Annotated in this window: 52 protein-coding genes, 1 tRNA gene and 1 pseudogene (1 of these 54 running past the window's edge); 26 read left to right on the top strand and 28 right to left on the bottom strand. The window is 73.4% G+C overall.

Annotated features, from left to right (window positions below):
- From AB0K92_RS13515 to AB0K92_RS13505, 3 genes are all read left to right on the top strand, one after another.
- Positions 1-238, top strand: partial view of a helix-turn-helix transcriptional regulator gene (locus AB0K92_RS13515; RefSeq protein WP_365922348.1) — the 3' portion only. 182 nt of this gene lie to the left of the window's left edge; 238 of the gene's 420 nt are visible here — the last part of the coding sequence; its start codon lies beyond the left edge, outside the window; its stop codon occupies positions 236-238.
- A gap of 131 nt (positions 239-369) precedes the next feature.
- A complete protein-coding gene (locus tag AB0K92_RS13510; protein WP_365922346.1) occupies positions 370-1,017 on the top strand; it encodes a hypothetical protein in 648 nt (215 codons plus the stop codon).
- A 125-nt stretch (positions 1,018-1,142) separates the two neighbouring features.
- Positions 1,143-1,475 (top strand): DUF2516 family protein, encoded by a 333-nt coding sequence (locus AB0K92_RS13505; RefSeq protein ID WP_365922344.1) that lies wholly within the window; start codon positions 1,143-1,145, stop codon positions 1,473-1,475.
- A gap of 842 nt (positions 1,476-2,317) precedes the next feature.
- On the opposite strand, the gene AB0K92_RS13500 is transcribed toward AB0K92_RS13505, so the two are convergent.
- The 3 genes from AB0K92_RS13500 to AB0K92_RS13490 all read right to left on the bottom strand — a co-directional run bounded on the left by AB0K92_RS13500 (position 2,318) and on the right by AB0K92_RS13490 (position 6,136).
- Entirely contained in the window at positions 2,318-3,652 is a 1,335-nt protein-coding gene (locus tag AB0K92_RS13500; protein WP_365922342.1) for a fused response regulator/phosphatase, read from the bottom strand.
- Positions 3,653-3,929: 277 nt separating this feature from the next.
- On the bottom strand, positions 3,930-5,036 hold the full coding sequence (locus AB0K92_RS13495; RefSeq protein ID WP_365922340.1) for a C40 family peptidase: 1,107 nt from the start codon (positions 5,034-5,036) through the stop codon (positions 3,930-3,932).
- A gap of 308 nt (positions 5,037-5,344) precedes the next feature.
- Positions 5,345-6,136 (bottom strand): class I SAM-dependent methyltransferase, encoded by a 792-nt coding sequence (locus tag AB0K92_RS13490; RefSeq protein WP_365922495.1) that lies wholly within the window; start codon positions 6,134-6,136, stop codon positions 5,345-5,347.
- Positions 6,137-6,381: 245 nt separating this feature from the next.
- Here AB0K92_RS13490 and mshA point away from each other — a divergent pair, with 245 nt between their 5' ends.
- Positions 6,382-7,719, top strand: coding sequence for a D-inositol-3-phosphate glycosyltransferase (mshA, locus tag AB0K92_RS13485; protein WP_365922338.1), 1,338 nt, complete (start codon positions 6,382-6,384; stop codon positions 7,717-7,719).
- Positions 7,712-8,269, top strand: coding sequence for a YbjN domain-containing protein (locus tag AB0K92_RS13480; RefSeq protein ID WP_365922336.1), 558 nt, complete (start codon positions 7,712-7,714; stop codon positions 8,267-8,269). Before mshA ends, AB0K92_RS13480 begins: the two co-directional genes overlap by 8 nt.
- A gap of 16 nt (positions 8,270-8,285) precedes the next feature.
- On the opposite strand, the gene AB0K92_RS13475 is transcribed toward AB0K92_RS13480, so the two are convergent.
- From AB0K92_RS13475 to AB0K92_RS13460, 4 genes are all read right to left on the bottom strand, one after another.
- Positions 8,286-8,816: a hypothetical protein gene (locus tag AB0K92_RS13475; RefSeq protein WP_365922334.1), complete on the bottom strand. Its 531-nt coding sequence runs from the start codon at positions 8,814-8,816 to the stop codon at positions 8,286-8,288.
- Between the two features lie 10 nt (positions 8,817-8,826).
- Complete coding sequence (locus AB0K92_RS13470) at positions 8,827-10,197, bottom strand: MFS transporter (RefSeq protein ID WP_365922332.1); 1,371 nt, start codon at positions 10,195-10,197, stop codon at positions 8,827-8,829.
- 73 nt (positions 10,198-10,270) lie between these two features.
- Positions 10,271-12,064 (bottom strand): stealth conserved region 3 domain-containing protein, encoded by a 1,794-nt coding sequence (locus AB0K92_RS13465; protein ID WP_365922330.1) that lies wholly within the window; start codon positions 12,062-12,064, stop codon positions 10,271-10,273.
- A gap of 14 nt (positions 12,065-12,078) precedes the next feature.
- Entirely contained in the window at positions 12,079-13,869 is a 1,791-nt protein-coding gene (locus tag AB0K92_RS13460) for a stealth family protein (RefSeq protein ID WP_365922328.1), read from the bottom strand.
- A 164-nt stretch (positions 13,870-14,033) separates the two neighbouring features.
- Between AB0K92_RS13460 and AB0K92_RS13455 the strand changes: the two genes are divergently transcribed.
- The gene (locus tag AB0K92_RS13455) at positions 14,034-14,795 is read left to right on the top strand and encodes a phosphoglyceromutase (RefSeq protein WP_365922326.1); all 762 of its coding nucleotides are present in this window, start codon (positions 14,034-14,036) and stop codon (positions 14,793-14,795) included.
- 66 nt (positions 14,796-14,861) lie between these two features.
- Here the strand turns inward: AB0K92_RS13455 and AB0K92_RS13450 are convergent, their stop codons facing one another.
- The 6 genes and pseudogenes from AB0K92_RS13450 to phoU all read right to left on the bottom strand — a co-directional run bounded on the left by AB0K92_RS13450 (position 14,862) and on the right by phoU (position 18,430).
- Positions 14,862-15,158, bottom strand: a complete 297-nt coding sequence (locus tag AB0K92_RS13450) for a ribosomal protein L7/L12 (protein WP_365922324.1) — start codon at positions 15,156-15,158, stop codon at positions 14,862-14,864.
- A 67-nt stretch (positions 15,159-15,225) separates the two neighbouring features.
- Positions 15,226-15,366 (bottom strand): annotated as a pseudogene (locus tag AB0K92_RS13445) (calcium-binding protein); the annotation flags it as partial.
- Positions 15,354-16,805, bottom strand: coding sequence for an FG-GAP and VCBS repeat-containing protein (locus AB0K92_RS13440; RefSeq protein ID WP_365922322.1), 1,452 nt, complete (start codon positions 16,803-16,805; stop codon positions 15,354-15,356). The gene AB0K92_RS13440 and the pseudogene AB0K92_RS13445, both read right to left, overlap by 13 nt.
- A gap of 183 nt (positions 16,806-16,988) precedes the next feature.
- The gene (locus AB0K92_RS13435) at positions 16,989-17,237 is read right to left on the bottom strand and encodes an SCO4226 family nickel-binding protein (RefSeq protein ID WP_365922320.1); all 249 of its coding nucleotides are present in this window, start codon (positions 17,235-17,237) and stop codon (positions 16,989-16,991) included.
- A 127-nt stretch (positions 17,238-17,364) separates the two neighbouring features.
- Positions 17,365-17,529, bottom strand: a complete 165-nt coding sequence (locus AB0K92_RS13430) for a hypothetical protein (RefSeq protein WP_365922318.1) — start codon at positions 17,527-17,529, stop codon at positions 17,365-17,367.
- Between the two features lie 199 nt (positions 17,530-17,728).
- Positions 17,729-18,430, bottom strand: coding sequence for a phosphate signaling complex protein PhoU (phoU, locus tag AB0K92_RS13425; RefSeq protein ID WP_166000009.1), 702 nt, complete (start codon positions 18,428-18,430; stop codon positions 17,729-17,731).
- Positions 18,431-18,784: 354 nt separating this feature from the next.
- Here phoU and AB0K92_RS13420 point away from each other — a divergent pair, with 354 nt between their 5' ends.
- Both AB0K92_RS13420 and AB0K92_RS13415 read left to right on the top strand, forming a co-directional pair.
- Complete coding sequence (locus tag AB0K92_RS13420) at positions 18,785-20,098, top strand: ATP-binding protein (protein WP_365922316.1); 1,314 nt, start codon at positions 18,785-18,787, stop codon at positions 20,096-20,098.
- Positions 20,095-20,775, top strand: a complete 681-nt coding sequence (locus AB0K92_RS13415; RefSeq protein ID WP_166000005.1) for a response regulator transcription factor — start codon at positions 20,095-20,097, stop codon at positions 20,773-20,775. Before AB0K92_RS13420 ends, AB0K92_RS13415 begins: the two co-directional genes overlap by 4 nt.
- Positions 20,776-20,859: 84 nt before the next feature.
- Here AB0K92_RS13415 and AB0K92_RS13410 read toward each other — a convergent pair whose 3' ends face one another.
- Positions 20,860-21,567 (bottom strand): DUF461 domain-containing protein, encoded by a 708-nt coding sequence (locus tag AB0K92_RS13410; protein WP_365922314.1) that lies wholly within the window; start codon positions 21,565-21,567, stop codon positions 20,860-20,862.
- 618 nt (positions 21,568-22,185) lie between these two features.
- On the opposite strand from AB0K92_RS13410, the gene AB0K92_RS13405 reads away from it, so the two are divergent.
- The 6 genes from AB0K92_RS13405 (at position 22,186) to AB0K92_RS13380 (ending at position 28,760) form a co-directional block, all read left to right on the top strand.
- Positions 22,186-22,668, top strand: coding sequence for a CarD family transcriptional regulator (locus tag AB0K92_RS13405; RefSeq protein WP_003953493.1), 483 nt, complete (start codon positions 22,186-22,188; stop codon positions 22,666-22,668).
- Positions 22,669-23,024: 356 nt separating this feature from the next.
- Positions 23,025-23,777 (top strand): 2-C-methyl-D-erythritol 4-phosphate cytidylyltransferase, encoded by a 753-nt coding sequence (gene ispD / locus AB0K92_RS13400; protein WP_365922312.1) that lies wholly within the window; start codon positions 23,025-23,027, stop codon positions 23,775-23,777.
- The gene (gene ispF / locus AB0K92_RS13395) at positions 23,767-24,282 is read left to right on the top strand and encodes a 2-C-methyl-D-erythritol 2,4-cyclodiphosphate synthase (protein ID WP_240926230.1); all 516 of its coding nucleotides are present in this window, start codon (positions 23,767-23,769) and stop codon (positions 24,280-24,282) included. The genes ispD and ispF overlap by 11 nt, the downstream gene beginning before the upstream one ends.
- Positions 24,283-24,449: 167 nt before the next feature.
- The gene (gene cysS, locus AB0K92_RS13390; RefSeq protein WP_365922310.1) at positions 24,450-25,850 is read left to right on the top strand and encodes a cysteine--tRNA ligase; all 1,401 of its coding nucleotides are present in this window, start codon (positions 24,450-24,452) and stop codon (positions 25,848-25,850) included.
- 92 nt (positions 25,851-25,942) lie between these two features.
- Positions 25,943-26,884 (top strand): 23S rRNA (guanosine(2251)-2'-O)-methyltransferase RlmB, encoded by a 942-nt coding sequence (rlmB, locus tag AB0K92_RS13385; RefSeq protein ID WP_365922309.1) that lies wholly within the window; start codon positions 25,943-25,945, stop codon positions 26,882-26,884.
- A 127-nt stretch (positions 26,885-27,011) separates the two neighbouring features.
- The gene (locus tag AB0K92_RS13380) at positions 27,012-28,760 is read left to right on the top strand and encodes a DoxX family membrane protein (protein ID WP_365922307.1); all 1,749 of its coding nucleotides are present in this window, start codon (positions 27,012-27,014) and stop codon (positions 28,758-28,760) included.
- 337 nt (positions 28,761-29,097) lie between these two features.
- Here AB0K92_RS13380 and AB0K92_RS13375 read toward each other — a convergent pair whose 3' ends face one another.
- The 3 genes from AB0K92_RS13375 to ugpC all read right to left on the bottom strand — a co-directional run bounded on the left by AB0K92_RS13375 (position 29,098) and on the right by ugpC (position 31,751).
- Entirely contained in the window at positions 29,098-29,829 is a 732-nt protein-coding gene (locus AB0K92_RS13375; protein ID WP_165999992.1) for a nucleotidyltransferase family protein, read from the bottom strand.
- A 169-nt stretch (positions 29,830-29,998) separates the two neighbouring features.
- Positions 29,999-30,454 (bottom strand): hypothetical protein, encoded by a 456-nt coding sequence (locus tag AB0K92_RS13370; RefSeq protein WP_365922305.1) that lies wholly within the window; start codon positions 30,452-30,454, stop codon positions 29,999-30,001.
- A gap of 208 nt (positions 30,455-30,662) precedes the next feature.
- Complete coding sequence (gene ugpC / locus AB0K92_RS13365) at positions 30,663-31,751, bottom strand: sn-glycerol-3-phosphate ABC transporter ATP-binding protein UgpC (protein WP_165999988.1); 1,089 nt, start codon at positions 31,749-31,751, stop codon at positions 30,663-30,665.
- Positions 31,752-31,975: 224 nt separating this feature from the next.
- Here ugpC and AB0K92_RS13360 point away from each other — a divergent pair.
- Positions 31,976-32,048: transfer RNA gene (locus AB0K92_RS13360), tRNA-Thr, on the top strand.
- 82 nt (positions 32,049-32,130) lie between these two features.
- Positions 32,131-32,508 (top strand): hypothetical protein, encoded by a 378-nt coding sequence (locus tag AB0K92_RS13355; RefSeq protein ID WP_365922303.1) that lies wholly within the window; start codon positions 32,131-32,133, stop codon positions 32,506-32,508.
- Positions 32,509-32,590: 82 nt separating this feature from the next.
- Here the strand turns inward: AB0K92_RS13355 and AB0K92_RS13350 are convergent, their stop codons facing one another.
- Positions 32,591-33,478 (bottom strand): aminoglycoside phosphotransferase family protein, encoded by an 888-nt coding sequence (locus AB0K92_RS13350; RefSeq protein ID WP_365922301.1) that lies wholly within the window; start codon positions 33,476-33,478, stop codon positions 32,591-32,593.
- A gap of 90 nt (positions 33,479-33,568) precedes the next feature.
- Here AB0K92_RS13350 and AB0K92_RS13345 point away from each other — a divergent pair, with 90 nt between their 5' ends.
- Complete coding sequence (locus AB0K92_RS13345; RefSeq protein WP_365922299.1) at positions 33,569-34,966, top strand: FAD-dependent oxidoreductase; 1,398 nt, start codon at positions 33,569-33,571, stop codon at positions 34,964-34,966.
- A gap of 3 nt (positions 34,967-34,969) precedes the next feature.
- On the opposite strand, the gene AB0K92_RS13340 is transcribed toward AB0K92_RS13345, so the two are convergent.
- From AB0K92_RS13340 to AB0K92_RS13330, 3 genes are all read right to left on the bottom strand, one after another.
- The gene (locus AB0K92_RS13340; RefSeq protein ID WP_365922297.1) at positions 34,970-36,490 is read right to left on the bottom strand and encodes an MFS transporter; all 1,521 of its coding nucleotides are present in this window, start codon (positions 36,488-36,490) and stop codon (positions 34,970-34,972) included.
- A gap of 71 nt (positions 36,491-36,561) precedes the next feature.
- On the bottom strand, positions 36,562-37,542 hold the full coding sequence (locus AB0K92_RS13335) for a zinc-binding dehydrogenase (protein WP_365922295.1): 981 nt from the start codon (positions 37,540-37,542) through the stop codon (positions 36,562-36,564).
- Positions 37,543-37,616: 74 nt separating this feature from the next.
- Positions 37,617-38,786, bottom strand: coding sequence for an NAD(P)-binding protein (locus AB0K92_RS13330; protein ID WP_365922293.1), 1,170 nt, complete (start codon positions 38,784-38,786; stop codon positions 37,617-37,619).
- 247 nt (positions 38,787-39,033) lie between these two features.
- Here AB0K92_RS13330 and AB0K92_RS13325 point away from each other — a divergent pair, with 247 nt between their 5' ends.
- Positions 39,034-39,684, top strand: coding sequence for a pentapeptide repeat-containing protein (locus AB0K92_RS13325; protein WP_365922493.1), 651 nt, complete (start codon positions 39,034-39,036; stop codon positions 39,682-39,684).
- Between the two features lie 162 nt (positions 39,685-39,846).
- On the opposite strand, the gene AB0K92_RS13320 is transcribed toward AB0K92_RS13325, so the two are convergent.
- Complete coding sequence (locus AB0K92_RS13320; RefSeq protein ID WP_365922291.1) at positions 39,847-40,347, bottom strand: hypothetical protein; 501 nt, start codon at positions 40,345-40,347, stop codon at positions 39,847-39,849.
- 82 nt (positions 40,348-40,429) lie between these two features.
- Here AB0K92_RS13320 and AB0K92_RS13315 point away from each other — a divergent pair, with 82 nt between their 5' ends.
- Positions 40,430-41,818 (top strand): M1 family metallopeptidase, encoded by a 1,389-nt coding sequence (locus AB0K92_RS13315; protein ID WP_365922289.1) that lies wholly within the window; start codon positions 40,430-40,432, stop codon positions 41,816-41,818.
- Positions 41,819-41,875: 57 nt separating this feature from the next.
- On the opposite strand, the gene AB0K92_RS13310 is transcribed toward AB0K92_RS13315, so the two are convergent.
- Positions 41,876-42,409, bottom strand: a complete 534-nt coding sequence (locus AB0K92_RS13310; RefSeq protein ID WP_365922287.1) for a GNAT family N-acetyltransferase — start codon at positions 42,407-42,409, stop codon at positions 41,876-41,878.
- Positions 42,410-42,488: 79 nt separating this feature from the next.
- Positions 42,489-43,064, bottom strand: coding sequence for a TerD family protein (locus AB0K92_RS13305; protein WP_365922285.1), 576 nt, complete (start codon positions 43,062-43,064; stop codon positions 42,489-42,491).
- A 159-nt stretch (positions 43,065-43,223) separates the two neighbouring features.
- Between AB0K92_RS13305 and arfB the strand changes: the two genes are divergently transcribed.
- Positions 43,224-43,661, top strand: a complete 438-nt coding sequence (gene arfB / locus AB0K92_RS13300; RefSeq protein ID WP_365922283.1) for an alternative ribosome rescue aminoacyl-tRNA hydrolase ArfB — start codon at positions 43,224-43,226, stop codon at positions 43,659-43,661.
- Between the two features lie 127 nt (positions 43,662-43,788).
- The gene (locus tag AB0K92_RS13295; protein ID WP_365922281.1) at positions 43,789-44,631 is read left to right on the top strand and encodes a sigma-70 family RNA polymerase sigma factor; all 843 of its coding nucleotides are present in this window, start codon (positions 43,789-43,791) and stop codon (positions 44,629-44,631) included.
- A gap of 251 nt (positions 44,632-44,882) precedes the next feature.
- Here the strand turns inward: AB0K92_RS13295 and AB0K92_RS13290 are convergent, their stop codons facing one another.
- Positions 44,883-45,440 (bottom strand): flavin reductase family protein, encoded by a 558-nt coding sequence (locus tag AB0K92_RS13290; protein ID WP_166004994.1) that lies wholly within the window; start codon positions 45,438-45,440, stop codon positions 44,883-44,885.
- A gap of 353 nt (positions 45,441-45,793) precedes the next feature.
- Between AB0K92_RS13290 and cdgB the strand changes: the two genes are divergently transcribed.
- Positions 45,794-47,443 carry a diguanylate cyclase CdgB gene (cdgB, locus tag AB0K92_RS13285; protein ID WP_365922279.1) on the top strand — a complete coding sequence of 550 codons (1,650 nt, stop codon included), beginning with the start codon at positions 45,794-45,796 and terminating at the stop codon, positions 47,441-47,443.
- 118 nt (positions 47,444-47,561) lie between these two features.
- Positions 47,562-48,494, top strand: coding sequence for a carbohydrate-binding protein (locus tag AB0K92_RS13280; protein WP_365922278.1), 933 nt, complete (start codon positions 47,562-47,564; stop codon positions 48,492-48,494).
- Between the two features lie 15 nt (positions 48,495-48,509).
- Here the strand turns inward: AB0K92_RS13280 and AB0K92_RS13275 are convergent, their stop codons facing one another.
- The 3 genes from AB0K92_RS13275 to AB0K92_RS13265 all read right to left on the bottom strand — a co-directional run bounded on the left by AB0K92_RS13275 (position 48,510) and on the right by AB0K92_RS13265 (position 51,802).
- The gene (locus AB0K92_RS13275; RefSeq protein WP_365922276.1) at positions 48,510-49,439 is read right to left on the bottom strand and encodes a 1-phosphofructokinase family hexose kinase; all 930 of its coding nucleotides are present in this window, start codon (positions 49,437-49,439) and stop codon (positions 48,510-48,512) included.
- A gap of 147 nt (positions 49,440-49,586) precedes the next feature.
- Complete coding sequence (nagA, locus tag AB0K92_RS13270) at positions 49,587-50,822, bottom strand: N-acetylglucosamine-6-phosphate deacetylase (RefSeq protein WP_365922274.1); 1,236 nt, start codon at positions 50,820-50,822, stop codon at positions 49,587-49,589.
- A complete protein-coding gene (locus tag AB0K92_RS13265) occupies positions 50,822-51,802 on the bottom strand; it encodes an ROK family protein (protein WP_365922272.1) in 981 nt (326 codons plus the stop codon). Before AB0K92_RS13265 ends, nagA begins: the two co-directional genes overlap by 1 nt.
- A gap of 171 nt (positions 51,803-51,973) precedes the next feature.
- On the opposite strand from AB0K92_RS13265, the gene AB0K92_RS13260 reads away from it, so the two are divergent.
- The 3 genes from AB0K92_RS13260 to otsB all read left to right on the top strand — a co-directional run bounded on the left by AB0K92_RS13260 (position 51,974) and on the right by otsB (position 54,414).
- Positions 51,974-53,215, top strand: a complete 1,242-nt coding sequence (locus AB0K92_RS13260; RefSeq protein WP_365922270.1) for an extracellular solute-binding protein — start codon at positions 51,974-51,976, stop codon at positions 53,213-53,215.
- 63 nt (positions 53,216-53,278) lie between these two features.
- Positions 53,279-53,521, top strand: a complete 243-nt coding sequence (locus tag AB0K92_RS13255; RefSeq protein ID WP_165999949.1) for a DUF3263 domain-containing protein — start codon at positions 53,279-53,281, stop codon at positions 53,519-53,521.
- A 47-nt stretch (positions 53,522-53,568) separates the two neighbouring features.
- Positions 53,569-54,414: a trehalose-phosphatase gene (gene otsB / locus AB0K92_RS13250; RefSeq protein ID WP_365922267.1), complete on the top strand. Its 846-nt coding sequence runs from the start codon at positions 53,569-53,571 to the stop codon at positions 54,412-54,414.
- Positions 54,415-54,875 lie beyond the last annotated feature (461 nt).

Genomic DNA, 54,875 nt, shown 5'->3' with positions numbered 1-54,875 from the left:
GATCTCCGCCGAGACGCTCTACGTGCGCGCCGGCATCCTCGACGCCGAGCGGGAGCGGGACGAGGTCGAGACACGGGCGGTCATCCTCGCCGATCCCACGCTCAACGAGCGGCAGAAGCAGGTGCTGCTCCAGGTCTACGACTCGTTCCGCAAGGAGAACGGGCACGGGGAGGACGTTCCCGGCACGGATCCCCCGTCCGGCACGAGCGAGGCCGGTCCGCGGCAGACGGCCGGTTGACCGGACCAGGGAGAGACCGGCCGGCGGCCGCGGACCGCCACCCCCAGCCGACAGCGATCGGCAGTGATCGGCAGTGATCGCAGCGATCGACAGATCGACAGTGATCGACATCGAACCGGAGGACCCTCACCATGGCCATCACCGACGACCTGCGCAAGACTTTTACCGACCCCACCCCGCTCTACTTCGCCGCCGGTACCGCCGATCTCGCCCTGCAGCGGGCCAAGAAGGTGCCGGAGCTGGTGGAACAGCTGCGCCAGGAGGCCCCGGCCCGGATCGAGGCGGTCCGCAACACCGACCCCAAGGCCGTCCAGGAGAAGGCCACCGCCCGCGTCAAGGAGACGCAGGAGACCCTCCAGGCCAAGGTCACCGAGCTGTTCGGCGCCCTGGAGTCCGACCTGAAGAAGGTCGACCTCAAGAAGCTCGGTGAGACCGCCCAGGACCTCGCCCTGCGCGGGGTCGGCGTCGCCGCCGAGTACGCCGTGAAGGCCCGGGAGACCTACGAGAAGGTCGCCGAGCACGGCGAGCAGGCCGTGAAGACCTGGCGCGGCGAGGCCGCCGAGGCCATCGAGGACGTGGCCGTGGCCGTCGAGGACGTGGCCGTGGCCGTCGAGCCCGACCCGGAACCGAAGACCGAGGCGAAGGCCGAGGCGAAGGCCGAGCCGGTCGCGGTCGAGGACGAGCCCGCCGGAGCGGCGGCCGGGCAGCAGGAGCCGGCCAAGAAGGCGCCCGCGGCCCGCAAGAACACCACGAAGAAGGCGACGCCGCCCGCCAAGTGACGGCGTCCGGAGGACGGCCGGGCACTCGGGGGGTGCCCGGGCCGTTGTCCGGGTAGCCGGGAGGCGGTTGCGGGTACGGTGACCGCGTAAGGGACGAGCCGAGTCGGGTGGTGGACGTTGTGCTGATGCAGGGTTTCGCTGGGTTCCTGTGGCTGCTGAACCTGGCCCTGGTCCTTTTCACCGGCTTCGCGCTGGTCGACGCCGCCACGCGCCGCGAGGACGCCTACCGCGCGGCGGACAAGCAGACGAAGCCGTTCTGGCTGATCATCCTCGGTCTCGCCCTGGTGGTCAGCCTGATCTTCGGCATCCTGTCGTTCCTGCCGATCATCGGCCTCATCGCGACGATCGTGTACATGGTCGACGTCCGCCCGGCCCTGCGCGGCCTGCCCGGCGGCGGCCGCAGCCGCCGGGGCTCCAGCAGCGACGGCCCGTACGGACCGTACAACGGCGGCCGCTGAGCCCGCCCACCGCGCCACGCGCCACCGGAATCGTCCGCCACACGGGCGGGTGCCCCTGGCCCGTCGGCCGCAGCCCCGGCACTCGGCCTCGCCCCGTCGGCCGCCGGCCCCGGCCCGTTGGCCGCCGGTTCCGGCTCTCGGCCCCGGGACTCGGCCCCGGCCCGTCGGTCGCCGCCCCCGGCCCGTCGGCCGCCGGTTCCGGCTCTCGGCCCCGGGACTCGGCCTCGCCCCGTCGGCCGCCGCCCCCGGCTCCCGGCCCCGGGACTTGGCCCCGCCCCGTCGGCCGCCGGCCCCGGCCCGTTGGCCGCCGGTTCCGGCTCTCGGCCCTGGGACTCGGCCTCGCCCCGTCGGCCGCCGGCCCCGGCCCGTTGGCCGCCGGTTCCGGCTCTCGGCCCTGGGACTCGGCCTCGCCCCGTCGGTCGCCGGCCCCGGCCCGTTGGCCGCCGGTTCCGGCTCTCGGCCCTGGGACTCGGCCTCGCCCCGTCGGTCGTCGGCCCCGGCTCCCGGCCCCGGGACTCGGCCTCGCCCCGTCGGTCGCCGCCCCCGGGCCCGTCAGTCGCCGGCGCCGGCACTCGGCCCCGGGCACTCGGCTCCGGCTCTCGTCCTCGACGCGTCGGCCGCCGGCCCCAGCTCTCGGCCCCGATACTCGGCCTCGACCTGTCGGCCGCCGACCCCGGCGCTCGGCCATCGCCCCGTCGGTCGCGGCCCTGACCCGTCGGCCGCCGCCCTCAACCCTCAGTCGCCGGTCCCGGCCCCCGGTCCCGGGACTCGGCCTCGGCCCGTCGGTCCCCGGCCCCGGCTCCCGGCCCGCGGCTCCACGGGAGCCGTACGGCCGCCCTGTCCTACGGCACCCGGTCCAGGAGCAGCACGGCCACGTCGTCCGTCAGCTCGCCGCCGTTCAGCTCGCGGACCTCGTTCACCGCGGCGCGCAGCAGGTCCTCGCCGGTGAGGCCGGCGGCCAGCTGGCGGCTGATCATCTCCACCATGCCGTCCTGGCCCAGCCGCTCCCCGCCCTCGCCGACCCGGCCCTCGATCAGGCCGTCGGTGTAGAGCATCAGGCTCCACTCGGCGCCCAGCTCCACTTGCGTCCGCGGCCAGCGGGCGCCCGGCAGCAGGCCGAGGGCGGGGCCGTTGTTGTCGTACGGCAGCAGGCGCGGCGCGCGGCCGGGGCGGGCTATCAGCGGCGCCGGGTGTCCGGCCAGGCACAGGCCCGCGCGGCGCCCGTCGGGCGCGATGTCCACCGTGCACAGGGTCGCGAAGATCTCGTCGTCGGACCGCTCGTGCTCCAGCACCTGCTGGAGGGTGTTCAGCAGCTGGTCCCCGCACAGCCCGGCCAGCGTCAGCGCCCGCCAGGCGATACGCAGCTCCACACCGAGCGCGGCCTCGTCCGGGCCGTGCCCGCAGACGTCGCCGATCATGGCGTGCACGGTGCCGTCGGGGGTGCGCACGACGTCGTAGAAGTCGCCGCCGAGCAGCGCGCGCGAGCGGCCGGGCCGGTAGCGCGCGGCGAACCGCAGCGAGGAGCCCTCCAGCAGCGGCGTCGGCAGCAGGCCGCGCTCCAGGCGCCGGTTCTCCTGCGCGCGCAGCCGGCCCTCGGCGAGCCGGCGCTCGGCCGACTCGGAGCGCTTGCGCTCGACGGCGTACTGGATGGCCCGGCCCAGCAGCCGGCCGTCCAGCTCCTCGCGGAACAGATAGTCCTGCGCGCCGACGCGGACCGCCTCGGCGCCGCGCTCGGCGTCGCCGGAGCCGGTGAGGGCGAGCACGGCGTGCCGGGGCGCCAGCTCCAGCACATGGCGGAGCACGGCCAGCTCGTCGTCGGCCTCGCCCGCCCGGCCGGGGGCCGGCAGCGCCAGGTCCAGCAGGATGCAGTGGACGTCGTCGGTGAGCAGCCGCTCGGCCTCGGTGAGGTTGCGGGCGGTGCGCACACGGATGGGCTTCCCGGCCTGGTCGAGCAGGTCGGGCACGATCGGCGAGCCGCCGGGGTCGTCCTCGATCAGCAGCAGGGTCAGGTGGGTGTGGTGGGCGGTGGCGGTGTTGTTGGAGGTGTTCTGCGCCGAGTCTTCCTTGCGCGGGGCCCCGGTGCCGGAGTCTCCGGAGGGGCCGCCGGTGGACGCGGCGGGCGCCTGACCACTCTCCACGGCCGGGATCGCTCTCTGCCGCGGTACGGGTGCGGGCATTGTCCTGGGTTCCTTCCCTCCCCCCGAGGGCACGGCGGGGCGAGGGACCTCGACCCACCGACGGGGACCATAGCGGGTGACGGCGCCGCAGCGGAATGGCGCGGCGCACGCCGGCCGGCCGCGGGCCACTGTCATATGCCGCGTTCCGTACCGCAGTTGGACACGCCGCCCGACCTGCCGGGATGACGAACGTCACGTCCCCGGACGGTTTCGCGGGGGCGCCGGCGTTAGGTGGGTCACGTGGCCCGGGTCACCAACTGGGCCGCGCGGCGCGGGTTCAGCCCGCGTCCGGTCGTACGACCCCCAGGATCGGCATCGAGCCGGCCCCCGCGAGGGTGATGTCGCGGCCGGGGCGGGGGGCGTGGACGATGGTGCCGTCGCCGACGTACAGGCCGACGTGGCTGGCGTCGTCGAAGTAGATCACCAGGTCACCGGGGCGCATGTCGGTGACGTCGACGCGCCGCAGCTGCTTCCACTGCTCCTGGGAGGTGCGGGGGATCACGCGGCCGGCGCTGGCCCAGGCCTGGGAGGTCAGACCGGAGCAGTCGTAGGAGCCGGGGCCCTCGGCGCCCCATTCGTACGGCTTGCCTATCTGGGCCGTGGCGTACTTCACGGCCTGCTCGCCGGCGGTGGTGGCCCGGCCGTCGGCGTCGTCGAGGACGCCGGTGCCCAGCCAGTCGTCCTGCGCCTTGCGGGCCGCCGCGCGCTCGAGTTCGGCCAGGCGCTCCTTCTCCTCCTTCTCCAGCTCCGACTCGAGCTTCTCGGCCTGCGCGATCTGCTTCTCGATCTTCTTGCGGGCGGCGGCCTTGGCCTTGCGGTTGGCCTCCAGCTTCTTCCAGTGGGAGGCGGCGTCCGCGGAGTACTGCTCCAAGTCCTGCTGGGTGCGCTTGGTTTCGTCGATCAGGTGCTTGGTGGCGCGCTGGCCCTGCAGGACGCGGCCGGTGCCGTCGAGGAACGCGCCGGGGTCGTCGCTGAGGACGAGCCGGGCCTCGGGCGGGAGGCCGCCCGAGCGGTAGTGGGCGCGGGCCGCGGCGCCCGCGCGGGCCTTCAGGCCGGCGAGCTTCTCCTTGCCCTCGGCGATCTTCTTCGCCAGCTCGGCGAGCTGCCGCGACTGCTCCTTCGCCTTCTCCTCGGCGGCGTTGTAGGCGTCGGTGGCCGAGGCCGCCTCGCGGTAGAGCGTGTCGAGCCTCTCGCGGACCGCCTCCAGTTCCCGGTCGGTCCCGGCCGCCGGGGACGCTGAGGCGGAGGCGGAGGCGGACGGGGTGGGTGCCGGGGCCGGTTCGGGTGCGCCGGCGGCGAACGCCGTGCCGGGTACCGCCAGTACGGTGACCGCGCACACGACGGTCACGGCCACCGAGATCAAGCCGCGCTTGCCCCTTGCCATACCCCTGCCCCCAACTGATTTACCGTCAGTAACTTACGGCTCGCCTGAGGGATCGTGCCATGCCGTGGCGCAAAACGACAGAGGTCCGGGCGTCGCGACTCGGCCCCCCGGTCCCGCCGCCCGGTGTACCGGACTCCCCGGCTCTGTGACGAACGAGCGGGCGAGATCGTTCCGGGGCCCGGGCGGCCGCGGGGGAGGGCCGGCCCGTCCGGTGCGGTGGGTGCGGCCTGTGGGGCCCGTGGTGCGGTCGGTGGGGCCGGCGGCGCGCCGGGTGCGGCGCGCGGGTGGCCGCGCCGTCAGCCGCGCCCTCAGCCGCGGGGTGCCAACGCCGCCCAGCGCACCGTCACTTCGCCCTGCCGCCAGCGCGCCGGGCCGTCCGTCACCGGCCAGTCCGCCGCCAGGTCCCGCACCGCGCGGATCCAGCGCTGGCGGGCGCCGTAGGAGGCGTACGGCGCGGCGGCGGACCAGGCGCGGTCGAAGTCGCGGAGGAAGGCGTGCACCGGCTCGCCGGGGACGTTGCGGTGGATCAGCGCCTTCGGCAGGCGTTCCGCGAGGTCCGAGGGGCGGTCCAGGGAGCCCAGCCGGGTGGCGAAGGTGACCGTGCGCGGGCCCTCGGGGCCGAGGGCGACCCACACGTGCCGGCGGCCGATCTCGTCGCAGGTGCCCTCGACCAGCAGCCCGCCGCGCGCGCCGGTGGCCGGGTCGGCCGGGGCCAGCCGGGCGCACAGCCGCTCCCAGACGCCGGCGACCTGCGCCTCGTCGTACTGGCGCAGCACGTTGGCCGCGCGGATCAGCTGCGGGCGCTGGGGCACCGGCACCTCGAACCCGCCGTGCCGGAAGTCCAGCCCCGCCCGCTCGTAGGGCTTGGCCGCCGCGACCCGGGCCGGCTCGATCTCGATGCCGACCACGCGGGTGCGGGGCGCCACGGCCCGCAGCCGCAGCAGCAGCTCGACGGCCGTCCAGGGGGCGGCCCCGTAGCCGAGGTCGACGGCGACCGGGTCGGCGGCGCGGCGCAGCTCGGCGCCGTGGGTGGCGGCGATCCAGCGGTCCATGCGGCGGAGCCGGTTCGGGTTGGTCGTCCCGCGCGTCACCGTGCCCACGACGGCGGTCCTCGCGCTCGGGCGCGGCCGGGAGCGGGGAGCGGGCGTCGTGCGGGATGACATGTGTACGAGGGTAGGCGGAGCCGAGGTGCACGCAGCGGGCACTCGAACGGTTGAGCGAGGAACGGTAATGATTGGGTAAAAAAGGGTGCGGTGGAAATGGAGTGGCCCACTCCTGTGTTGCCCCTTGATGGAGGGCTCGCACGTCCTCCCACCGGCATGCCCGCAGCGAGGAGGAACGGCCCGTGAGCCAGTACATCGGCAGGCTCGGACGGCGCTCCCCGGCCACCCCGCCCCGGCTGCGGCTCCACCGCAGGCCCCGCCGCGTGGCGATGCTCTCGGTGCACACCTCCCCGCTGCACCAGCCCGGCACGGGCGACGCCGGCGGCATGAACGTGTACATCGTGGAGCTGGCCCAGCGCCTCGCCGCGCTCAGCATCGAGGTCGAGATCTTCACGCGGGCCACCACCGCCGCCCTGCCGCCCACCGTGGAACTCGCGCCCGGCGTCCTCGTCCGGCACGTCGACGCCGGCCCCTACGAGGGCCTGGCCAAGGAGGACCTGCCCGCCCAGCTGTGCGCCTTCACCCACGGCGTGATGCAGGCCTGGGCCGGCCACCGCCCCGGCCACTACGACCTGGTCCACTCCCACTACTGGCTCTCCGGCCACGTCGGCTGGCTCGCCGCCCAGCGCTGGGGCGTCCCCCTCGTGCACGCCATGCACACCATGGCCAAGGTCAAGAACGCCAACCTGGCCGACGGCGACACCCCCGAGCCGGCCGCCCGCGTCATCGGCGAAACCCAGATCGTCGCCGCCGCCGACCGGCTGATCGCCAACACCGACGAAGAGGCCGGCGAACTCGTCCGGCACTACGCCGCCGACCCCGCGAAGGTCGCCGTCGTCCACCCCGGCGTCAACCTGGACCGCTTCCGCCCGGCCGACGGCCGCGCCGCCGCCCGCGCCCGCCTGGGCCTGCCCCAGGACGCCCTGATCCCCCTGTTCGCGGGCCGAATCCAGCCCCTGAAGGCGCCGGACGTCCTGCTCCGCGCGGTCGCCGTCCTCCTCGACGAGCACCCCGAGCTGCGCTCCCGCATCCTCGTGCCGGTCGTCGGCGGCCCCAGTGGCAGCGGCCTCGCCAAGCCGGAGGGCCTGCAGAAACTCGCCGCGCGCCTCGGCATCGCGGACGTCGTCCGCTTCCGCCCGCCCGTCGGCCAGGACCACCTCGCCGACTGGTTCCGCGCCGCGTCGGTGCTGGTCATGCCGTCGTACAGCGAGTCCTTCGGCCTGGTCGCCATAGAGGCCCAGGCGTCCGGTACGCCGGTGCTGGCGGCGGCGGTCGGCGGCCTGCCCGTGGCCGTGCGCGACGGCCGTACCGGAGTCCTCGTCCAGGGCCACGACCCGGCCGCCTACGCGCGCGTGCTGTACGACTTCGCCGCCGACCCCACCCTGTCGGACCGGATGGGCGCGGCCGCCGCCGCCCACGCCCGCGCCTTCGGCTGGGAGGCCTCCGCAGCCGCCACCGCGGAGGTCTACACGGCCGCCCTGCACGCCCACCGCCGTCGCGTACGCTCGGCCCATGGGTGACTCCACGGGTGCAGCACAGCGACAGGCCGCGCAGATCATCGAGGGCGTGCTGAAGGACGCCGAGCTGGAGTGGGAGGGCCCCGAGCCCGGCCACTACGTGGTCAAGCTCCCCGGCACGCGCAAACTGTCGACGACCGTCTCCCTGATCGTCGGCAGGCACTCCCTGTCCCTGAACGCGTTCGTCATCCGTCGGCCCGACGAGAACGAGTCCGGTGTCCACCGCTGGCTCCTGGAGCGCAACCTGAAGCTGTACGGCGTGAGTTACGCCATCGACCCCCTCGGCGACATCTACGTCACCGGCAAGCTCCCGCTGGCCGCCGTCACCCCCGACGAGGTCGACCGCCTCCTCGGCCAGGTCCTGGAAGCGGCCGACGGCGCCTTCAACAACCTCCTGGAGCTGGGCTTCGCGAGCGCCATCCGCCGCGAGTACGAGTGGCGGGTGTCCCGCGGGGAGTCCACGCGCAACCTGGACGCCTTCGCCCACCTCACCCGGCGCGGCGAGGACCAGGGCGGCGAGGACCAGGGCGGCGAGGACCAGGGCACCCCCTAGCCCTGCCGCGCCTTCCTCACTCCTCCTTGTCGAGTTCGTCGGCGAAGGCGCGCAGCGCGTCGGCCAGTTCCTTCTTCGTGGGCAACCGGTCGACCTTCTTGTCGAGTTCCTCGATACGCCGGTTCAGCTCGTCGAGGCCGGCCGGCGCGGAAGGGTCGCCGGGGTCGCCGGGGCCGGGGGACGCGGTGGGCGCGTCGGTGACCGGCGGGTCGCTCGGTGCCGCGGTGGGGCTGGGGACGGGGCTCGGGTCCCAGCCTCCGGTGCCGCCTTCGCTCGTACCGCCGTCGCTGGTGCCGCCGTCGCTGGTGCCGCCGCTGTCCGGCGGCACGGGGGTCTCCTCGGACGGCGGCTCGGCGGAGGTGGAGGACGGGGTGGGATACGGCTCGTCCTGCGAGCCCGCCGCGAGCGCGACCCCCACGCTCAGCGTCACCAGGACCGCCGCCCCCGCGACGGCGGCCGAGAGGCGCCCCATCCGTCCCCGGGCCCGTGCGGCGCCCGGTATCCGCTCCGTCTTCCGTGCCCGTCGCGTGTCCTCTGTCTCGTCCATGGCGGTGACGCTATCCGGCGGAACTGGGGGACGGGCGGGTTCCGCCGATCTCGTCGAGAGCTTGCGGGACGGTCGGGGCCACCGGGTCCGGGGATGCTTCCGGAACCGTCTCGACCGTCGTCCCGATCTCTGTCCCGCCCGCCGTCACGCCGGTCGTCCCGACCGCTGTCCCGACCGCCGGCTCCTCCTCCGGAAGCCGCCGCATCAGCAGTCCGTACCCGAGTCCCGCCACCGTGCCCACGACCGCGCACATCCCCCACAGCCACTCCGCGCCGTACCGGTCGATGACGTACCCGGACATCAGGGGCGCCACCAGCGCGGCGACGGACCACGACATGGTGTACATGCCCTGGTAGCGGCCGCGGCCGTGCACGGGCGAGAGCCGTACGACGATCCCGGTCTGGGTGGGCGCGTTGACGATCTCGGCGAGGGTCCACACACAGACGGTCAGGGCGATCACGGCGACCGATCCGGCGAAGGCGGTGAGGCCGAAGCCGTATCCGGCGAGCACGGAGGAGACGATCAGCAGGCGGCGCGGGTCACGGTGCTGGATGAAGCGGGTGACGGGGATCTGGAGGGCGACGATGAGGACCCCGTTCACGGCGATCGCCATGCCGTACTCGGCGGGCGTGAACCCGGCCTCGCCCATCGCCACCGGCAGCCCCACCGAGCCCTGCTGGAAGATCAGCGCGACGAGGAACGACAGGCCGACGACGCTCATGAACCGGCCGTCGCGCAGCACCGTGCCCAGGCCGGTCTCCGGCTCGGCCTTCTGGGCGGCGGTGCGCTCCGGGCGGGACTCCGGCAGCTTGACGAAGACGAGGATCGCGCAGGCCATCGTCATCACGGCCTCGATGAGGAAGCCGGCGAGATAGCTGGTCTCGGCGATGAACCCGGCGGCCATGGAGGAGACGGCGAAACCGAGGTTGATCGCCCAGTAGTTGAGGGAGAAGGCCCGCACCCGGTCCTCGGGCCGCACGATGTCGGCCATCATCGCCTGCACGGCGGGCCGGGACGCGTTGGAGGCCATGCCGACCAGGAACGCGACGGCGGCGATGGCGACGGGGTCGCGCACGAAGCCGAGCAGGGCGACGGACAGCGCGGTCGACGCCTGCGCGATCAGCAGGGTGGGGCGCCGGCCGAGCCGGTCGGTCATCACGCCCGCGCCGAGCGAGGAGATGACCCCGCCGAGGCCGTGCAGGGCGGCGACCAGTCCGGCGTAGGTGGCGGAGTAGCCGCGGTCGAGGGTGAGGTAGAGGGCCAGGAAGGTGGCCACGAAGGCGCCGAGGCGGTTCACCAGGGTGCTGGTCCACAGCCACCAGAACTCGCGGGGGAGCCCGGAGACGGTTTCCCGGACGGCTCGCACGGCGGCTGACGACATCGCGGATCCCCCACAGTGGTAAGCGGCTCAGACAGCGGCCACACCTTACGAGCAGGGTTGTCATGCACGCCACTCAATTAACGGGAAGCGTCAAACGTGAGGACTGCGGAACGACGCGCGCCGCCCGCTCCCAGCGGCTGGGGAACGGATACTTCCGCTCCAGGAAGGCGCGGATGGCCGCCTGCGCCGCCGCCCGCTCCGCCGGGGCGGTGTCCACGTCGTTCAGACAGAAGAAGTCGACGTCCTCCCCGGCCGCGAGCCGGGCCAGCCGCCGCCGCATGTCCGGGCTGCCGAGCTGGACGTAACGGAAGCGGTACTCGGCCGGCACGCCCCGGCCCGTCGCGATCGCCCAGTGGTGGTGGAGCGTGGAGGCGGGCGCGACATCGGCCGTGGAGCGGAACCGGGAGTACGCCGTGCGCCGCAGCTCCTCGATGCCCAGGTCCTCCATCTCCCGCATCACCCGCAGCAGTTGCGGATGCGGGGTGTGCAGCGACTTGTGCCGGATCTGGCGGCCGTGGAAGCGCCGGATCACCTCACGGGTGTTCTTGCCCGCGGAGTTCGGCGCCGGCTCCAGCGGATGCGGGTCGCCGACCCCCAGCTTCAGCGGCGACAGCGGGATGCGGGCGATGCCGTTGCCGTGGAAGAAGTGCTCGGCCCGCACCGGGCGGTTGATGAAGACGTCGTCGTTGAAGTACAGGTAGTGCTCCGACAGGCCGGGTATGTGGTGCAGCCGGCTCTCTATCGCGTGCGAGTTGAACACGGGCAGCGCGTCCGCCGGGAGGATGTCCCGGTGGTCCACCACGGTCAGGCCCGCGGCCGCCGGATCCAGCCAGGCGGGCAGCTGTGCGTCGGTCACCAGGTACACGTGCCGGACGAACCCGGCGTACATCTCCAGCGAGCGCAGCGCGTACCGCAGTTCGTCATGGCTGGTGTAGCGGGAGGCGCCCGTCTCGCGCGGCGCGATGGCGGTGTTCGCGAGCGCCTGGTGGGCGCGGCGCTTGGCGGCCAGCGCCGGGTCGTCGCCGTCGACCCAGGTGTAGACCGCGTCGACCGGGAAGCACACCTCGTCGATGCCGGGCTCCGCGAACGGCGCGAACGTCGGCACCGGACGGCGCCGCCGGCCCGCCACGGCCACCGGTGCCTCGGCCGGCCGCTGCGCCGCCACCGGCAGCACCTCCGAGACGGGGTTGGGCCGCGGCGCCACGAGCGCGCTGCCGAACACGTCCGGCAGCCGGTCGCCCGGCACGGTCAGATACGCGGGGTCCTTCCCGACGTCCCTGCCGTGCCGCCAGAACTCGATGTCGCAGCCCGTGTCCAGACCGCCGAGCACCTGCCCGCACGGCCCCAGCCGCAGCACACCGGTACGCAGCACCGCCGCCCCGCGCACGGCCCGCGGCAGCCTCCCGTCGGCCCACAGCACCGCCGTGGTCACGGCGCCGTCCGCGCCGACCGCGCCGACGAACCCGGCGGTGCCGGCGAAGTGGCGCGCGGCGTGGGCGAGCACCGTCGCGCGGTGCTCCTCGGCGACGCCGACCACCTGCCGCGCCCCGCCGGCGCCGGGCTCGCCCGGGACGAGGAAGTACGGCACGCCGGCCGCGTCCAGCACCGCGCACACCTGCTCCAGGTCCGCCGCGGCGGCGTCGGCGGCGGCGTACGCGGCGACCGTACGGCCGTACAGCCGCACCGGTCCGCGGGCGACCCGGCGCAGCCCGGGCACGGCGGCCCGCAGCCGGCGGCGGGCCGGCGCCGCGCGCAGCGCCCACAGCACGGCCCGCAGCCAGGCCCACAGCCGGAGCCGGTGGCGCAGCAGCAGGTCCCGGGCGGCCCGCAGGCCCCGGGGCGGCGCGAGACGGTGTCGGAGGTCCATGGCCGCGTCCCTCGTCAGACCCGGGGCTCGGCGGTGCCGGGCCGCGCCCCGGACCGCCTCTCGGACGGCTTGCCCGGCAGCTGCTCGGACGGCTCCTCCGGCAGCTGCCCGGGCTGCTTCTCGTACGGGCTGGGGAACGGGAAGTAGTCCTCCAGGAACTCGTGCATCCGGGCGCCGACCTGCTCCCGCTCCTCCGGCGGCACGTCGACGTCGTTGAGGCAGAAGAAGTCGAAGCGGCGGTTGCGGCGCAGGTCGGCCAGGCGCCGGGCGGCGTCCGGGCGGCTGATGTTCACGTACCGGAAGGAGAACTTCCCGGGCACGCCGCGGCCCGTCATCAGCGCGTACTGGTAGAGCAGCGGAGCCGTCATGGCGATGTCCGTCGGCGAGCGGAACCGGGACGCCGTGGTGCGGGCGATGTCCGCGGGGAACAGCTCCTCCAGCGCCCGCAGCGCGCCGCGCTGCTGCGGCAGCGGGGTGTGCATGAAGTTGTTCGTCGTCATCCGCCCGAACTTCTCCAGCAGCAGCCGGCGGACGTTCTTGCTGGCGGAGTTGGTGGCGGTCTCCTCGCCGTGCGGCTTGCCGACACCGATCTTCAGCGGGGAGACCGGGATCTTCATCAGGCCGCTGCCGTAGAAGAAGTGCTCCGGGGTGACGCGGCGGCCGACGAAGACGTCGTCGTTGAAGTAGAGGTAGTGCTCGGACAGGCCCGGGATGTGGTGCAGCCGGGTCTCGATGGCGTGCGAGTTGAAGACGGGCAGCACGTCCTCGGGGAAGATGTCCCGGTGATCGACGACGGTGATCCCCTCGGCCCGGTCGTCCAGCCAGTGCGGGCGCTGCCCGTCGGTGACGAGGTAGATGTGCCGCACGAAGTCGGCGTACATCGCCAGTGAGCGCAGCGAGTACTTCAGCTCGTCGTGGCTGGTGTAGCGGGAGGCGTTGGTCTCCTTGTCCAGGATCTCGGCCGTCCCGCGCTCCTGGTACCGGGCCCGCTTCGCCCGCATCTGCGGCTCCTCGCCGTCCACCCACGTGTAGACGACGTCGACCGGGAACGTCACCCGGTTCACGGTCGGCACGGTGAACGGCGCGAAGGTCGGCAGCTCGCGGTCGCCGACCCGCACGGTGGCGGGCTGCCGCTCCGCGGCGGGCAGGACATCCGTCAGCCCGTTGTTGCGGGGCGCGACGATCGAGTCGCGGAAGACGTCCTCGGACGCCTGCGGCTGCACCTTGGCCAGCCGCCGGGGCCCGTCCCCGGACTCCAGCAGCTCACCGCCGTCCTCCCAGAACTCCACGTCACAGGCCAGCTCGGGGCCGGCCAGCAGCTGCCCGGCGGGCCCGAGGTGGTTCTCGCCGATGCGCAGCACCGGGGCGGAGCGCAGCGGCGCGGGCAGCACCCCGTCCATGAACATCGCCGGATGTTTCAGCTGCCCGCCGGGCAGCGGCCGCCCGATGAACACCGCCTTGCCCGCGTTGCGCGCCTCCAGGGCGGCGAGGAACCGCTCCCGGTCGGCGGCGGCGACACCGACGATGTGCCGCGTCCGCGAGGTCGGCACCAGGAAGTACGGCACCCCGGCCTGCTCCAGCGCCGCGATCACGATCTCCAGGTTGCCGGCGGCCGCCTCCGCGGCGGTGAACCGCGACACCACCCGCCCGTACAGCCGCTGGCCGCGCACCGCGACCGGCCGCAGCACCGGATCGGTGACCGCGGCCTTCCGCCGCCGCCGCATCGTCCGCAGCTGCCACACCCGCTCGGCGGCCTTCCGCTCTACCCGCGGGCGCATCCGCCGCGCAAAGGAACGCACGGTCACGTTCTGTGCTCCTCTTCTGCTCCCCCTGCACAAGTCCTGCGTTAACGAGACAGACGAATGTGAGGAAAGGTTGTGGAAGAGTTCACCGGCCGGTAACGAGGGCGTCGCCGCCGGCGGGGGAGCGTGGCCCGCAGCCCCCATACCCCTTAGGTAGGCTCGAAGCCATGGCCGACGCACCGTACAAGCTGATCCTCCTCCGCCACGGCGAGAGCGAGTGGAACGAGAAGAACCTGTTCACCGGCTGGGTGGACGTCAACCTGACCGCGAAGGGCGAGAAGGAGGCGACGCGCGGCGGCGAGCTGCTGAAGGACGCCGACCTGCTGCCCGACGTCGTCCACACGTCCCTCCAGAAGCGCGCCATCCGCACCGCGCAGCTCGCGCTGGAGGCCGCGGACCGCCTGTGGATCCCGGTCCACCGCTCCTGGCGCCTGAACGAGCGGCACTACGGCGCGCTCCAGGGCAAGGACAAGGCCCAGACCCTCGCCGAGTTCGGCGAGGAGCAGTTCATGCTGTGGCGCCGCTCCTACGACACCCCGCCGCCGCCGCTGGACCGCGACGCCGAGTACTCCCAGTTCTCCGACCCGCGCTACGCGACCCTCCCGCCGGAGCTGCGCCCGCAGACGGAGTGCCTGAAGGACGTCGTCAACCGGATGCTCCCGTACTGGTTCGACTCGATCGTCCCCGACCTCCTCACCGGCCGCGTCGTCCTGATCGCCGCCCACGGCAACTCGCTGCGCGCCCTGGTCAAGCACCTCGACGGCATCTCCGACGCCGACATCGCGGGCCTGAACATCCCCACGGGCATCCCCCTCTCCTACGAACTCGACGCCGAGTTCAAGCCGGTCAACCCCGGCGGCACCTACCTCGACCCGGAGGCGGCGGCCGCGGCGATCGAGGCCGTGAAGAACCAGGGCAAGAAGAAGTAAGCCCGCCTGAAGAAGCCCCCTGCCCGCGGTTTCCCCGCCGGGAGGGGGCTTCTTCGCACTCCAGGGCTAGGGTGCCACGGCCGCGCGCCCTCCGGGCTCCGCCTCCTGTCGCCACTCCGCTGCGGCACCGGCACGGCGGAGCACGGCGACAGCGGACTGCGCCCTGTACGCGGACAGCCCCTGGCACAGCGTGACGGGCGCTCGGCGCACCAGCGCCCGGCAGTCCCACAAGCTCAGCCCGGTCACCTTCCGCACGGCGCGGATCACATCCCTCTCGCGGGACCCGCAGTCGACGAGCACCACTTCGTGGGACGGATCGTCGCAGAGCAACACGCAGTGCTCGGTGGACTCTTCGTCGGACACTTCACCCTCCTGCCTCGGCCTCGTTGAGCGACGCGGGCGAGACGTGCCCGCCGCTCCCGGTGGCGTGCTACCGCACGTCCACGAAGTCGCCCGCCGCCTTCACCGCCGGAGTGGTGGAGGTCCCGGTGAAGTACCAGCGCCAGTAGCCGTCCTCGGTCGCGGTGGCGCGCGTTGTGAGCGGCCCCGCCGATGTGTTCAGCGCGCGAACGGCCCGCCCAGCCGGTCGTACGGCAACTTCAGCGACGTCACCGAGTACGCCTTCGCGCCCGTCGTCGTGAGCCCCGTACCGGAGCCCTTGAGGAAGTGGACGAGGCCCCAGCGGTCCTCGTAGCCGAGCTGTTCGTTGGTGCTGACGGCCAGGTCGGCGCGGCCGTCGCGGGTGTAGTCCGCGAACTTCAGGCTGGCGCCGAACAGGTCGTCGGTCTCGGGGGTGCCGGTGATGCCGGAGGTGTCCTGCGAGTAGGACTTGGCGCCGGTGCCGGACAGGCCGCCCGCGCGGCCGAGGAGGACGGTGACCGAGCCGGCGTTGCGCTTGGCGCCCAGGTCCTCGCCGGCGGCGCCGACGGCGAGGTCCGCGTAGCCGTCGCCGTTGACGTCACCGGCGGCGATGGCGGAGCCGAACTGGTCCTCGTTCTCGGAGGAGCCGGGCACGCCGGTGGTGTTCTGGGTGAACCTGGCCTGCTTGCGGGCGGTGTCGGGGCCGTTCGGGCCGCCGTACTGCACGGTGACGTAGCCGCGCTCGCCGTCCCCCGCCTCGTAGCCGCGGCCGATGGCCAGGTCGCCGTAGGAGTCCTTGTCGAAGTCGCCGACGGCGAGGATGTCGCCGCCCTGGTGGCCGCCGTCGTCGGGCACCCGCAGCTCGGCCGCGCGCTGGGTGAAGGCGCTGCCGCCGCGGTGGAAGTAGGCCCGCAGGTCCAGGTCGCCGGAGCGCACGAGGTCCCTGCCGAGGATGTACAGGTCGGTGGCGGCGTCCGGGGTGACCTTGCCGGCGACCAGGTTGTCGGGCGCCAGGTAGCCGTAGCCGCCCCCCAGGGAGTCCCAGCCGCTCTTGCCGCCGGTGCGGGTGAACGGGCCCTTCAGCAGGACCACGCCCGCCGTGCTGTTGCTGGTCACGGCGAGGTCCGCGTCGCCGTCGCCGTCGAAGTCGCCGGTCACCACGTCCTGACCGAACACGTCACCCGAGTGCTCGTTCTGCGGGGGGATCGGCGAGTTGAAGACCGTGCCCGGCCCGAGGCCCTTGGCGCCGCCCCAGACGACGGTGAGCCCGCCGCGCATCTGTACGTCGCCGGCGTCCTCGTAGGGGGACGACACGACCAGGTCCGCGTAGCCGTCCCGGTCGAGGTCGGCCGTGGTCGCGGCGGTTCCCCAGCCGTCGTCCGTCTCCACCGCGCCCGGGATGCCCGGCGAGTCCTGGTGGATGACCTGGACGCGGGTGCCGGGGCCGGAGGAGGTGCCGTAGACGACGGTGACCCGGCCGTCCTTGCCGTGCTCGCCGCCCAGCATGACGAGGTCGCGGTAGCCGTCGCCGTTGAAGTCGTCCGACAGCTTGGCGGGGGCCGCCGAGGCCGCGGGGGCCACGAGGAGCGGTGTGCACACCGCTGCCACGAGAGCCGCGGCAGCGGTGAGGGCGGTACGTCTGGCGCGCATGGTTCTCCGGTGTCGAGGGGGCCGAGAGCGTGCTGTGAGCGGCCTTCTGGTGTGCTCGGACACGCTCTACGACCTGCGCGGCAGCCGAATGGTTGTACGAAACCCGGACCCGGACCCCGGACCCGGACCCCTGCGCTCCCGTACCTGCGTACTGCCCTGCTTCCGTACTTCCGTACTCCCGCGCTACACCCTCAGCGGCACCGCATGCACCTCGTCCGCCCTGTGCCCGGCCCGCTCGTGGACGCGCTGGACCGCTTCGGCCGACGGCGCCTCGGAGAGGCAGTAGACGACTCCGGACTCGGGATCGGCCCACGCCTGCTTGAAGTGGACCCGCTCGTCCTGCTCGATGGCGAGGTCGGCCTGGTGCGCCTCGCGGAGCTGGTCCTCGGTGATGCCCTTCATGTTGTGGTGGACGTCCATGAACTCGGGCATGGCCTCCACCTCCTTCCCAGGGGGAGCCCTGCCACCCCTTCCACGGGCAGGGGCCTGCCACCCCTTCCATGCTGCGCCGAAGGGCCCCCGGCAGCACGCCGGAGGCCCTTCGTGACGTGACGTGTGGTCACCCGCACTGGCACGGGTTGCCCGACTGGCAGCCGCAGCCGCAGCCCGATCCGCAGCCGCAGGCGCCGATCAGTATCAGGTTCCTGATCTCCGCCGGCTGCTCGGTCCCGCGTTCCCGCGTGGGGTCGGGCGTCGTACCCGGAGTGCTGGGGGAATCGGCCATGGTCCCTCCTCAAGGCTGGAGCCTGTGCCCATTGCACGCCCGGTCCCCTGGGCGCATCAACGGCGCACTGTGGCTCGTACGCGCCCCGCCTCACTCCGACGCCCCGGTCAGGCGCCCTCCGCCCTAGCCACCGGCTGGGCCAGACGCCCTCGCCCCCACCGGCGGCGGGGTCAGGCGCCCGCCCCCGCCGCCGGCCGGGTCAGGCGCCCTCCGCCCCCGCCGCCGGCTGGATCTCCGTCTGCAGCTCCTGCTGGAGCTCGTCCGCGTGCTCACCGGTCACCAGGAACACCACCCGCTTGGCGACCGCGACCGCGTGGTCGGCGAACCGCTCGTAGTAACGGCCGAGCAAGGTCACGTCGACGGCGGTCTCGATGCCGTGCTTCCAGCGGTCGTCCATCAGGTGCTGGAAGAGCGTGCGGTGCAGCAGGTCCATCGCGTCGTCGTCCTGCTCCAGCTGGAGCGCAAGGTCGACGTCCTTGGTGACCAGCACCTCCGCCGCCTTCGCCATCAGCCGCTGGGCGAGCTGGCCCATCTCCAGGATGGTCGCGTGCAGGTCGTGCGGGACCGCGCGCTCGGGGAAGCGCAGCCGGGCCAGCTTCGCCACGTGCTGGGCCAGGTCGCCGGAGCGCTCCAGGTCGGCGGACATCCGCAGCGAGGTCACGACGATCCGCAGATCCGTCGCCACCGGCTGCTGGCGGGCCAGCAGGGCTATGGCCCGTGCCTCCAGGTCGTGGTGGAGGTCGTCGACCTTCTGGTCGGCCTCGATCACGTTCTCGGCCAGCTTCAGATCGGCGTCGAGGATGGCCGTCGTGGCGCGCCCGATCGCCGACCCGACCAGCCGGGCCATCTCGACCAGCCCGTCGCCGATCGAGTCCAGTTCCTCGTGGTACGCGTCCCGCATCAGGGTTCCCTCTCGTGCGTCGTTCCCGGGAGTCCGGTGGGTCCAGGGTCCGGGTAATTTCAGGGGTCCGATTGGTTTCAGGGGCCAGGGGCCGAGGCGCCAGGCGTCCAGGGGCCGTTCGCCGAGGGGCGTGGCCGCCGTGGCCGCCGGGCCCTTGCCGCGTACCCCCGCCGCACACCCGTGCCGAAGACCCGTTCCGTCAACCCCACGCTCCCACGATCCGTCCCCTACGCGTCCGTTTCCGCCACCCCAAATGAACCATCACTGGCTCCTGGGTGAACTCTGGGCGACGAGTGTTCGAGCTCCACCACGGATGGCTGTGGCCACGCCTCTCACCATGCCTAACCTGGATGCATGGACGTGAACGCGGCGGTCGCCGCAGCGGCTGCGATCGCCGGGGTACTCACCGGTGTCATCGCCATGCTGGCGTTCCGTTGGAGCGAGCGCGACCTGAAACGACCCACCCGCACCTCCCTGCACACCGATCCGGTCCTGCCACCCGGCGTGGACACGGTCCTGTCCGTGCTCCGCTCGTCGGCCGTCGTCCTGGACGAGGCCGACGCGGTCGTCAAGGCCAGTTCGGCGGCGTACGCCCTCGGCCTGGTGCGCGGCGGCAAGCTGGCCGTGGAGCCGATGCTCCAGATGGCCCGCGACACCCGGCGCGACGGCGAGATACGGCAGGTCGAGCTGGACCTGCCGCGGCGCGGCACCGGCCGCGGCGAGGCGCTCGCGGTCTCCGCGCGGGTCGCCCCGCTCGGCTCCCGCCTGGTGCTGCTGCTGGTCGAGGACCTGACGGAGGCCCGCCGCATCGAAGCGGTACGGCGCGACTTCGTCGCCAACGTCAGCCATGAGCTGAAGACCCCGGTCGGCGCCCTCTCCCTGCTCTCCGAGGCGGTCATGGACGCCTCCGACGACCCGGAGGCCGTCCAGCGCTTCGCGGGGCGGATGCAGATCGAGGCGACCCGGCTGACGAACCTGGTGCAGGAGCTGATCGACCTCTCCCGGGTGCAGAACGACGACCCGCTGGAGGACGCCGAGCCGGTCGCGGTGGACGAACTGGTCGCCGAGGCCATGGACCGCTGCCGGCACGCGGCCTCCACCAAGCAGATCACCATCGCCTCCAACACCGGGGCGCACGAAGGAGCCGACCAGGGCGGGCGCCGCGCGGCCGGCGCCGACCTGCACGTCTGGGGCAACCGCGGCCAGCTCGCCGCCGCCCTCGGCAACCTCGTCGAGAACGCCGTGAACTACTCGCCCGCCCGCACCCGTGTCGGCATCGCCGCCCGCCGGGTCACCGCGCAGGGCGGCGACATGATCGAGATCGCCGTCACCGACCAGGGCATCGGCATCTCCGACAAGGACAAGGAGCGCATCTTCGAGCGCTTCTACCGCGTCGACCCGGCCCGCTCCCGCGCCACCGGCGGTACGGGCCTGGGCCTCGCCATCGTCAAGCACGTGGCCGCCTCGCACGGCGGGGAGGTCACGGTGTGGAGCTCCGAGGGACAGGGCTCCACCTTCACCCTGCGGCTGCCGGAGGCGGGCGCCGCCCGCGACCGGGCGCAGCACGGCTCCGCCGGCGGCGGAGCGGGTGCCCGCTCCTCCCGCAGCACGTCCCCCGACGCACCCCCGTACGAAGAAACAGTTCCCGCCCCGGAGGTCCTTCCGTGACCCGTGTGCTCGTCGTCGAGGACGAGGAGTCCTTCTCCGACGCCCTGTCGTACATGCTCCGCAAGGAGGGCTTCGAGGTCGCGGTCGCGACCACCGGGCCCGACGGACTCGACGAGTTCGAGCGCAACGGCGCCGACCTCGTCCTCCTCGACCTGATGCTGCCGGGTCTGCCCGGCACCGAGGTGTGCCGGCAGCTGCGCAGCCGCTCCAACGTTCCGGTGATCATGGTGACCGCCAAGGACAGTGAGATCGACAAGGTCGTCGGACTGGAGATAGGAGCCGACGACTACGTCACCAAGCCGTTCTCCTCCCGCGAGCTGGTGGCCCGGATCCGGGCCGTGCTGCGCCGCCGCGGCGAGCCGGAGGAGGTGGCGCCGGCCGCGCTGGAGGCGGGTCCGGTGCGGATGGACGTCGACCGGCACGTCGTCACGGTCGGCGGCTCCAAGGTCGATCTGCCGCTGAAGGAGTTCGACCTGCTGGAGATGCTGCTGCGCAACGCGGGCCGCGTCCTGACCCGTATGCAGCTCATCGACCGCGTCTGGGGCGCCGACTACGTCGGTGACACCAAGACCCTCGACGTCCACGTCAAGCGCCTGCGCGCCAAGATCGAGCCGGACCCGGGCGCGCCGCGCTACCTGGTGACGGTCCGCGGCCTGGGCTACAAGTTCGAGCCGTAGGCCGCGGGGTGACGGACAGGCGAAAGGGCGGGGCCTCCTGGTGAGGCCCCGCCCTTCGTCGTACGGCTGTGCGGTCTACGACCCTCAGTGCCCGGCCGCGTCGTGCCCCTCGGCCGACTCGCCGGCCGACGCGGACGCGGTGGCCGCGCCGGACGCGGTGGCGGCGCCGCTCGGGGCGGCGGTGCCGGTGGCGTGGCCGTCGGCCGCGCCGGACGGGCCGGCCTCACCGGACGGCGTGGCGCCCGGGGTCGCCGAGGCGGAGGCGCCCGGCGCCGCCGGGACCTCGCTGGGGCCCCAGGTCGAGAAGTAGCCCCCGGCGGGGACGACGAAGGCCTCCATGCTCACGTCACCGGTCTCGCTGAAGGAGAAGGTGACCTTCTGGGCGTCGCCGTCCTCCAGGCCCTCGCCGTCCTTCAGCACGGCGGAGGCGTTGCCCTTGCCGCCGATGACGACGGAGCCGCCGGCGGGGACGGTCAGCTTGCCGCCGCCCTTGGCGGCGGACAGCTCCACGGGCTGCCCGATCCCGTCCACGGTGATCCTGTCGATCGTCTCGGCGCGGTCACCGGCGTTGAAGACGGTGGCGGAGACGACCGCGGGGCCGGTGGCCTCGGGGTCGGGCTGGGTGATGACGACGGCGTTCTGGATCTTGATGTCGCCGACGCTGGTGGCCGCGTTGTCCGGCTGGATCTGCAGGGTCTGCGCGTTGTTTCCGGCGCCGCAGGCGGCGAGCGAGGCGATCGAGAACGCGATGGCGGAGGCGGCGAGGGCGCCGCGTCGAAGGCTGCTGCTCACGGCGGCGGCAACTCCTTGAACGCAGGGGCAGCTGTCCTTGTAAAGCCGCCCTAAGTGGCTGTCAGCGGCCCCAGGTTACCGAGCCGTCCTCGTGCCGCCGCACCCGACCCTCCCCCGGGGCGAGGTTCGCCCGGCGGTTCGCTCAGCCGGGGGGTACCGTCCGGCTTTCGCATAAGGCCCCGCGGAAGACCGCGGGCAAACGGTTCGCCATACGGCCCGCGACGGCGCGCGAAATTTCCGTGAAGGAATGCGCGGTCGGCCCCGGAATTGATCACCGCGCGGCGCGTGATCGCGGCGTGATCGGGTGGCGTGATCAATTCCGGAATCGTCTCGTACCCACCGTCCCGCACCGAACGGAGTAGCGGAAGTCGAGCACTTGGAACCGGACATATGTGGACGTTCGGCCGCTCGGGGGGCGCGTCGGCGGTATGTGACGTGCCCGTTTCGCCCGGCCCGGACAGCCGCTCCCACCTGCGAATACCTTGTTCCGCCGGCCTCGCGAAGCACGTTCCTGTTGCTGTTGTCAAGCCCCGAGATATGCCCTGACCTGCGAAAACGCCATTCAGAAGACGCCGTATCCGTGTTACCCTGGATAGCCACGGAAGGGGTACCTGTCACATGACGTTCAAGGTTGGCGACACCGTGGTCTATCCCCATCACGGGGCCGCGCTGATCGAGGCCATCGAAACTCGCCAGATCAAAGGCGTGGACAAGACCTACTTGGTGCTGAAGGTCGCCCAGGGTGACCTCACGGTGCGTGTGCCAGCGGACAATGCGGAGTTCGTCGGCGTGCGTGATGTGGTCGGTCAGGACGGACTGGACCGGGTCTTCGAGGTGCTGCGCGCGCCGTACGCCGAGGAGCCCACCAACTGGTCCCGTCGCTACAAGGCAAACCTGGAGAAGCTCGCCTCCGGCGATGTCATCAAGGTCGCGGAAGTCGTGCGTGACCTGTGGCGTCGCGAGCGCGAGCGCGGACTCTCCGCCGGTGAGAAGCGCATGCTCGCCAAGGCCCGCCAGATCCTGGTGAGCGAGCTGGCGCTCGCGGAGAACACGAACGAGGACAAGGCCGAGGCCCTGCTGGACGAGGTTCTCGCCTCCTGACGCGTGGCAGCAGCCCGCTGAACGCTGAAGCCCAGTACATCTCGTACGTACGTCTCGTACTCAGCTGCACCGAGAGACACCGAGTACGCCTCAGTACACCGAACTGCCGCGGTGCCCGATGACGTGGATCACGTCGCCGGGCGCTGCGGCATGTTTCGTCTGCGGCCGCGTCCGCGCCGTCCGCCGAGAGGGCTCCCCCCGGTACTGTGCGTGCCGGGCCCTGGCCGGCGGCTCGACCGGGGTCACGGAAGGGTCCGGTCGAGGCTGGGCGCCCGGCACTCCCCACGCTCGGTGAGCGGGGGGTACCTCCAGGGCCATACCCAACCAGGCCGAGCACACAAACCTGACAGGAAACGATGTCTGACGTATCGCGACCTTCGCCGGGAGCGGCCTCCGTCGCCGCCGTGATTCCGGCCGCCGGGCGTGGCGTACGCCTCGGTCCGGGAGCCCCCAAGGCGCTGCGCGCGCTGAACGGCACGCCCATGCTGGTCCACGCGGTGCGGGCGATGGCCGCCTCCCGCGCGGTGTCCCTCGTCGTGGTCGTCGCACCGCCCGACGGCGCCGCCGAGGTCAAGTCGCTGCTCGACACGCACGCGCTGCCCGAGCGGACGGACTTCGTCGTGGTCCCCGGCGGCGACTCCCGCCAGGAGTCCGTGCGGCGCGGCCTGGACGCGGTGCCGCCGGGGCACGGGATCGTGCTGGTCCACGACGCGGCCCGCCCGCTGGTGCCGGTGGACACGGTGGACGCCGTGATCGACGCGGTGCGCGCGGGCGCGCGGGCCGTGGTGCCGGCGCTGCCGCTCGCGGACACCGTCAAGGAGGTCGAGCCGGCGGCCGTCGCGGGCGAGCCGGAGCCCGTGCTGGCCACGCCGTCGCGCACGCGGCTGCGCGCGGTGCAGACACCGCAGGGCTTCGACCGGGCCACGCTGGTGCGGGCCCACGAAACGGTCACCGACGACGTCACCGACGACGCGAGCATGGTCGAGCGGCTCGGCGTGCAGGTCGTGGTCGTGCCCGGCCACGAGGAGGCGTTCAAGGTGACCCGGCCGCTGGACCTGGTCCTCGCGGAGGCGGTCCTGGCACGCAGGAGGCTCAACGATGGCTTCTGAGGTTCCCCCGCGGGCCCCCCTGGAGATGCCGCTGCCCCAGGTCGGCATCGGCACCGACATCCACGCCTTCGAGGAGGGCCGCGAGCTGTGGTGCGCGGGTTTGAAGTGGGAGGGCGAGGGCCCCGGCCTGGCCGGCCACTCGGACGCGGACGTCGTCGCGCACGCCGCCTGCAACGCGCTGTTCTCGGCGGCCGGGCTCGGTGACCTGGGCCGGCACTTCGGCACGGGCCGCCCCGAGTGGTCCGGCGCGTCCGGGGTGACCCTGCTGACGGAGGCCGCCCGGATCGTGCGCGCGGAGGGCTTCCGCATCGGCAACATCGCGGTGCAGGTCGTCGGCCCCCGCCCGAAGATCGGCAAGCGCCGGGAGGAGGCGCAGAAGATCCTGTCGGAGGCCGCCGGGGCGCCGGTGTCGGTGTCCGGGGCGACCACGGACGGGCTCGGCTTCCCCGGGCGGGGCGAGGGTCTGATGGCGGTGGCGACGGCGCTGGTCGTGCGCGTGGCGTGAGCGGCGCCGCCCGCGGGGGCGCGGGTCGCGACCGCGGGGCCGCTCCGCCGCGGGGCGCGCCGGCCCGCCCGTGCCCGAGCCGGGGCCGGCCCCCGCGGAGCCGGACCCGTGGCGGACAAACCGTGCGACGGCCCACGCACCCTCCCCGGCCCACTACCCTAGGTCCCGTGACTATTCGCCTGTACGACACCAGCGCCCGGCAGATCCGTGACTTCACCCCGCTCAAGCCGGGTTGTGTCTCGATCTACCTGTGTGGTGCCACCGTGCAGGCCGCGCCCCACATCGGCCACATCCGGTCGGGCCTGAACTTCGACATCATGCGCCGCTGGTTCGAGTACCGCGGCTTCGAGGTCACGTTCATCCGCAACGTCACCGACATCGACGACAAGATCATCGCCAAGGCCGCCGACCAGGGCCGCCCCTGGTGGGCGATCGGGTACGAGAACGAGCGCGCGTTCAACGACGGCTACGGCGTCCTCGGCTGCCTGCCCCCGACGTACGAGCCCCGGGCCACCGGCCACGTCACCGAGATGGTCGAGATGATGCGCGGGCTCATCGAGCGCGGGCACGCCTACGAGGCCGACGGCAACGTCTACTTCGACGTGCGGTCCTTCCCCGGCTACCTCCAGCTCTCCAACCAGGAGCTGGAGAACCTGCTCCAGCCCTCCGGCGAGGGCGAGACCGGCAAGCGGGACCCGCGCGACTTCGCCCTATGGAAGGCCGCCAAGCCCGGCGAGCCCACCTGGGAGACGCCCTGGGGCCGCGGCCGCCCCGGCTGGCACCTGGAGTGCTCCGCCATGGCGCACAAGTACCTGGGCAGCGCCTTCGACATCCACGGCGGCGGACTCGACCTGATCTTCCCGCACCACGAGAACGAGATCGCCCAGGCCAAGGCCTACGGCGACGAGTTCGCCCGGTACTGGGTGCACAACGCCTGGGTCACCATGAGCGGCGAGAAGATGTCCAAGTCGCTCGGCAACTCGGTGCTGGTCTCCGAGATGGTCAAGAAGTGGCGCCCCATCGTGCTGCGCTACTACCTGGGCACCCCGCACTACCGCTCGATGATCGAGTACAGCGAGGAGGCGCTCAGGGAGGCCGAGGCCGCGTTCTCGCGGATCGAGGGCTTCGTGCAGCGCGTGGTGGAGCTGGCCGGCGGCCCGGTCGAGCCGTCCGCCGAGGTGCCGCCCGCCTTCGCCGAGGCGATGGACGACGACCTGGGCGTGCCGCAGGCGCTCGCCGTCGTGCACACCACGGTCCGGCAGGGCAACTCCGCCCTGGCCGCCGACGACAAGGACGCCGCCGTGGCCCGCCTCGCCGAGGTGCGCGCCATGCTCGGCGTGCTCGGCCTGGACCCGCTGGATGCGCAGTGGGCCGGCGAGAGCGAGCGCGGCGAGGACCTGCACGGCGTCGTCGACAGCCTCGTACGCCTCGTCCTGGAGCAGCGCGAGTCCGCGCGGGCCCGCAAGGACTGGGCGACCGCCGACGCCATCCGCGACCAGCTCAAGCAGTCCGGGCTGGTCATCGAGGACGGCCCGCAGGGGCCCCGCTGGAGCCTCGGCTCCCGCTGACCGCCCGGCGAAGATCGATTGTGCCGCCCGGGCCGCCGGGCGGCACACTGCAAAGACGTACGCAACCGAAGCACCACACAGACAGGTAGGTCATGGCCGCGAACAACCGTCGCATGTCCGGCAAGAAGGGCGCGCAGGTCGGCAGTGGCGGCCAGCGGCGCCGGGGCCTGGAGGGCAAGGGGCCCACGCCCCCGGCCGAGATGCGCAAGGGACACAAGAAGAACCGCATCGCCACCGCCAAGGCGAAGCAGGCCGCCCGCCGGCCCGCGGCGCGCGGCCGGGGCGGCAAGTCCGCCTCCGAGCTGGTCGTCGGGCGCAACCCGGTGTACGAGGCGCTGCGCGAGGGCGTGCCCGCCACCACGCTGTACGTCCAGCAGTTCATCGACAACGACGAGCGGGTCCGCGAGGCGCTGCAGCTCGCCGCCGAGCGCGGCAACATCAACCTCATGGAGGCGCCGCGTCCGGAGCTGGACCGGATGACCAACGGCCTCAACCACCAGGGCCTGGTCCTGCAGGTGCCGCCGTACGAGTACGCCCACCCCGAGGACCTGCTCGACGCCGCCGCCGACGAGGGCGAGGACCCGCTGATCGTCGCCCTGGACGGGGTGACCGACCCGCGCAACCTCGGTGCCGTGGTGCGCTCGGCCTCCGCGTTCGGCGGGCACGGCGTCCTGGTGCCGGAGCGGCGCGCGGCCGGCATGACCGCCGGCGCGTGGAAGACCTCCGCCGGTACCGCCGCGCGCACGCCGGTCGCCCGCGCCACCAACCTCACCCGCGCACTGGAGCAGTACAAGAAGGCCGGTGTCGTCGTGGTCGGTCTGGCCGCCGACGGCGAGGTCGAACTGGGCGAGCTGGAGGCGCTGGACGGGCCGGTCGCGATCGTCGTCGGCAGCGAGGGCAAGGGCCTGTCCCGGCTGGTCGGCGAGACCTGCGACTTCCGGGTGCGGATCCCGATGCCGGGCGGCGCCGAGTCGCTGAACGCGGGTGTCGCGGCGGGCATCGTGCTGTACGAGGCGGCGCGCCGCCGGGCGTGACCATCCCGAACGGGTGTGTGTATTAGTCGCCCGAAAGGGGTGTTTGGTTCTGTCCGGGCAAGCTTGACGCGGTCCGGACAGATCCGGCGGGTCAAAGCAGTGTCCTAAACACACGTCACTCGGTTAGATGAGTGTGGACACCAGAACACCCCGCACACCCACGGGGGACCGCTCGTCGGGATTCGACGACGCTCCCGCGCTGAGCATGGTGAAGGTGCCGAGCGATCCGGCGCAGATCATCGTCAATCACGCGAGCTTCCGCGTGCAGCTGGGCGCCTCCTCGCGACGCGCGCAATCGCCGCGGGTCGCGCGGCACGTGAGCGCCGCCGAGGACACCGCCCGCATCCCCGCCGCGAGTACGGCCGCGGGCAGAGCGGCCCCCGACGGCGCCCGCCGCCGCCCCGTGGTCTGGAGCGGCAGGTCCGCCCCCGACGACACCGGCGCGCACCGCCTGCTCCAGGCCGTGCGCGGGGCGGGCGTCCGGCACGCCGAGGACCCCTCGGCCGCCGACGCCGGAGCCACCCAGGTCATCCCCCGCGTCGAGACCGGCGCCGACGGCTACCGCGGCGCGGGCCACGACGACGCCGGCCACACCGGCGACGCCTACGGCGGCATCGGCTACGACGACCTCGACCAGACCGTGGAGACCCCCGTCGTCGGCGCCCAGCGCACCCCCGGCGACGGCACCCGGCTGCTGCCGCACATGCGGACCGTGGAGGGGGCGTACGACGAACTCCCCTACGACGAACGGTTGGACGCGGACGCCGACGCCGACCCGGACGCCAACCCGGACACCGACGAGATCACGACCGGGACCGAGAGCCGCGGCCGGCGGCACGGCGACGATCCCGCCCGGCACGCCTACTACCCCGGCCGGCGGATGAACCTGGGGGGCGTCCTCCTCCCGCTGCGGATCTTCCTCGGCTTCATCTCGGTCTACGCCGGCATGGGCAAGCTCTGCGACCCCGTCTACTTCGACGGCGGCAAGCGCGGCTCCATGGTCACGTGGCTCAACACCCTGCACCCCTGGGACGTCGCCGAGCCGCTGCGCCAGTTCGCCCTCGAGCACCCCGTCGGCTCCGGGCTCGTCATCGCCTTCGCCCAGGTCATCGTCGGTGTCCTGACCGTCTTCGGATGCTGGCAGCGGGTCGCGGCCGTGGGCGGTGCGCTGCTGTCGGCCGCGCTGCTCGTCACCGTCAGCTGGAAGAGCGTCCCGGTCTACGAGACGCCCGACATCATCTACCTCGCCGCCTGGTCGCCGCTAATCATCGCGGGCGCGCCGGTGTACTCCGTCGACGGACGCCTCGCCGGGCTCGCCTGGCGCCGCCTCGGCCCGCGCTCCGACATCTGGGAGCTGCGGCGCTACGTGCTGCGCCGCGGCGCCCTCGTCACCGCCGTCATCGTCGGGCTCACCCTGCTGGTCGGCTCCCTGCTGGGCGGCGCCGTGCGCGACGCCGACCGGGTGGTCGTCCCCGGCCCCGACGAGCCGCCGCGCAACGAGCTGCCCGGCTCGCCGCTGCCGCAGGAGCCCGGCGAGCGCCGGGCCGAGAGCAGCCCGTCGGCCCGCACCTCCTCGCCCACCCAGGGCGCCACGTCGGCGCCCACGGCGGGCGCGGAGGGCGCCACGACCACGCCGGACGCGACCCGCGAGGCCGTCACCGGCGGGGCGCCCAGCCAGACCCAGGGCACGGCGGGGCAGGCGCCGCCGCAGCAGTCCTCCCCGGAGCAGCAGGCGCCGAGCACGACGACCGGACCGACGTCCGGCGGCGGCTCCACCACCACCGGCGGCGGCACGGGCTCGCCGGGCGGCAACGGCGGGGACACGTCATCCGGACAGTCCGGCCGGCCCGGCCTGGTCGGGGGACTCCTCGGGTAGCCCCCTCCACCCACCCCGGCACGACGACGGGGCCCCACACCTTTCGGGTGCGGGGCCCCGTTTCGTCGTACGACCGGTCGTGCGGGCTACGGAGTCGCCCTGGAAGGGGTCCCCGAGTGCCGGGAGCCGGGAGAGCCCGGGAAGGCCGGCGCATGGGCGGGGACGGGCAGGCCCGGGTGCCCGGGTGGGGCCGGGGGAGAGGCGGGGAGGCCCGGCAGGGCCGACGGGGCCGGGGTGGGGGCTCCGCGGCCCAGGGAGCACTCAGTGGCCCAGGAAGCAGTCGGCTGCCCAGGAAGGAGTCAGCTGCCCGGCAAGGGCTCCGCGGCCCAGCAGGGGCTCAGCGGCCCAGGGCTGCCAGTTCCTTTGCCGCCTCGGTGAGGTCCTTCGCGGTGTCGATGGCGCGCCAGTACGCGCCGTGCGGGATCGGGAAGCCGGCCAGGCGGCGCTCGCGGGCCAGGTGCGGGAAGGTGGTGCGCTCGTGGTCGCCGCGCTCGGGGAGCAGGGCGGCGAACCCGGGGGAGAAGACGTAGACGCCCGCGTTGATCTCGAAGGTGGACGGCGGGGCCTCGATGAAGTCGGTGATGTGACCGAAGCCGTCGGTGCGGACGGCGCCCCACGGGATGCGCGGGCGGGCCAGGGCGAGCGTCGCGACGGCGTCCCGCTCGGTGTGGAAGTCGGCCATCTCGCGCAGCGAGAAACGGGTCCAGATGTCGCCGTTGGTGGCGTACCAGGGGCGGTCCGGGTGGGGCAGGTGCGCGGCGGCGAACTTCAGGCCGCCGCCGCGGCCGAGCGGTTCCTTCTCCACGACCGTGGTGACGGACACCGGGAGTTCGGCGGAGTCGAGCCAGTCCTTCAGGACGTCGGCGAGGTGGCCGCAGCTGACCACCACGTCGGTGACGCCCTCTTCGGCGAGCCAGGCGAGCTGATGACCGATGATCGGCGTCCCCGTGCCGGGGATCTCGACCATCGGCTTGGGCCGGTCGTCGGTGTAGGGGCGCAGCCGGGAGCCTTGGCCTCCGGCCAGGATGACGGCCTGGACAGGGCGGGCCGCGGCGGTCGGATCAGTCATGCGTCGCACTGTACGCGGGGGGTGCGCCGCAGTCGTCCGGTGGCTCGGGAGGTGCCGGGCGACGCGGGTGCGGGTCGTCCGTGGCGGGCCGCGCCCGTGGGGCGCAGCCGTGGGGCGGTACTGCCCCACGCCCCCGGGGATCGGCTGTGCCGCTCCCCAGGGACCGGGTTCAGCCGTGGGCGGCCAGGACGCCGGACGCGTACGACGTGTCGCAGACCGGGCGGGCGTAGGACTGGGCGCGGGTCGGGCCGTAGGTCGCGACGGCGGCGCGGCCGAGGGCGCGGGCGATGGAGACGCAGTGCCTGGCGAGCGACGGGCGCTCGTCCACGGCCTGCTGGAGGTGGGTGAGGGCGACGCCGGGGTCCTTCTGCTGCAGCTCGGTCAGGAGCTGGTCGCGCAGCACCTCGTGGGCGGCCTTGCGCTGGGTGCGCGTGGCGGCGTCGGCGGCCGAGATGTCCGAGGCGGCGAGCACCGAGCCCTCGGGGTTCCCCGACCAGTTGACATGCGTCACCGCGAGGGTCCCGGAGAGCACCAGGACGACGGGCAGGACGAGGGCGAGGGAGCGGCCGATCCGGCGGGCGGGGCCCCGGCCGCGTCGCGTCTGTGGGGTGGTGGAGTGCTTCACGCTCGTGAGGGTAGCGCCCGGTAATGACATGGCGACATTTGGTCACCGGTTCGGGGGACGGGGAGGCGGCAAAACCGGGTGGCGTGTTGACGAACGGTGGTCGAAATGGGCGAGTGCGCCGGGGTATTTGTCGACAACGAGAAGGGCCCCGCAGGGATCTGCGGGGCCCTCTTCGTCAACCTGGGTGAATTACCCGGGGTTGTTCCGCTCAGTCGGACAGGCGCGCGCCGGTCGACGTGGAGAAGACGTGCGTCTCGCCGGCCCGCGGGACGACGTGCAGCGTGCTGCCCTTCTCGGGGACCTCACGGCCGCCGACGCGGACCACGAGGTCCTTGGACTCGCCGCCCACGTTGGCGGTGCCGTAGACGAACGCGTCGGAGCCCAGCTCCTCCACGACGTTGACGACGACCTCGACACCGAGGTCGGAGTCGGGGCCGGCCACGTCGAAGTGCTCGGGGCGGACGCCGACGGTGACCGTCTTGTCGCTGGTGGCGGAGAGCGCGTCGCGCTGCACCGGCACGACCGAGTTGCCGAACTTCACGCCGCCGTCGGTGATCGGCACCTCGACCAGGTTCATGGCGGGCGAGCCGATGAAGCCGGCGACGAAGAGGTTCGCGGGCTTGTCGTACATGTTGCGCGGGGTGTCGACCTGCTGGAGCAGACCGTCCTTGAGGACCGCCACGCGGTCGCCCATCGTCAGGGCCTCGACCTGGTCGTGGGTGACGTAGACGGTGGTGATGCCGAGGCGGCGCTGGAGCGAGGCGATCTGCGTACGGGTCGACACGCGGAGCTTGGCGTCGAGGTTCGACAGCGGCTCGTCCATGAGGAAGACCTGCGGCTCGCGCACGATGGCGCGGCCCATGGCGACACGCTGGCGCTGACCGCCGGAGAGCGCCTTCGGCTTGCGGTCCAGGTACTGGGTCAGGTCGAGGATCTTCGCCGCCTCCTCGACCTTCTGCCGGATCTCCGCCTTGTTGACGCCGGCGATCTTGAGCGCGAAGCCCATGTTGTCGGCGACCGTCATGTGCGGGTAGAGGGCGTAGTTCTGGAACACCATGGCGATGTCCCGGTCCTTGGGCGGCAGGTGGGTGACGTCGCGGTCGCCGATGCGGATGGCACCGCCGTTGACGTCCTCCAGGCCGGCGAGCATGCGCAGGGAGGTGGACTTGCCGCAGCCGGACGGGCCGACCAGGACGAGGAACTCGCCGTCCGCGATCTCGATGTCCAGGGCGTCGACGGCGGGCTTGTCGGAACCCGGGTAGATCCGGGTCGCCTTGTCGAACGTGACAGTGGCCATGGTGAATGGGCCCCCTTCTACCGGCAGGAACGTGCCGGACGATCCGTTGTAGGAAGGTGGTGGTCTAGTCCGCACGGGTGACCGTGCGAACTGGGTCGAGACGGTACCCGCCGTTCACCTGTTCTGTCAGTAGTCGGACGGCTGTGAACTTCGCGGAAATTTTCGACGGGACCCGGCCGGGAGCTGGGTACACTGCACGGGCGCGCAGTGCTCCACGCGCGCGTGCCTCCTTAGCTCAGCTGGTAGAGCGCCGCTCTTGTAAAGCGAAGGTCGTCGGTTCGAGTCCGACAGGGGGCTCTGGTCCACGCAGTACGAACGCCCCGCCGGTGATCCGGACGGGGCGTTCGGACATCTTCCGGCGACACCGACCGGGGCGGTCATGACAGGCACGAGCAACGCACGCCGGCAGCCGAGACCACTCACGGAACTGTCCGACGTCCACGATCTCCTCGACGAGATACGACTCCGCCCCGGCATGTGGCTGCGGGGGAACTCCCTCCAGCACCTGGACTCCCTGCTGTGCGGCTACCGTGCGGCGATGGCCGTGCACGGCATCGAGGAGGACTTCCCCTTCTGGAGCCCCGGGACGCCGGGACCGTTCGACGCGTGGCTGTGGCGGCGACTCGGCCGGCACAGTTCCCTCGGCTGGGCCGTCGAGATCGAACGCGAGGCCCGGGAGGCCGGTGTGCCGGCGGTCGAGCTGTTCTTCGGCCTGTGGGACGAGTACCGGCAGGGGCGCCGGGCGACGGCGGGATAAGGCGGGGCGCCGCGTGCGTGCGGGCTGAGGCGGGAATTTCCTGCGTGGCGGGTGCGGGCTCTGGTCACCCGGGCCGGGGCGGTCAGCCTCGGGCGCCTCGTACGCGCCGGGCGATCTCCAGGTGGTCCTCGCCGAGGGGGCGTTCGTCCTCCAGGTGCCACAGGCAGGTCTGGAGGACGCGGGCGAGGGTCCAGGCGCGGCTGCGGGGGCGGTTCAGGGCGAGGGTGTCGGTCAGGGCGTCGAAGCGCCAGAGGATCTCGTCCGGGGCGAAGCGGTTGGCGAGCGCCGGGAAGAGGTCGAAGCCGGGGTCGCCGGCGAGGGGCTTGGGGTCGATGGCGAGCCAGTCCGCGCGGTCGGCGCCGAGGACGTTGTCGTAGTGCAGGTCCCAGTGCAGGAGGCGGTCGCCGGGCTCGTCGGCGACCTCGCGGACCGCCGCCGCGCAGTCGGCGAGGAGGCGGCGCGTGTCCGGGTCGGGGACGCGGGCCAGGGCCGGCGGGGTCCGCTCCAGCAGGGCGGGGGCGATGTCGCCGAGGCGGCGCAGGTTCGGTGGGGCGGGGTGGGTGGTGAGCCGGGCCAGGAGGCGGGCGATGACCAGGCACGCCTCGCGGGTGTCGGGGACGCGGGAGAGCGACCGGGACGGGTCGAGGCGTTCCAGGAGCAGGGTGCCGGTCGCCGGGTCGTGGCCGAGGAGGCGGACCGCTCCGTCGCCGTTCCAGGTGCGCAGCGCGACCGGCTCGCCCGCGGTCTCGTCGTCGACGAGCTGGAGTTTGAGGACGGCGGGGGTGCCGTCCGCGCGGCGCACCGGCAGGACCAGGGCGCAGACGCCGTACAGGGACGGGCCGTCGGGCCGCAGCTCCCAGCGGTCCAGGAAGGTCTCGGCGAGGCGGGGCAGGCGGGCGACGAAGGCACGGCCCGCGGCGCCGTTGAACCGCTCCTGGGACGCGGCGAGTTGCTCCGGGACGTCGATCACGCCGACGAGCCTACGCTCGGCCGGGGCGGGCGGGATTCCACCGAATCCGAAGGAGACAGCGGGCTGCGGCGCGGGTTACCGTCCGGGGCCATGAGCAGCGGTGTCGTGAACGGCGGAGTCTCCTTCTGGTACGCGGCGGACGGGTTTCCCGAGGCCAGGAGGCCGTTGGAGGGGGACGCGTCCGCCGACGTGGTGATCGTCGGGGGCGGGTACACGGGGCTGTGGACCGCGTACTACCTGAAGAAGGCCGCGCCCTTCCTGCGGATCACCGTCCTGGAGCAGAAGTTCTGCGGCTACGGCGCCTCGGGGCGCAACGGCGGCTGGCTGTACAACGGCATCGCGGGGCGGGACCGGTACGCGAGGCTGCGCGGCCACGAGGCGGCCGTACGGCTGCAGAAGGCCATGAACGACACGGTCGACGAGGTGATCCGGGTCGCCCACGCGGAGGGCATCGACGCCGATCTGCACAAGGGCGGGGTCCTGGAGGTGGCCCGTACGCCCGCGCAGCTGGCCCGGCTGAGGGCCCACCACGAGGCGGAGGTCGCGTTCGGGGAGAAGGACCGCGAGCTGTACGGCGCGCGGGAGACCGCCCGGCGGATCCGGGTGGCCGACGCGGTCGGGTCGGCGTGGACGCCGCACGGCGCGCGGGTGCACCCGGTGAAGCTGGTGAAGGGGCTCGCGGCGGCCGTGGAGGCGCTGGGCGTGGTCATCCACGAGTCGACGCCGGTCACGGAGATCCGGCCGAAGCACGCGGTGACGCCGTACGGCACCGTCCGCGCGCCGTACGTGCTGCGCTGCACCGAGGGCTTCACCGCCGCCCTCAAGGGGCAGAGGCGGACCTGGCTGCCGATGAACTCCTCGATGATCGCGACCGAGCCGCTGACCGGCGAGCAGTGGGCGGCGATCGGCTGGGACGGCCGGGAGACGCTGGGCGACATGGCGCACGCGTACATGTACGCGCAGCGCACCGCCGACGGCCGGATCGCGCTCGGCGGGCGTGGCGTGCCGTACCGGTTCGGGTCGCGGACGGACAACGACGGGCGCACGCAGGCGGAGACCGTGGAGGCGCTGCGCGACGTCCTCGTCGGCTTCTTCCCGCAGCTGGCCGGGGTGCGGATCGAGCACGCCTGGTCGGGGGTGCTGGGCGTGCCGCGCGACTGGTGCGCGACGGTCACCCTGGACCGGTCGACGGGGCTCGGCTGGGCGGGTGGTTACGTCGGTTCGGGGGTCGCCACGGCCAACCTGGCCGGCCGCACCCTGCGCGACCTCGTCCAGCAGGACTCCGGCCAGGGCGGCCGGACCGAGCTGACCGAGCTGCCGTGGGTGGGGCACAAGGTGCGCAGGTGGGAGCCGGAGCCGCTGCGCTGGCTGGGCGTCCACGGCATGTACGCCACGTACCGCACGGCGGACCGGCGGGAGACGGTGACCCACAGCGCGGCGTCGTCCCGGCTGGCCCGGTGGGCGGACCGGGTGGCGGGGCGGGGCTGAGACTCAGGCCGCGGACTGTGCCGCCGGGGCCTTCTCCGGTGCCCCGTGCCTCGACCGAGGGGGCCTGCCGGTGACCATCAGGGCGGCGACCAGACCGGCGAGGAGCATGATGCCCGCCGCCCACCAGATGGCGACCGAGTAGCCGTGGACGAGGCTCTGGCGGATGATCGCCTCCCGCTGGGCCGGGTGGGCCGGATGGGCGGCGAGGTAGCCGCCGGCGCTGGTGGTGGCGATCGTGTTGAGCAGGGCGACGCCGAGGGAGGCGCCGACCTGCTGCGAGGTGTTGAGGGTGGCCGAGGTGACGCCGGCGTCCCGGGGGGCGACCCCGGCGGTCGCGTTGGCGAACACCGGCGTGTAGGTGAGGCCCATGCCGAGGCCCACGAGGATCAGCGCGGGCAGGATCTCGGTGGCGTACTCCGCGTCCACCGTCAGCCGGGTCAGGACCAGCATCCCGGATGTGGCCAGGAGCATGCCGGGGGCCACCAGCAGGCGCGGGGCGACGCGCGGGACGAGCCGGGCCGAGATCTGGGTCGAGCCGATGATGATCGAGCCGGTGAGCGGCAGGAAGGCCAGCCCGGTCGTGACGGGGGAGTACCCCCTGACGACCTGGAAGTAGTACGTCATGAACAGGAACATGCCGAACATGCCGATCACGGCCAGACACAGGGTCAGGCAGCAGCCCGCGCGGTTGCGGTCCCGCACGATGTGCAGCGGCAGCAAGGGCGTACGGGCCCTGCTCTGCCACCACACGAAACCGGCGAGCAGGGTCACGCCGACGGTGAGCAGGCCGAGCACCCGGACGTCCGCCCAGCCCCTCGGCTCTGCCTCGCTGAGGCCGTAGACGATCGTCAGCAACCCGCCGCAGCCGAGCAGCGCGCCGGGCACGTCGAGCCGGGCCCCGGCGGGGCGGGGGCCGCCCCCGCGCACCAGGGCGTACGTACCGATGAGCGCGGTGATCGCCATGAGCACGTTGACGTACAGGCACCAGCGCCAGCCCAGGTACTCGGCGAGCACTCCGCCGAGGACGAACCCGATGGCCGCTCCGCTGCCCGCCAGGGCGGAGTTGATGCCGAAGGCCTTCCCGCGCTCCTTGGGGTCGGTGAAGGTCGTGGTGAGCAGGCTGAGCGCGGACGGGGCGAGCAAGGCGGCGAACATCCCCTGGAGGGCGCGGGCGCCGAACAGCATGCCCGGGGTGGTGGCCGCGCCACCGAGCGCGGAGGCGGTGGCGAAGCCGGCCAGCCCGATGGCGAAGGTGCGCTTGCGGCCGACCAGGTCGGCGATCCGGCCGCCGAGCAGCAGCAGTCCGCCGAAGGCGAGGGTGTAGGCGGTGATCGCCCACTGCCGGTTGCCGTCGGTCATGCCCAGGTCGCGCTGGGCGGAGGGCAGCGCGATGTTCACGATGGTCGAGTCGAGGACGACCATCAGCTGGGCCATGGCGATGACCACCAGGCTCCACCAGCGGCGGGGGTCCGCGGCCGCAGGAGCCGTCGTGGGGGAGGCCGGGTCACGTCGGGGGACGCTCATGGGGGTCAGAAGACCATGAAACGGTACGTACCGCACCCCGACCGCTCACTCGGCGTGAGCGCCCCGCCCGGTCAGGGTTCCAGCACCACCTTGCCGGTCGTCCCGCGGTTCTCCAGCGCGCGGTGCGCGGCGGCGGCCTCGGTGAGCGGGAAGCGCTGCACGGCGGGGACGAGCCGGCCGGCGGCGGCCTCGGCGAGGGCGCGCAGCTCCAGCGTGCGCACCGGGTTGTCCCCGCCGGCCTTGCGCATCATCACCGGCCCCAGCACCTCCTCGGAGACCCCCTCGACCAGGTACGGCGAGCCGTCGCGCAGCCCTGCCCCGGACCAGCCGAAGACGAGGTGCCGCCCGGCCGGGCCGAGCAGCGCGACGGACGCGCGGGCCGCGTCCCCGCCGACGCCGTCGAAGACGATCGTCGCGGGCCGGCCGCCGAGCCAGGCGCGGACCTTCTCCGGCCAGCCCTGGTCCGTGTAGTCGACGGCGAGGTCGGCGCCGTTCGCCTCCACGCGCGCGGTCTTCTCCGGCCCGCCGGCCAGGCCGACGACGGTCGCGCCGGCGTTCTTGGCGTACTGCACGAGCAGGGTGCCGATGCCGCCGGCGGCGGCCGGGATCACCACGACGTCGTCCGGGCCCGGCTCGGCGAACTGGACGATCCCCATGGCCGTACGCCCCGTGCCGATCATCGCGACGGCCTGCGCGAAGTCCAGGTTCGCGGGCACCTCGTGGAGGCGCTCGGTGCCGGTGACGGCCAGTTCGGCGTAGCCGCCGGGCGCGAAGCCGAGGTGGGCGACGACCCGCTTGCCGAGCCAGGAGCCGTCGGTGTCCGGGCCGAGCGCGTCGACGGTCCCGGCGACCTCACGGCCGGGGACGGTGGGCAGGGCGGGCAGCTCGGGCAGGGGCCCGCGCAGGCCCTCCCGGATCGCGGTGTCGAGCAGATGGACGCCCGCCGCGGCCACCTTGATCCGGACCTGGCCGGGGCCGGGGACGGGGTCCTCGACCTCCTCGTGGCGAAGGTTGTCGGCGGGGCCGAAGGCGTGGAGACGGATGGCGTGCATGGGATCCCCCCGGACTGTCGTGTTCCGTTCCGCCGGTCGTGGTCGCCGGTCCGGACGGCCACCACTCTCCGACCTCAAGCGTGCTTGAGGTCAAGGGGCCGCGATCCGTACCGGCCGAGCGCCAGCGACACCGCCGTCAGCGCGCTGGTGAACGACACCTCCGCCAGCACGCCCGGCGCGGCCACCTGGTCGCCCGCCAGGTACACGCCGTCGCCGCGGTCGATCGCCGGACGGTCCCGCCAGGTCGTGCCCGGCAGGTCGACGGCTCCGGTACGGCCGTTCGCGACCGCCTCGCGCCGCCAGGTGACGCGCTCGCGCCAGCCCTCGCAGGCCAGGTCCAGCAGTTGTTCGGCGCGGGCGACGCCGTCCGCGCGGGACTCGTGCGGACCGATGGGGAACTGCCCCTGGATCAGCTGCTCGCCCGCCGGGGCGAGGGTGCGGTCCTGCGCGGTGAACCGCTCCAGCCAGCCCGGCGCGTCCAGGTCGGAGACGATGAACGCGTCACCGCGCCGGGTGCGCACCGCCAGGTCGATCAGCGCCGTACGGCCGCTCGGCCAGGTCAGCGAGTCGTCGCCGAGCAGGCGGCGGGCCGCGTCCAGGGAGGTGGCGACGATGACGGGCGTGTCGGTGGGCAGGGTGTCCACGCGGGACAGCGTCTCGATCCGCACCCCGAGGTTCCAGGCGCGCCCGGCCATCCGGTCGATCAGGCCGCCCCAGCCGCCGCGCGGGTAGTGCGCCTCCGGCGGCAGCTTGGTGGCCCGGCGCAGCCGTTCCTGCACGAACGCCGCGGACAGGGAGCCGGGGTCGTGGTGGAACAGGGCGACGGCGGCGTAGTGCGCGGCCGCGCGGGCGCCCTCCTCGCCGGCCTGCGCGGTCGCCCAGGTCAGGAAGTCGGTGTCGGCCGGGGCCTGCCGGGCGCCGGGGCGCAGCAGCTTCAGCATCGCGAACGGCGGGGTGCGGCGCAGCGCGCCGTGGTGGCGCAGCCGCAGCCGGGCGGCCTCCAGGGGCGGGATCGGGGCGAGCGGGCCGAGCAGGCCGCGCTGCCGCAGCCAGGTCCAGTGCGGGCCGCCGCTGTAGAGCGCGTGCGGGCCCTCGTTGGTCCGGTACGGCCCCTCCGCGGTCCGGGCCCGCCCGCCGAGCGTGTGGTGCGCCTCGTGGACGGTGACCTTGGCGCCCGCTTCGGCCGCGGTGATCGCCGCGGTGAGTCCGGCGAAGCCGCCTCCGATGACGGTGATGCGGTGCATGGGGTGGGTCTCCCTCGGGTCGCTGGTCTGTCTCGCAGGTAAGACAGGTGAGGGGGGCCCGGATGTGACATCGGGGAGGTTTTCACTGGTCAGGGCCGTGGGAGGGGGCGTTGTCAGTGGTGGGGTGCAGCATGGGGCGTGGGCGAGGGCAGGCACCTGGGCGTGGGCAGGGGCCTGGGTGAGGACACGGACGGGGTGAGGACACGGACGGGGTGCGGACACGGACGGGGTGCGGAACGTGAGCGATGTGAAGCCGGCGCGCAGGCCGGAGCTGCGGCTGCCGCCGCTGGAGCCGTACGGCGGCGCGGGCCTGGAACCGGACGGGGACTACGACGGCGTGGAGTTCCGCGGCGGCGACCTCACCGGTCAGGACGGTGCCGGGGCCCGGTTCATGGACTGCGTGCTCACCTCCTGCACCCTGACCGAGACCCGGCTGAGAAAGGCCCGCTTCCTCGACTCGGCCGTCACCGGCGTGCAGGGCGTCGGCACGGACCTGGCGGAGGCGACGCTGCGGGACGTGGAGGTCACGGAACCCCGGCTCGGCGGCGTCCAGCTGCACGGGGCGGTGCTGGAACGGGTGGTGATCCGGGGCGGCAAGCTCGACTACCTCAACCTGCGCACGGCGCGGCTGAGAGACGTCGTCTTCGAGAACTGCGTGCTGGTCGAACCCGACTTCGGCGGTGCCCGCCTGGAGCGCGTCGAGTTCGCGGGCTGCGCCGTGAAGGGCGCCGACTTCACCGCGGCGACCCTCAAGGACGTCGACCTGCGCGGCGCCGAGCCCCTGGAGATCGCGGGCGGGGTGGACCGCCTCTCGGGCGCGGTCATCAGCCCCGGCCAGCTGATGGACCTGGCGGAGGTGTTCGCGGCGGCGCTGGGGGTGCGCGTACGGGTGGGCTAGCGCCCACCCCGATCACGGGCGGCTCGGGTCTCGGGTGACTCTGGGTCTCGGGCGGCCCGGACCTCGGGTGACTCTGGGTCTCGGGCGGCCCGGATCACGGGTGGCGCGGGTCTCGGGTGCCTGTGGGTCTCAGGTGCCTCCGAGCCTCGGGTGGCCCGCTGCTCACGCCACCCGCGGGAACCTCGCCTGCAGGGTCCAGATCGCCGGGTTGTCCGCCAGGTCCTCGTGCAGGTCGCACAGGTCGGCGACCAGGTCGTGCAGGAAGTCGCGGGCCTCGCGGCGCAGTTCGGTGTGGGAGAAGGTGAGGGGGGCTTCCTCGGCCGGCATCCAGTCGGCCTCGATGTCCACCCAGCCGAAGCGGCGCTCGAACAGCATCCGGTCGGTGGACTCGGTGAAGTCCAGCTCGGCGTGCTGGGGGCGCGAGGCGCGGGAGCCCGCCGGGTCGCGGTCCAGCCGCTCCACGATGTCGCACAGCGCCCACGCGAAGTCGAGCACCGGCACCCATCCCCAGGCTGTGGACAGCTCCCGGTCCGTCTCGGTGTCGGCGAGGTAGACGTCGCCGCAGAACAGATCGTGGCGCAGCGCGTGGACGTCCGCGCGGCGGTAGTCCGTCTGCGGCGGGTCCGGGAAGCGGGTGGAGAGGGCGTAACCGATGTCGAGCACGTAGGTGATGGTGTCACGGCACGCGGGGCGGCCGTTCCGCCGCCGGCCGGCGGGACGGCGGCGCCGCCTTAGGATCACGGACGTGTCCCGTTTCGCACCCGTTGTCCCCGTCGCCGCCTCCCTGAGCCTGAGTCTCGCCCTCGCCCTGACCGCCTGCGGCGGCGGAGTGGAGGGCACCCCCGGCGGTTCTGGGCTGCGCGACCCGTACTTCCCCAAGGCGGGCAACGGCGGCTACGACGTCACGCACTACGCCCTCACCCTCGACTACGCCCCCGACAGCCGCCGGCTCACCGGCCGCGCGGTCGTCACGGCCCGTGCCACGCAGCCGCTGTCCGCCCTCAACCTCGACCTCGACGGCCTGGACGTGCGCTCCGTGACGGTGGACGGCACGGCGGCCGACTTCAACCGCGCGGGCCAGGAACTGACCGTCCGCCCCCGTGACGAACTCGCCGAGGGCGCGACCTTCCGCGTCACGGTCCGCTACGCGGGCACCCCGGCCGCCCTCACCGACGCGGACGGCTCCGAGCAGGGCTGGCTGCGCACCACCGACGGGGCGGTCGCGCTCGGCCAGCCGGTCGGCTCGATGGCGTGGTTCCCCGGCAACCACCACCCCTCCGACAAGGCGTCGTACGACGTGACGGTGACCGTGCCGCGCGGGCTCACCGCGGTCTCCAACGGCGAGCCGGCGGGCGAGCGCACCAAGGGCGGCCGTACGACGTACACCTGGCGCACCACCGAACCGATGGCGAGCTACGTCGCCACGCTCGTGATCGGCCGCTACGAGGTCCGGCGCGGCCGGACGAAGGACGGACTGCCCGTGTACAGCGCGGTGCACCCGACCGAGGCGGCGGCGAGCCACCCGGTGCTGGCCCGCCTTCCCGAGGCGATGCAGTGGGCGCGGGACACCTTCGGCCCGTACCCCTTCTCCTCCACCGGCGCGATCGTCGCGCCCTCCGGTATCGCCGGGTACGCGCTGGAGACGCAGAACCGCCCGGTCTTCCCCGGCACCCCGGACGTCCTGCTCCTCGTCCACGAGCTGGCCCACCAGTGGTACGGCAACTCGGTCTCGCCGAAGACCTGGCGGGACATGTGGCTCAACGAGGGCTTCGCGACGTACGCCGAGTGGCTGTGGGAGGAGGAGCACGGCGGGGACAGCGCCGAGCGGATCTTCGACGCGCTGTACACCGACGAGGAGGTGTTCGCGTTCCCGCCCGCGAAGCCGCCGGCCGTCGAGGACGTCTCCGGGCGCCCGGTCTACGAGCGGGGCGCGATGGTCCTGCACAGGATCCGGCAGATCGTCGGCGACGGCGCCTTCCGCCGCCTCCTGCGCGGCTGGGCCGGCGAGCACCGGCACGGCAACGCGGACACCGCGGATTTCACCGCCTACGTCGAACGGCAGGCGCCCGGCCATGACTTCTCCGGCGTCTGGGAGGACTGGCTGTACGGCGACGGCCGCCCGGCCCGGCCCTGAGGGGGCGGGTCACCGTCGAGGGGGCCGGCGTGTTCTCGGTTGCACAGCGGTGCGAGGTCAGGCGTCCGGGCGCGGGGTGCGCAGGGGCTTGCGCAGGACCGCGCAGGGGCGGTGCAGGGCGCGGTCGGGCCGGTGGTCGATGACCTCGTAGCCGCAGGCGGTCCAGAAGGCCAGGGCCCTGGGGTTGTTCTCGAGGACGGCGAGCCGTACGGCGGTGCGGCCCGCGGCGCGGAAGCGGTCCTCGACGGCCGCGGCGAGGCGGCGGCCGTGACCCTGCCAGCGCACGGCGGGGTCCACCAGGAGCAGCCCGATCCACGGGTCGGGGTCGTCCGGGTCGGGGTGGTGGGCCAGCGTGATCGCCATGCCGGTCAGCCGCCCGGCGGCGCGCGCGAGCAGCACTTCCGTGTCCGGGTTCGCCAGCTCCTGCGTCAGCGCCGCCGCGACCTGCTCGGGCCGGATGTCGTCCGGGTCCGGGAAGTCGCCGCTGAGTGCCTGGAACTCGCGGTCGGCGGCGTACAGCGCGGTGAGTTCGGTGAGCAGCGGCGCCGGGACGGCGTGGCCGCGGGGGACCGTCAGGGGTTCGAGGATCACACGCGGCAACCTAACGCGCCGCCGGGCCTCCCGGCACGGAGTCGGGAGGCCCGGCGGCGCGGGCGGGTCAGCGGGTGACTCAGACGTTCACGCCGAAGTCCTGCGCGATGCCCGCGAGGCCCGAGGCGTAGCCCTGGCCCACGGCGCGGAACTTCCACTCCGCGCCGCTGCGGTACAGCTCGCCGAAGATCATGGCCGTCTCGGTGGCCGCGTCCTCGGACAGGTCGTAGCGCGCGATCTCGCCGCCGCCGGCCTGGTTGACGATGCGGATGTAGGCGTTGCGGACCTGGCCGAAGTTCTGCGAGCGGGCCTCCGCGTCGTAGATGGAGACCGGGAAGACGATCTTGTCGACGTCGGCCGGGAGGGCGGCGAGGTTGACGTTGATCGCCTCGTCGTCGCCGGCGCCCTCGCCGGTGCGGTTGTCACCGGTGTGGACGATCGTCTGGTCCGGGGTCTGCTTGTTGTTGAAGAAGACGAAGTGCTGGTCCGAGTAGACCTTGCCCTGCGTGTTGACCGCGATCGCGGAGGCGTCGAGGTCGAAGTCGGTGCCGGTGGTGGTCCGGACGTCCCAGCCGAGGCCCACGGTGACGGCGGTCAGGCCCGGAGCCTCCTTGGTGAGCGAGACGTTGCCACCCTTGGACAGGCTTACAGCCATGGTTCGGGAGTCCCTTCCTCGTTTACATTCGGCAAGAAGCTACAGCTACCCCTATGAACGCGAAGAGGGGTACGCGAGGTTCCTGGAGTCTTTACTTTCTTTACCGGGATGGCCGTAGTGCGGATATTCGGGTGACGTGAGCCCGTCAGCGCGGGGAACATGGACGGCATGTCCGGTCCCCACGTCATCCGCGGCTCCGTCTCGCTTCCCGAGGCCGAGCTGATGTGGCGTTTCTCGCGGTCGTCCGGGCCCGGCGGGCAGCATGTGAACACCAGCGACTCCCAGGTCGAGCTGCGGTTCGACCTCGCGCGCACCGAGGCGCTGCCCGAGGTGTGGAAGCAGCGGGCCCTGGAGCGGCTGGCCGGCCGGCTGGCCGACGGGGTGATCAGCGTCCGCGCCTCCGAGCACCGCTCCCAGTGGCGCAACCGCGAGGCCGCCGCCGTACGCCTCGCGGCGCTGCTCGCCGAGGCGACCGCGCCGCCGCCCAAGCCGCGCAAGCCGACCCGCATCCCGCGCGGCATCAACGAGCGCCGGCTCCGGGAGAAGAAGCAGCGCGCCGAGACCAAGCGCGGCCGCTCCGGGCAGAACTGGTCCTAGCGGGCCTCACACCCCCCTCCCCGGTGCCACATCCCCTCCTCACCCCGCCGGTGTCACATCTCCCCGCCGCGATCCGTCATCCGAGGTGACCGACCCCGTGACCGATCGCGACGAGAGGCCCCGACCGATGAGCGACACCGACTTCCTCGCCGAGCGTTTCGAGGCGCACCGTCCCCGGCTGCGGGCCGTCGCGTACCGGATGCTCGGCTCGCTTCCCGAGGCGGAGGACGCCGTGCAGGAGGCGTGGTTCCGGCTGAGCCGGTCGGAGGCCGGGGACATCGGCAATCTCGGCGGGTGGCTGACCACGGTGGTGGGGCGGGTCTGCCTGGACCTGCTGCGCTCGCGCGCCTCCCGTCGTGAGGAGCCGCTGGAGGAGGACCGCCGGCCGGTGCCCGTGGCCGGGCCCGAGCAGGACGCCCTGCTCGCGGACTCGGTGGGGGCCGCCCTGCTCGTCGTGCTCGGCACCCTCACGCCCGCCGAGCGGCTGGCGTTCGTGCTGCACGACCTGTTCGGGGTGCCGTTCGAGGAGATCGCGGTGATCGTGGACCGTACGCCGGCGGCCGCGCGGCAGCTCGCCAGCCGGGCCCGGCGCCGGGTCCGCGGGGCGGAGGCGCCGCGGACGGACCTGGTGCGGGAGCGCGAGGTCGTGGACGCGTTTCTCGCCGCCGCGCGGGACGGTGACTTCGACGGGCTGCTGCGGGTGCTCGACCCGGACGTGGTGGCCCGCGCGGCGGGTGGGGTGACCGCGGGCGCGCGGGCGGTCGCCCGGGGCGCCACGAGCTTCGCCCACCTCGCCCGGATCGCGGAGCCCGCGCTGGTCGGCGGGGTGCCCGGCGTGGTGGTGCGGGACGCCGCGGGGCGTGTGGAGCGGGTGCTGGCCTTCACGGTCGTACGCGACCGCGTCGCCGTCATCGAGGTCGTGTCCGAGCCGGAACGGCTCGCCGCCCTGGACATCGCCCCCGCGCCCTGAGCCCGCCGGACCGGGACACCTCCGGGCCGGGAGGCGTCTGCCCCGAGCCCCCGCCACCTTCGGCGCCGCCACCGGCATCCGGGTGCGCCCCGACCAGGAGAACGGCACCGAGCTGTACGTCACCCGGCCCCCCGGCCCCGGCGGCCCCGAGGCGTCCTGCCTGGGCCTCGGCTTCCGCGAAGTCATCCATGCGCGGGTGATCATCCGCGCACCGCAGGAGAGACGTCCGCCGCGCGGCCACGGAATTCCGGTCAGCCCAGCCGGCGGTAGCGGCCGCGGAAGTACGTCAGCGGCCCGCCCTCCGCGCTGGGCAGGTCCGCCGTCAGGACCCGGCCGACGACCAGGGTGTGGTCGCCGGCGGTCACCCGCTGTTCGGTGCGGCATTCCAGGGTGGCGAGGGCGCCGCCGACGAGGGGCGCGCCGGTGACCTCGCCACGCCGGTAGGGGATGTCGGCGAACAGGAGGCGGTCGCTGACGCGGCCCTTCATGGCGAAGCGGCCGGCGATGTGGCGCTGGCTCTCGGCGAGGACGGAGACCGCCCACAGCGGCTGTTCGGCGAGCAGGTCGTCCATGCGGGAGCCCTCGCGCAGGCTGACCAGGACCAGCGGCGGGTCCAGGGAGACCGACATGAAGGCGGTCGCGGTCATGCCGACGTCCTCCCCGCCGGGCGCCGTGGGGTCGTCGGGGTCCAGCGGCGGCTCGACCGCCGTCACGAGGACGACACCGGCGGCCAGCCGGGACATGGCGGCCCGGAACTCGTCGTTGCTCACCCCCTCAGCATGCCCGCCGGATGCGGGCTGGACGGGCACGGACGGAACGGAGCGGGTGGAGGGGGGAGTCTTCAGCACACTCGGAACGCTAGTCTCCGGTACGAGCCCGGCGCATCCGACCCCGGCCCGAAGCCGGTCCTAGGGCTGGAGGCGGACAACCGGTCAAGCGCGCAAACCATGCGTTCGGTGAACGCACGGGGAAAACGCAGAACCTCCACTCAATTGTTCACGTTCTACTGTGACTTGAGTCACAAGGGGCATTAATTGTTGACCCTGTGTACCGAGTGGGGAGCGCGCTGTGATTCAGTGGCGGGAAGATACGCAGGCACCATCCGGAAAAGGCGCCGAAGAGAACCCTTGATTCGCTGCGAGGTCTCGGGGGGAGGGCGAGCATGGAGACCGAGTCGGAGCCGTATGTCCGTCTTGCGTCCCTGCGGCAGCTGCACCAGGTCATGGCGGACATGAACACCGCGCGCAGCCTGGCCGACACACTGCAGACCGTCGCGGACGGCGTCGTCACCGCCCTCGGGTACGAGCTGGCGTGCGTGAACCTCGTCCGCCCCGACGGCGACCTGGTCGTCGCCGCCTTCTCCGGCAACCCCGCCGCCGAGGCCCTGATCACCGGCCGGGTCGGCTCGCGCGCCTCCTGGGAGCGCCGCCTGAGCATGGGCGAGCAGTGGGGCGACCTGGTGTTCATACCCCACACCGAGGGCTGGATCCTCGACGACGACGACGTCCCGCAGTGGTACACCGAGGGCCCCGCCCCCCGCTTCGAGGACGAGTGGCATCCCTCCGACCGCCTCTTCGCGCCGATGTACGCCCCCGGCGCCCACGGCGGCGCCGCCTCCGGCGAACTCATCGGCGTCCTGTCCGTGGACCGCCCGCGCAACGGCCGCAGGCCCGGCGCCTGGGGCCGCGAAGCCCTCCAGATGTACGCCTTCCAGGCCGCCATCGCGATCAGCAACGCCCGCCTCAGGGCCAACATGCAGCGCGCCCTGGTCCGCCTCGAACGCGAGCAGCAGGCCCTGCGCGCCAGCGAGGAAAGCTTCCGCCAGGCCTTCGAGTACGCCCCCTCCGGCATGGCCATCGCCGAGATGGGCGGCGACCAGCACGGCCGCATCCTGCGCACCAACGACGCCCTGTGCCGCCTGCTGGGCCGCCCCGCCTCCGCGATGCGCCGCTACTCCTTCTCCGACCTCGTCCACCCCGAGGACATAGGCACCCTCCTCAGGACCTCCGCCGAGGGCGGGCGCGCCGAACTGCGGCTCGGCCGCCGCGACGGCAGCTACGTCTGGGTGTCCCTGCGCAACTCCGTCGTCGCCGACGCCGCGGACGGCCCCCGCTTCCTGCTCACCCACGTCGAGGACATCGAGGAACGCAAGCGCCGCGAGCTCCAGCTCGCCCACCGCGCCTCGCACGACTCCCTCACCGGACTGCCCAACTCCGCCGAGCTGCGCTCCCGGCTCTCCGCCCGCCTCTGCCAGCGCCCCCAGTCCGGGCCGTACGACTCCTACGACGCCGCCTACGGCCCCGCCGGCTACGAGCCCGGCCACGCCTTCGACTTCCCGCCCGGCGCCGACGGCTACGACGTCTACGACCACCACGTCCACACCGTCGCCCCCGAGGGCGACCACGACGACGGCACCAAGGGCCTCGCGGTCCTCTTCTGCGACCTCGACGGCTTCAAGTCCATCAACGACCGGTTCGGGCACAACGCGGGCGACGCCGTCCTCATCGAGGTCGCCCGCCGGCTCAGCAACGGGGTGCGCGACGGCGACACCGTCGCCCGGCTCGGCGGCGACGAGTTCGTGATCCTCGCCGACGGCCTCGGCCGCGCCGACGCGGCGGACCTCGCCGTCCGGCTGCGCAACGAGATCATCCAGCCGATCCGGGCCGAGGGCCGCGCGGTCCGGGTGGGCGCCAGCTTCGGTATCGGCTGGGCGCACTGCGGGATGACCGCGGACGAAGTGCTCAAGTCAGCGGACGAGCGGATGTACGTCGAGAAACGATCTCGTCCCAAACAGCACCGCCGCGCCGGCTGAGCCGCAGGTCAGCGAAGTGATGCGATCCGGGTCACCCGTTCGGGTCAGTCAGAGCGGGTAGGCTCGCCCTCTCACCACCGCACGCACCGAACCCGCACCTGCTTGAGGAGTACGAGGGATGACGCCCGGCAACAACGGCGCGAGCACGCCCGAGGACGACGACCCGTTCGGCTACCTCTACGCCGACGGTCAGGCCAACGGCGCCCAGCCGCCGTCCGGCGGTTACGGCTACCCGAACTCGGTCAGCAGGGTGCGCACCGTCGGGGACCGCCCGCGCGGGCAGCAGCACGCCACGTACGGACAGGGCGTGCCGCCGCAGCAGGGTGCCTACGGGCGGCCCCACGCGCACTACGCCGCACCCGAGACCTATCCCGGCGGCGCGCCGACCACCCAGCAGCCGGCGCCCGGGGGCGGCGGCGGCCGGCGCGGTCCGAACACCAAGGGTCTGCTGATCGGCGCGGTGGCGGTCGTCGCGGCCGTCGTCATCGGCATCGGCGTGGCCATGGTCAGCAGCGACTCCGGCGACGACGCCGCGGGCGGCGACGCCTCGCCCACCCCGACCGCGACCGAGAGCGCCGAACCGACGCCGACGAGCAGCGCCTCCGGCGCGGCGGGCGAGAAGGAGCTGCCGTCGATCGACGCCAAGACGCTCCAGCTCGGCGGCGGCGCGACCACCGCATCCGAGGTCAAGGGCGCCAAGGCGGACGGCGGCTTCTACGTCACCGGCTTCAACACCGTGGGCGCGTCCGTCACCTGGAAGGTCGACGGCATCCCGGAGAGCGGCAAGTACACCCTGTTCGTGGGCTACGGCGTGCCCGGCAAGGACGCCGACGCCACCCTCACCGTCAACGGCACGCCGCAGACCCGCAAGGTCAACATGGCCAACTTCGCGCACGCCCCCGAGGGCGACTACGCGAAGGGCTGGACGCAGACCTACAACTGGATCCAGCTCAACAAGGGCACCAACGAGCTGAAGATCTCCTGCGAGCAGGGCAACCAGTGCGACGCCAACCTCGACCGGCTGTGGCTGGCCAAGGGCTGGGTGGAGTAGCCCGCGCGGGGCGGCTCACGCGGCGGTGGCCTCCGAGGTCACCGCGACCCGCCCCAGCAGCTCCTCGTAGGAGCGCCGGTCGAACTCCCCGGCCGCCGGGGTGAGGACCGTCGCCGCCGACAGGGCGGTCGCGCGGGCCAGGCGGTCCGGCCACGGCAGGTGTTCCACCAGGGCCGACAGCAGGCCCGCGACCGCGGAGTCGCCCGCGCCGGTCGGGTTGCCGTGCATCCGCGCGGGCGGCGCGGCACGCCACAGGCCCTCAGGGGTCACCGCGAGCAGTCCGTCCCGGCCGAGGGAGGCCACCACCGCGCGGGCGCCGCGCCGGCGCGCGTCCTGGGTGGCGCGCAGCGGCTCGTAGGCGCCGGTCAGTTCGGCCAGTTCGTCGGCGTTCGGCTTGATGATGTCCGGGCGGGCGGCGACGGCCCGGCGCAGCGGCTCGCCGCTCGTGTCCAGCAGGACGGGGACGCCGGCCGCGCGGGCGGTGCGGACCAGCCCGGCGTAGGCGCCCACCGGGACGCCCGGCGGGAGGCTGCCGCACAGGGCGACCGCGTCGGCGGCGGTGAGCAGGTCCGCGTAGACCTCCTGGAAGGCGGACCACTCCGCGGGGTCGATCAGCGGGCCCGGCTCGTTCAGCTGGGTGGTGTCGCCGCTGTGCTCGTCGACGACGGCGACGGTGCGCCGGGTGGCGCCGCCGACGGGGACGAGCGCGTCGGTCACGCCCGGTGTGGCGGTGAGGCCGTCCCGCACGGCCCGTCCGGTGCCGCCGCCCGCGAAACCGGTGACGGTCACCTCGTGGCCGAGGGCGGCGAGGACCCGGGCGACGTTGACGCCCTTGCCGCCGGGGCGCTCGGTGACATCGGTGACCCGGTGGGTGGTGTGGGGCCGCAGGGACCGGACGCGGTACGTGATGTCGAGAGCGGTGTTCAGCGTGACCGTGAGGATCACCTGGGCCGGCCTCCCCCGAGTGAATGCGCTTGTCGAGACGTATGTCTCCGGAGGTGCGAGACGTTCCCCGGAGGGCTCGATCATGCCAAAGAGACGGCGGCCGGCCCAGTCCCGGAACCGGCCGTCGTCCCTCGACTCGCGGACGGATCACCCCAGTTGGGGCTCAACCACCCATTCGCCGCGGCGCATCACGCCGACCGGCTCGAAGTCGCCGTCCAGCAGCACCAGGTCGGCGTCCTTGCCGGGCTCCAGGGAGCCGATCCGGTCGTCCATGCCCAGCAGCCGGGCCGGGTTGGCGGACAGGGCCGCGACGACGTCCGTGACGGGCAGCCGGTCGACGGTCACCGCCCGCTTGAAGGCGCGGTCCAGGGTGAGCGTGGAGCCCGCGATCGAGCCGCCCTCCACCAGCCGGGCCACGCCGTCCGCGACCTCGACCTCCAGCGGGCCGAGCATGTAGCGGCCGTCGCCGAAGCCGGCCGCGTCCATCGCGTCGGTGATGAACGCGACCCGGTGGGCGCCCGCGTGCCGGAACGCCAGCTCCAGCGCGGCCGGGTGCAGATGGGTGCCGTCGTTGATCAGCTCGACGGTGACCCGCTCGTCCTCCAGCAGTGCCGCGATGGGGCCCGGGGCGCGGTGGCCGAGCGCGGGCATCGCGTTGAACAGGTGGGTGGCGACGGTGGCGCCCGCCTCGATCGCCTCGACGGTCTGCTCGTACGTCGCGTCGGTGTGGCCGATCGCCGCGATCACGCCGTGGTCCGCGAGGAGGCGTACGGAGTCGATGCCGCCCGGCAGTTCGGTGGCGAGGGTGACCATCCTGGCGTGGCCGCGGGCCGCGTCGATCAGTTTGCGCACCTCGGCCGGGTCCGGGTCGCGCAGCAGTTCCTCGGAGTGGGCGCCCTTGCGGCAGGGGGAGATGAACGGGCCCTCGAAGTGGATGCCGGCGATCTCGCCCTGTTCGGCCAGCTCGCTGAGGAGTCCGGCGCGCTGGGCGAGGAAGTGCATGTCGCCGGTGACGGTGGAGGCGACGAGGGTGGTGGTGCCGTGGGTGCGGTGGGTGTGGATGCCGCGCAGCACGTCGTCGACGGTGCCGCTGGTGAAGCTGGCTCCGCCGCCGCCGTGGTTGTGCAGGTCGACGAAGCCGGGGACGAGCCAGTGGCCGGTCACGTCGAGGACGTGGGCGCCGGCCGGGGCGCCGGCGGCGATGCGGGTGCCCTCGACCGCCAGCCGGCCGTTCTCGACGGTGCCCGTGGGCAGGACGACGTGGGCGCCGGTCAGCAGCAGCGGGGTGCCGTCCGTCGCGGGGTGCGGGATCGTCGTGGCCGGTCGCGCCCCGCGGCCCGGCCGCGATTCGGCGCTGTCCCGCGCCCCTGGCTGGGGTGCCATCAGGTCGTTACCTCCGTACCGTCGGTCGAATCCAGGAGATCCCACGCCAGGAGCCCGGCGCCCAGGCAGCCGGCCGTGTCGCCCAGGGCCGCCGGGACGATCGACGGCGGTTGCTGGAAGGTGATCCGCCGCCGGACGGCGTCCCGCAGCGGTGTGAACAAGGTTTCCCCCGCCTCGGCGAGGCCGCCACCGATGACGATCGTGCGGGGGTCCAGCAGGGTGAGGGCGGTGACCAGGCCGTCGGCGAGGGCGTCGACGGCCTCCTGCCAGATCCGGACGGCGTTCGGGTCGCCGGACAGGACGGCCTTGGCGCAGTCCGCCGCGTCCGCGTCGGGGTCACCGGTCGCCTCGGCCCAGGCCTGGCTGACCGCGGCGGCGGAGGCGTAGCGCTCCAGGCAGCCGTGCTGGCCGCAGGGGCAGGGGGTGCCGCCGGGGCGTACGACGACATGGCCGATCTCGCCCGCGTTGCCGTGCGCGCCCGCCTCCACGGTGCCGTCGATGCCGATGGCGCCCGCGATGCCGGTGCCGAGCGGGACGAACAGGAAGCGGTCGGCGCCCCGGCCGGCGCCGACGCGGCCCTCGGCGAGGCCGCCGGTGCGCACGTCGTGGCCGAGGGCGACGGGGATGCCGGACAGCCGTTCGCGCAGCAGGTCGCGCAGGGGGACGTCGCGCCAGCCGAGGTTGGCGGAGTAGGCGGCGACGCCCCGCTGCTCGTCGACGATGCCGGGGATGGCGACTCCGGCGGCGGCGGCCGGTTCGCCGAGGTGTCGCTCGCCGTACGCGGACAGCTCGGCGGCGAAGTCGAGGATCGTCTCCACGACCGCCTCCGGGCCGCGCTCGCGGCCGGTGGCCCGGCGCGCCTGGTGCAGCAGCACGGGCACGGGCGGGCCGGGTGTGTCCGCAAAGGGCACGGCGTCCGCCCCGACCAGGGCGGCCTTCATCCCGGTGCCGCCCACATCGAGGGCGATGACGTGTCTCACGGGGGACAGTGTGGCCCGAGGACCCGGAAGAGGTCTAGTCCACTCGCGTGGTGTAGACCTTGTTTCCCCGGAAGGTGTAGACCTCCTTCCGGAATTCGGACAACTGGAACACGTGAGACGACAGGGGTTGGGGAAGCAGTGCAGCGGCGCAAGACGGGAATGATCGCGGTGATGTCCGCCCTGGGCATGACGGCGGTCCTGGGCGGCTGCGGCCTCACCGGAGACTCCGACGACGTCACTCTGCGGCTGGTCGCCGCCGACTACGGCGACAGCCCGGCCAACAGCTCGACGAAGTACTGGGCGAAGCTGGTCGAGGAGTACGAGGCCGACCATCCCGGAGTGAAGATCGAGGTCAGCGTCTACTCCTGGAACGACGTCGACGCCAAGGTCAAGGAGATGGTCGACGCCGGCAAGGCACCCGACATGGCGCAGATCGGCGCGTACGCCGACTACGCGGACGCGGGGCTGCTCTACCCGGCCGACGACCTGCTCTCCATCCCGGTCCAGGCCGACTTCGCCTCCCAGCTCGCCACCGCCGGCCAGCTCGACGGCGTGCAGTACGGGATGCCGTTCGCGGCCTCCACCCGCCTGCTCTTCTACAACAAGACCCTCTTCGCCAAGGCCGGCATCACCCCGCCCACCACCTGGGCGGAGCTGGCCGCCGGCGCCGAGGCGCTGAAGGCCGAGGGCGTGAAGTTCCCGTACGCGCTGCCGCTCGGGCCCGAGGAGGCGCAGGCCGAGACCATGCAGTGGCTGCTCAGCGGCGGTGGCGGCTACACCGACGGCTCCGGCGGCTACGGCATCGACTCCCCGGAGAACGTCGAGACCTTCACCTGGCTGCGCGACGAACTCGTCGGCAAGGAGCTGACCGGTCCCGTCGCCCCCGCCAAGCTCAACCGCGCCGACGCCTTCGCGGCGTTCGCCGACGGGCAGGTCGGCATGCTCAACGGCCACCCCTCGCTGATGAAGATGGCCGAGCAGAAGGGCGTGAAGTACGGCATGGTGCCGATGCCCGGCCTCAACGGCGAGTCCAAGGCGACCATGGGCGTCGCCGACTGGATGCTGGCGTTCAAGCAGAACGGCCACAAGGAGGAGATCGGGGAGTTCCTCGACTTCGTCTACGACAGGAAGAACGTGCTCGCGTTCTCGCGTGAGTACGAGCTGCTGCCGGTGACCACCTCCGCCTCCGAGGTGATGAGCGCGTCCGCCGAGGACAAGGAGCTCCAGCCGTTCCTGAGGGAACTGCCGCTCGCCGAGCTGTACCCGGTGGACAAGACCTCCTGGGCGCGGGTCAGCGCCGAGGTGAAGAAGCAGATCGGCAAGGCGGTCGCCCCCGGCGGCAGCCCGTCCGCCGTCCTCGGCGCCCTGGAGAACACGGCGCTCACCGCGGAGAGCGAGGCGGCCGCGGGCTAGGCCCGTCGTCACCCGTCGTCACCCGTCGTCCGGATGTCAGTGCCGGCGGCTAGCGTTTCCCTCATGGACGGTGGGGAGCGGCAGCCGCTCGGACGACGGGAGCAGGACATCCTCGCGCTGGAGCGCCGGGGCTTTCCCGGCCCCGGCGCCAAGGAGCGCGCGATACGGGAGGAGCTGGGCCTGGCCCCGATCCGCTACTACCAGCTCCTCAACGCCCTGCTCGACGACCCGCGCGCCCTGGAGCACGACCCGGTGACGGTGAACCGGCTGCGCCGGGTCAGGGAGCGCAGACGCGCCGAGCGGTGAGGCCAGGGTCACGGTTCGACCGCGCCCCGTGGGGTTAGGTTCGCCGTATGGGCAGCCCTCACACACATGCGACGGACCTTCCCGAACCGGCGACCGAGCAGGGCCGCGACGGCCTGCGCGCCCTTCTCGCCCGCCCCGGCGGCGCGGTGGTCGCGCTCGACTTCGACGGCACCCTCGCACCGATCGTCGCCGACCCGCGGCAGGCCCGCGCGCACCCCGGCGCGGTGCCCGCGCTGACCGCGCTCGCCCCGAAGGTGGCCGCCGTCGCGGTCATCACCGGACGCCCGGCCGCGGTCGCCGTGCGCTACGGCGGCTTCGCCGACGTCCCCGGCCTGGACCGCCTGGTCGTCCTCGGCCACTACGGCGCGGAACGCTGGGACGCGGCCACCGGCGAGATCACCGCCCCCGACCCGCACCCGGGCGTCGCCGAGGTCCGCGCCGCCCTGCCCGCCCTCCTCACCGGCTTCCAGGACGCCTGGGTGGAGGACAAGGGGTTCGCCGTGGCCGTGCACACCCGTCGCGCCGTCGACCCGCAGGCCGCGTTCGAGGCCCTGCGCACCCCGCTCGGCGACCTGGCCACCCGGCACGGCCTCATCGTCGAACCGGGCCGCCTGGTCCTGGAACTGCGCCCGCCCGGCATCGACAAGGGCGTCGCCCTGAAGCGGTACGTCCGCGAGACCGGCGCCGAAGCGGTCCTCTACGCCGGCGACGACCTCGGCGACCTCCCCGCCTACGCCGCCGTCGGCGACCTCCGCACCGACGGCACCCCCGGCCTCCTCGTCTGCAGCGGCAGCGACGAGGTCACCGAACTCCGCGACCGCGCCGACCTGGTCGTCCCCGGCCCCGAAGGAGTCGTCCACCTCCTCCACACCCTGGCAGCCCACCTGCCCTGACGCCTCCGGCGAGCGCGGATCCAGGCTGCCCGCACTCCGGCACGACCACCGCGACCGCCCCGGCGGACCGGCCCGCCGGGGCGCGGCCGAATGCCCCGCCCGGACAGCGAAGGCCGCCCGGGCCCGCGGGCGCGCCACCGCCCCCGATGACCTCGCCGGTCGTAGGGACGAGCGCGTGCACATGCATCCGGGCTGACCACCGCGAAGAGCGCGGCCGCCCTGGCGGGTCGGGCCGGTGGGGTGCGGCCAGGGACGTACAGCACCTGAGCTCGTTACCGCCCCCGGTGCCTCGGCCGATGGGTCGGGCGAGCGCGGGGCCAGGAGTTCCCGGGGACCGCCCCGGCGAGCGAGACCGCCCTGGCGGGCCGGGCCGGTGGGGTGCGGCCAGGGACGCACAGCACCTGAGCTCGTTACCGCCCCCGGTGCCTCGGCCGATGGGTCGGGCGAGCGCGGGGCCAGGA

The organism is Streptomyces sp. NPDC052687, from assembly GCF_040678395.1.
Lineage (GTDB): Bacteria > Actinomycetota > Actinomycetes > Streptomycetales > Streptomycetaceae > Streptomyces.
This window is presented reverse-complemented; position numbering and strand designations above follow the sequence as displayed.

Excerpts from the sequence above, each read along its gene's own strand:
- AB0K92_RS13405 (WP_003953493.1), top strand. The coding sequence starts at position 22,186 with ATGACGTTCAAGGTTGGCGACACCGTGGTCTATCCCCATCACGGGGCC.
- AB0K92_RS13465 (WP_365922330.1), bottom strand. The coding sequence starts at position 12,064 with ATGGACCTCCGACACCGTCTCGCGCCGCCCCGGGGCCTGCGGGCCGCC.
- cdgB (WP_365922279.1), top strand. The coding sequence starts at position 45,794 with ATGGAGACCGAGTCGGAGCCGTATGTCCGTCTTGCGTCCCTGCGGCAG.
- AB0K92_RS13255 (WP_165999949.1), top strand. The coding sequence starts at position 53,279 with ATGGACGGTGGGGAGCGGCAGCCGCTCGGACGACGGGAGCAGGACATC.
- AB0K92_RS13340 (WP_365922297.1), bottom strand. The coding sequence starts at position 36,490 with ATGAGCGTCCCCCGACGTGACCCGGCCTCCCCCACGACGGCTCCTGCG.
- AB0K92_RS13480 (WP_365922336.1), top strand. The coding sequence starts at position 7,712 with ATGGGTGACTCCACGGGTGCAGCACAGCGACAGGCCGCGCAGATCATC.
- AB0K92_RS13440 (WP_365922322.1), bottom strand. The coding sequence starts at position 16,805 with ATGCGCGCCAGACGTACCGCCCTCACCGCTGCCGCGGCTCTCGTGGCA.
- AB0K92_RS13470 (WP_365922332.1), bottom strand. The coding sequence starts at position 10,197 with ATGTCGTCAGCCGCCGTGCGAGCCGTCCGGGAAACCGTCTCCGGGCTC.
- phoU (WP_166000009.1), bottom strand. The coding sequence starts at position 18,430 with ATGCGGGACGCGTACCACGAGGAACTGGACTCGATCGGCGACGGGCTG.
- AB0K92_RS13260 (WP_365922270.1), top strand. The coding sequence starts at position 51,974 with ATGTCCGCCCTGGGCATGACGGCGGTCCTGGGCGGCTGCGGCCTCACC.
- nagA (WP_365922274.1), bottom strand. The coding sequence starts at position 50,822 with ATGGCACCCCAGCCAGGGGCGCGGGACAGCGCCGAATCGCGGCCGGGC.
- AB0K92_RS13495 (WP_365922340.1), bottom strand. The coding sequence starts at position 5,036 with ATGGCAAGGGGCAAGCGCGGCTTGATCTCGGTGGCCGTGACCGTCGTG.
- AB0K92_RS13435 (WP_365922320.1), bottom strand. The coding sequence starts at position 17,237 with ATGCCCGAGTTCATGGACGTCCACCACAACATGAAGGGCATCACCGAG.
- AB0K92_RS13500 (WP_365922342.1), bottom strand. The coding sequence starts at position 3,652 with ATGCCCGCACCCGTACCGCGGCAGAGAGCGATCCCGGCCGTGGAGAGT.
- AB0K92_RS13345 (WP_365922299.1), top strand. The coding sequence starts at position 33,569 with ATGAGCAGCGGTGTCGTGAACGGCGGAGTCTCCTTCTGGTACGCGGCG.
- AB0K92_RS13355 (WP_365922303.1), top strand. The coding sequence starts at position 32,131 with ATGACAGGCACGAGCAACGCACGCCGGCAGCCGAGACCACTCACGGAA.
- AB0K92_RS13295 (WP_365922281.1), top strand. The coding sequence starts at position 43,789 with ATGAGCGACACCGACTTCCTCGCCGAGCGTTTCGAGGCGCACCGTCCC.
- AB0K92_RS13330 (WP_365922293.1), bottom strand. The coding sequence starts at position 38,786 with ATGCACCGCATCACCGTCATCGGAGGCGGCTTCGCCGGACTCACCGCG.
- AB0K92_RS13475 (WP_365922334.1), bottom strand. The coding sequence starts at position 8,816 with ATGGACGAGACAGAGGACACGCGACGGGCACGGAAGACGGAGCGGATA.
- rlmB (WP_365922309.1), top strand. The coding sequence starts at position 25,943 with ATGGCCGCGAACAACCGTCGCATGTCCGGCAAGAAGGGCGCGCAGGTC.
- AB0K92_RS13335 (WP_365922295.1), bottom strand. The coding sequence starts at position 37,542 with ATGCACGCCATCCGTCTCCACGCCTTCGGCCCCGCCGACAACCTTCGC.
- AB0K92_RS13380 (WP_365922307.1), top strand. The coding sequence starts at position 27,012 with ATGAGTGTGGACACCAGAACACCCCGCACACCCACGGGGGACCGCTCG.
- ispD (WP_365922312.1), top strand. The coding sequence starts at position 23,025 with ATGTCTGACGTATCGCGACCTTCGCCGGGAGCGGCCTCCGTCGCCGCC.
- otsB (WP_365922267.1), top strand. The coding sequence starts at position 53,569 with ATGGGCAGCCCTCACACACATGCGACGGACCTTCCCGAACCGGCGACC.
- AB0K92_RS13305 (WP_365922285.1), bottom strand. The coding sequence starts at position 43,064 with ATGGCTGTAAGCCTGTCCAAGGGTGGCAACGTCTCGCTCACCAAGGAG.
- AB0K92_RS13505 (WP_365922344.1), top strand. The coding sequence starts at position 1,143 with ATGCAGGGTTTCGCTGGGTTCCTGTGGCTGCTGAACCTGGCCCTGGTC.
- ugpC (WP_165999988.1), bottom strand. The coding sequence starts at position 31,751 with ATGGCCACTGTCACGTTCGACAAGGCGACCCGGATCTACCCGGGTTCC.
- AB0K92_RS13420 (WP_365922316.1), top strand. The coding sequence starts at position 18,785 with ATGGACGTGAACGCGGCGGTCGCCGCAGCGGCTGCGATCGCCGGGGTA.
- AB0K92_RS13280 (WP_365922278.1), top strand. The coding sequence starts at position 47,562 with ATGACGCCCGGCAACAACGGCGCGAGCACGCCCGAGGACGACGACCCG.
- arfB (WP_365922283.1), top strand. The coding sequence starts at position 43,224 with ATGGACGGCATGTCCGGTCCCCACGTCATCCGCGGCTCCGTCTCGCTT.
- ispF (WP_240926230.1), top strand. The coding sequence starts at position 23,767 with ATGGCTTCTGAGGTTCCCCCGCGGGCCCCCCTGGAGATGCCGCTGCCC.
- AB0K92_RS13430 (WP_365922318.1), bottom strand. The coding sequence starts at position 17,529 with ATGGCCGATTCCCCCAGCACTCCGGGTACGACGCCCGACCCCACGCGG.
- AB0K92_RS13455 (WP_365922326.1), top strand. The coding sequence starts at position 14,034 with ATGGCCGACGCACCGTACAAGCTGATCCTCCTCCGCCACGGCGAGAGC.
- AB0K92_RS13375 (WP_165999992.1), bottom strand. The coding sequence starts at position 29,829 with ATGACTGATCCGACCGCCGCGGCCCGCCCTGTCCAGGCCGTCATCCTG.
- AB0K92_RS13510 (WP_365922346.1), top strand. The coding sequence starts at position 370 with ATGGCCATCACCGACGACCTGCGCAAGACTTTTACCGACCCCACCCCG.